At 69.2% G+C, this 56720-nt stretch carries 51 protein-coding genes, 3 tRNA genes and 1 other RNA gene (1 of these 55 cut by a window edge); 28 read left to right on the forward strand and 27 right to left on the reverse strand.

Annotated elements, in window-relative coordinates; genetic code table 11:
- Nucleotides 1-944 carry the 3' portion of a UPF0182 family protein gene (locus tag C8E96_RS14285; RefSeq protein WP_091373388.1) on the forward strand. The gene continues 2035 nt to the left of window position 1, outside the view, so 944 of the gene's 2979 nt are visible here — the last part of the coding sequence; its start codon lies beyond the left edge, outside the window; it ends in the stop codon at nucleotides 942-944.
- A 97-nt stretch (nucleotides 945-1041) separates the two neighbouring features.
- Here C8E96_RS14285 and narI read toward each other — a convergent pair whose 3' ends face one another.
- The 5 genes from narI to C8E96_RS14310 all read right to left on the reverse strand — a co-directional run bounded on the left by narI (nucleotide 1042) and on the right by C8E96_RS14310 (nucleotide 9255).
- Nucleotides 1042-1770 (reverse strand): respiratory nitrate reductase subunit gamma, encoded by a 729-nt coding sequence (narI, locus tag C8E96_RS14290; RefSeq protein WP_091373392.1) that lies wholly within the window; start codon nucleotides 1768-1770, stop codon nucleotides 1042-1044.
- Nucleotides 1767-2456: a nitrate reductase molybdenum cofactor assembly chaperone gene (narJ, locus tag C8E96_RS14295; protein WP_091373396.1), complete on the reverse strand. Its 690-nt coding sequence runs from the start codon at nucleotides 2454-2456 to the stop codon at nucleotides 1767-1769. Before narJ ends, narI begins: the two co-directional genes overlap by 4 nt.
- On the reverse strand, nucleotides 2453-4099 hold the full coding sequence (gene narH / locus C8E96_RS14300) for a nitrate reductase subunit beta (protein WP_091373399.1): 1647 nt from the start codon (nucleotides 4097-4099) through the stop codon (nucleotides 2453-2455). The genes narJ and narH overlap by 4 nt, the downstream gene beginning before the upstream one ends.
- A gap of 40 nt (nucleotides 4100-4139) precedes the next feature.
- Nucleotides 4140-7772, reverse strand: coding sequence for a nitrate reductase subunit alpha (locus C8E96_RS14305; protein WP_091374208.1), 3633 nt, complete (start codon nucleotides 7770-7772; stop codon nucleotides 4140-4142).
- A 385-nt stretch (nucleotides 7773-8157) separates the two neighbouring features.
- Entirely contained in the window at nucleotides 8158-9255 is a 1098-nt protein-coding gene (locus tag C8E96_RS14310; RefSeq protein ID WP_091373402.1) for a protein-L-isoaspartate O-methyltransferase family protein, read from the reverse strand.
- Nucleotides 9256-9411: 156 nt separating this feature from the next.
- Here C8E96_RS14310 and C8E96_RS14315 point away from each other — a divergent pair.
- From C8E96_RS14315 to C8E96_RS34485, 10 genes are all read left to right on the forward strand, one after another.
- Nucleotides 9412-9485, forward strand: a tRNA-Met gene (locus C8E96_RS14315).
- Nucleotides 9486-9698: 213 nt separating this feature from the next.
- Nucleotides 9699-9772, forward strand: a tRNA-Met gene (locus C8E96_RS14320).
- 476 nt (nucleotides 9773-10248) lie between these two features.
- Nucleotides 10249-10749: a PadR family transcriptional regulator gene (locus C8E96_RS14325; RefSeq protein WP_091374211.1), complete on the forward strand. Its 501-nt coding sequence runs from the start codon at nucleotides 10249-10251 to the stop codon at nucleotides 10747-10749.
- Between the two features lie 43 nt (nucleotides 10750-10792).
- On the forward strand, nucleotides 10793-11893 hold the full coding sequence (prfB, locus tag C8E96_RS14330; protein WP_091373405.1) for a peptide chain release factor 2: 1101 nt from the start codon (nucleotides 10793-10795) through the stop codon (nucleotides 11891-11893).
- A 90-nt stretch (nucleotides 11894-11983) separates the two neighbouring features.
- On the forward strand, nucleotides 11984-12673 hold the full coding sequence (gene ftsE, locus C8E96_RS14335; RefSeq protein WP_091373409.1) for a cell division ATP-binding protein FtsE: 690 nt from the start codon (nucleotides 11984-11986) through the stop codon (nucleotides 12671-12673).
- A 36-nt stretch (nucleotides 12674-12709) separates the two neighbouring features.
- On the forward strand, nucleotides 12710-13612 hold the full coding sequence (ftsX, locus tag C8E96_RS14340; RefSeq protein ID WP_091373412.1) for a permease-like cell division protein FtsX: 903 nt from the start codon (nucleotides 12710-12712) through the stop codon (nucleotides 13610-13612).
- Between the two features lie 46 nt (nucleotides 13613-13658).
- Complete coding sequence (gene smpB, locus C8E96_RS14345; protein WP_091373415.1) at nucleotides 13659-14132, forward strand: SsrA-binding protein SmpB; 474 nt, start codon at nucleotides 13659-13661, stop codon at nucleotides 14130-14132.
- Entirely contained in the window at nucleotides 14132-15022 is an 891-nt protein-coding gene (locus tag C8E96_RS14350; protein ID WP_091373417.1) for an amidohydrolase family protein, read from the forward strand. The genes smpB and C8E96_RS14350 overlap by 1 nt, the downstream gene beginning before the upstream one ends.
- A 90-nt stretch (nucleotides 15023-15112) precedes the next feature.
- Nucleotides 15113-17479: an endopeptidase La gene (gene lon, locus C8E96_RS14355; protein WP_091373420.1), complete on the forward strand. Its 2367-nt coding sequence runs from the start codon at nucleotides 15113-15115 to the stop codon at nucleotides 17477-17479.
- 230 nt (nucleotides 17480-17709) lie between these two features.
- Nucleotides 17710-20172 (forward strand): S8 family serine peptidase, encoded by a 2463-nt coding sequence (locus tag C8E96_RS34485; RefSeq protein WP_091373423.1) that lies wholly within the window; start codon nucleotides 17710-17712, stop codon nucleotides 20170-20172.
- Nucleotides 20173-20442: 270 nt separating this feature from the next.
- Here the strand turns inward: C8E96_RS34485 and C8E96_RS14365 are convergent, their stop codons facing one another.
- From C8E96_RS14365 to C8E96_RS14375, 3 genes are read right to left on the reverse strand one after another with little or no spacing between them, the layout of a single operon-like run.
- Nucleotides 20443-21087 carry a response regulator transcription factor gene (locus C8E96_RS14365; RefSeq protein WP_166657994.1) on the reverse strand — a complete coding sequence of 215 codons (645 nt, stop codon included), beginning with the start codon at nucleotides 21085-21087 and terminating at the stop codon, nucleotides 20443-20445.
- Entirely contained in the window at nucleotides 21075-22202 is a 1128-nt protein-coding gene (locus C8E96_RS14370; protein ID WP_228769819.1) for a sensor histidine kinase, read from the reverse strand. Before C8E96_RS14370 ends, C8E96_RS14365 begins: the two co-directional genes overlap by 13 nt.
- A complete protein-coding gene (locus C8E96_RS14375; protein ID WP_091373425.1) occupies nucleotides 22199-22858 on the reverse strand; it encodes a sensor domain-containing protein in 660 nt (219 codons plus the stop codon). The genes C8E96_RS14370 and C8E96_RS14375 overlap by 4 nt, the downstream gene beginning before the upstream one ends.
- Nucleotides 22859-23012: 154 nt before the next feature.
- On the opposite strand from C8E96_RS14375, the gene ssrA reads away from it, so the two are divergent.
- From ssrA to C8E96_RS14390, 3 genes are all read left to right on the forward strand, one after another.
- Nucleotides 23013-23388, forward strand: a transfer-messenger RNA (tmRNA) gene (gene ssrA, locus C8E96_RS14380).
- A gap of 141 nt (nucleotides 23389-23529) precedes the next feature.
- Nucleotides 23530-23949 (forward strand): barstar family protein, encoded by a 420-nt coding sequence (locus C8E96_RS14385; RefSeq protein WP_091373428.1) that lies wholly within the window; start codon nucleotides 23530-23532, stop codon nucleotides 23947-23949.
- A gap of 486 nt (nucleotides 23950-24435) precedes the next feature.
- On the forward strand, nucleotides 24436-25260 hold the full coding sequence (locus C8E96_RS14390; protein ID WP_166658242.1) for a DUF72 domain-containing protein: 825 nt from the start codon (nucleotides 24436-24438) through the stop codon (nucleotides 25258-25260).
- Nucleotides 25261-25364: 104 nt separating this feature from the next.
- On the opposite strand, the gene C8E96_RS14395 is transcribed toward C8E96_RS14390, so the two are convergent.
- On the reverse strand, nucleotides 25365-25814 hold the full coding sequence (locus tag C8E96_RS14395; RefSeq protein ID WP_091373435.1) for a YdeI/OmpD-associated family protein: 450 nt from the start codon (nucleotides 25812-25814) through the stop codon (nucleotides 25365-25367).
- Between the two features lie 32 nt (nucleotides 25815-25846).
- The gene (locus C8E96_RS14400; RefSeq protein WP_228769820.1) at nucleotides 25847-26485 is read right to left on the reverse strand and encodes a DUF998 domain-containing protein; all 639 of its coding nucleotides are present in this window, start codon (nucleotides 26483-26485) and stop codon (nucleotides 25847-25849) included.
- A gap of 162 nt (nucleotides 26486-26647) precedes the next feature.
- Here C8E96_RS14400 and C8E96_RS14405 point away from each other — a divergent pair, with 162 nt between their 5' ends.
- The gene (locus C8E96_RS14405) at nucleotides 26648-27283 is read left to right on the forward strand and encodes a TetR/AcrR family transcriptional regulator (RefSeq protein ID WP_091373439.1); all 636 of its coding nucleotides are present in this window, start codon (nucleotides 26648-26650) and stop codon (nucleotides 27281-27283) included.
- Between the two features lie 14 nt (nucleotides 27284-27297).
- Nucleotides 27298-27741 carry a hypothetical protein gene (locus C8E96_RS14410; RefSeq protein ID WP_091373442.1) on the forward strand — a complete coding sequence of 148 codons (444 nt, stop codon included), beginning with the start codon at nucleotides 27298-27300 and terminating at the stop codon, nucleotides 27739-27741.
- A gap of 28 nt (nucleotides 27742-27769) precedes the next feature.
- On the opposite strand, the gene C8E96_RS14415 is transcribed toward C8E96_RS14410, so the two are convergent.
- From C8E96_RS14415 to C8E96_RS14445, 7 genes are all read right to left on the reverse strand, one after another.
- Nucleotides 27770-28681, reverse strand: coding sequence for an aminoglycoside phosphotransferase family protein (locus tag C8E96_RS14415; protein ID WP_091373446.1), 912 nt, complete (start codon nucleotides 28679-28681; stop codon nucleotides 27770-27772).
- 72 nt (nucleotides 28682-28753) lie between these two features.
- A complete protein-coding gene (locus C8E96_RS14420; protein WP_091373449.1) occupies nucleotides 28754-29533 on the reverse strand; it encodes a class I SAM-dependent methyltransferase in 780 nt (259 codons plus the stop codon).
- A 40-nt stretch (nucleotides 29534-29573) separates the two neighbouring features.
- Nucleotides 29574-30452: a hypothetical protein gene (locus C8E96_RS14425; RefSeq protein WP_228769821.1), complete on the reverse strand. Its 879-nt coding sequence runs from the start codon at nucleotides 30450-30452 to the stop codon at nucleotides 29574-29576.
- Nucleotides 30449-31486, reverse strand: a complete 1038-nt coding sequence (locus C8E96_RS14430; RefSeq protein WP_091373452.1) for a hypothetical protein — start codon at nucleotides 31484-31486, stop codon at nucleotides 30449-30451. Before C8E96_RS14430 ends, C8E96_RS14425 begins: the two co-directional genes overlap by 4 nt.
- A 110-nt stretch (nucleotides 31487-31596) precedes the next feature.
- Nucleotides 31597-32568: an NAD(P)-dependent alcohol dehydrogenase gene (locus tag C8E96_RS14435; RefSeq protein ID WP_091373456.1), complete on the reverse strand. Its 972-nt coding sequence runs from the start codon at nucleotides 32566-32568 to the stop codon at nucleotides 31597-31599.
- Nucleotides 32565-32792, reverse strand: coding sequence for a helix-turn-helix transcriptional regulator (locus C8E96_RS14440; protein ID WP_091373461.1), 228 nt, complete (start codon nucleotides 32790-32792; stop codon nucleotides 32565-32567). The genes C8E96_RS14435 and C8E96_RS14440 overlap by 4 nt, the downstream gene beginning before the upstream one ends.
- Nucleotides 32786-33214 (reverse strand): hypothetical protein, encoded by a 429-nt coding sequence (locus C8E96_RS14445; RefSeq protein ID WP_091373465.1) that lies wholly within the window; start codon nucleotides 33212-33214, stop codon nucleotides 32786-32788. The genes C8E96_RS14440 and C8E96_RS14445 overlap by 7 nt, the downstream gene beginning before the upstream one ends.
- A 168-nt stretch (nucleotides 33215-33382) precedes the next feature.
- Between C8E96_RS14445 and C8E96_RS14450 the strand changes: the two genes are divergently transcribed.
- A complete protein-coding gene (locus C8E96_RS14450; protein ID WP_091373468.1) occupies nucleotides 33383-33763 on the forward strand; it encodes a hypothetical protein in 381 nt (126 codons plus the stop codon).
- 3 nt (nucleotides 33764-33766) lie between these two features.
- Here C8E96_RS14450 and C8E96_RS34065 read toward each other — a convergent pair whose 3' ends face one another.
- Nucleotides 33767-34741: a hypothetical protein gene (locus C8E96_RS34065; RefSeq protein ID WP_228769822.1), complete on the reverse strand. Its 975-nt coding sequence runs from the start codon at nucleotides 34739-34741 to the stop codon at nucleotides 33767-33769.
- 200 nt (nucleotides 34742-34941) lie between these two features.
- Between C8E96_RS34065 and cutA the strand changes: the two genes are divergently transcribed.
- Nucleotides 34942-35256 (forward strand): divalent-cation tolerance protein CutA, encoded by a 315-nt coding sequence (gene cutA / locus C8E96_RS14465; RefSeq protein ID WP_091373471.1) that lies wholly within the window; start codon nucleotides 34942-34944, stop codon nucleotides 35254-35256.
- Nucleotides 35257-35304: 48 nt separating this feature from the next.
- Here cutA and C8E96_RS14470 read toward each other — a convergent pair whose 3' ends face one another.
- From C8E96_RS14470 to C8E96_RS14480, 3 genes are all read right to left on the reverse strand, one after another.
- A complete protein-coding gene (locus tag C8E96_RS14470) occupies nucleotides 35305-36579 on the reverse strand; it encodes a lytic transglycosylase domain-containing protein (RefSeq protein ID WP_133794459.1) in 1275 nt (424 codons plus the stop codon).
- 166 nt (nucleotides 36580-36745) lie between these two features.
- Nucleotides 36746-37204 (reverse strand): SixA phosphatase family protein, encoded by a 459-nt coding sequence (locus tag C8E96_RS14475; protein ID WP_091373475.1) that lies wholly within the window; start codon nucleotides 37202-37204, stop codon nucleotides 36746-36748.
- A gap of 84 nt (nucleotides 37205-37288) precedes the next feature.
- Nucleotides 37289-39568: a hypothetical protein gene (locus C8E96_RS14480; RefSeq protein WP_228769823.1), complete on the reverse strand. Its 2280-nt coding sequence runs from the start codon at nucleotides 39566-39568 to the stop codon at nucleotides 37289-37291.
- A gap of 190 nt (nucleotides 39569-39758) precedes the next feature.
- On the opposite strand from C8E96_RS14480, the gene C8E96_RS14485 reads away from it, so the two are divergent.
- The 5 genes from C8E96_RS14485 (at nucleotide 39759) to C8E96_RS14505 (ending at nucleotide 46297) form a co-directional block, all read left to right on the forward strand.
- On the forward strand, nucleotides 39759-42497 hold the full coding sequence (locus C8E96_RS14485) for a helix-turn-helix transcriptional regulator (protein WP_091373477.1): 2739 nt from the start codon (nucleotides 39759-39761) through the stop codon (nucleotides 42495-42497).
- A gap of 82 nt (nucleotides 42498-42579) precedes the next feature.
- Complete coding sequence (locus tag C8E96_RS14490; protein ID WP_091373479.1) at nucleotides 42580-43071, forward strand: hypothetical protein; 492 nt, start codon at nucleotides 42580-42582, stop codon at nucleotides 43069-43071.
- Complete coding sequence (locus tag C8E96_RS14495; protein ID WP_091373482.1) at nucleotides 43068-43589, forward strand: YceI family protein; 522 nt, start codon at nucleotides 43068-43070, stop codon at nucleotides 43587-43589. The genes C8E96_RS14490 and C8E96_RS14495 overlap by 4 nt, the downstream gene beginning before the upstream one ends.
- Nucleotides 43586-44200, forward strand: a complete 615-nt coding sequence (locus tag C8E96_RS33710) for a hypothetical protein (RefSeq protein ID WP_091373484.1) — start codon at nucleotides 43586-43588, stop codon at nucleotides 44198-44200. Before C8E96_RS14495 ends, C8E96_RS33710 begins: the two co-directional genes overlap by 4 nt.
- Nucleotides 44201-44275: 75 nt before the next feature.
- On the forward strand, nucleotides 44276-46297 hold the full coding sequence (locus C8E96_RS14505; RefSeq protein ID WP_091373486.1) for a neutral/alkaline ceramidase: 2022 nt from the start codon (nucleotides 44276-44278) through the stop codon (nucleotides 46295-46297).
- A 53-nt stretch (nucleotides 46298-46350) separates the two neighbouring features.
- On the opposite strand, the gene C8E96_RS14510 is transcribed toward C8E96_RS14505, so the two are convergent.
- From C8E96_RS14510 to hrpB, 4 genes are all read right to left on the reverse strand, one after another.
- Nucleotides 46351-46551, reverse strand: coding sequence for a hypothetical protein (locus C8E96_RS14510; protein WP_091373489.1), 201 nt, complete (start codon nucleotides 46549-46551; stop codon nucleotides 46351-46353).
- 236 nt (nucleotides 46552-46787) lie between these two features.
- On the reverse strand, nucleotides 46788-47246 hold the full coding sequence (locus C8E96_RS14515) for a DUF2127 domain-containing protein (protein WP_228769824.1): 459 nt from the start codon (nucleotides 47244-47246) through the stop codon (nucleotides 46788-46790).
- Between the two features lie 37 nt (nucleotides 47247-47283).
- Nucleotides 47284-47745 (reverse strand): GNAT family N-acetyltransferase, encoded by a 462-nt coding sequence (locus C8E96_RS14520; RefSeq protein ID WP_091374223.1) that lies wholly within the window; start codon nucleotides 47743-47745, stop codon nucleotides 47284-47286.
- Nucleotides 47746-47777: 32 nt separating this feature from the next.
- On the reverse strand, nucleotides 47778-50189 hold the full coding sequence (gene hrpB / locus C8E96_RS14525; protein WP_091373491.1) for an ATP-dependent helicase HrpB: 2412 nt from the start codon (nucleotides 50187-50189) through the stop codon (nucleotides 47778-47780).
- Between the two features lie 77 nt (nucleotides 50190-50266).
- On the opposite strand from hrpB, the gene C8E96_RS14530 reads away from it, so the two are divergent.
- Together C8E96_RS14530 and C8E96_RS14535 are read left to right on the forward strand one after the other, a co-directional pair.
- Nucleotides 50267-50728: a MauE/DoxX family redox-associated membrane protein gene (locus C8E96_RS14530; protein ID WP_228769864.1), complete on the forward strand. Its 462-nt coding sequence runs from the start codon at nucleotides 50267-50269 to the stop codon at nucleotides 50726-50728.
- A 13-nt stretch (nucleotides 50729-50741) separates the two neighbouring features.
- Nucleotides 50742-51542: a DsbA family protein gene (locus C8E96_RS14535; protein WP_091373498.1), complete on the forward strand. Its 801-nt coding sequence runs from the start codon at nucleotides 50742-50744 to the stop codon at nucleotides 51540-51542.
- 2 nt (nucleotides 51543-51544) lie between these two features.
- Here C8E96_RS14535 and C8E96_RS14540 read toward each other — a convergent pair whose 3' ends face one another.
- Nucleotides 51545-52846, reverse strand: coding sequence for a phenylacetate--CoA ligase family protein (locus C8E96_RS14540; protein ID WP_228769825.1), 1302 nt, complete (start codon nucleotides 52844-52846; stop codon nucleotides 51545-51547).
- A gap of 146 nt (nucleotides 52847-52992) precedes the next feature.
- Between C8E96_RS14540 and C8E96_RS14545 the strand changes: the two genes are divergently transcribed.
- A tRNA-Ala gene (locus C8E96_RS14545) sits at nucleotides 52993-53065 on the forward strand.
- 357 nt (nucleotides 53066-53422) lie between these two features.
- Nucleotides 53423-53677, forward strand: coding sequence for a hypothetical protein (locus tag C8E96_RS14550; protein ID WP_133794461.1), 255 nt, complete (start codon nucleotides 53423-53425; stop codon nucleotides 53675-53677).
- Between the two features lie 369 nt (nucleotides 53678-54046).
- Here the strand turns inward: C8E96_RS14550 and C8E96_RS14555 are convergent, their stop codons facing one another.
- Nucleotides 54047-54286, reverse strand: coding sequence for a hypothetical protein (locus tag C8E96_RS14555; RefSeq protein WP_091373503.1), 240 nt, complete (start codon nucleotides 54284-54286; stop codon nucleotides 54047-54049).
- Between the two features lie 141 nt (nucleotides 54287-54427).
- Between C8E96_RS14555 and C8E96_RS14560 the strand changes: the two genes are divergently transcribed.
- Entirely contained in the window at nucleotides 54428-56536 is a 2109-nt protein-coding gene (locus C8E96_RS14560) for an RHS repeat-associated core domain-containing protein (protein WP_091373507.1), read from the forward strand.
- Nucleotides 56537-56720 lie beyond the last annotated feature (184 nt).

Consider the following 56720-nt stretch of genomic DNA (forward strand, 5'->3'; position numbering starts at 1 on the left):
AGGAACTGCGCGAGCACTTCCGCTACCCGGAGGACCTGTTCAAGGTCCAGCGTGAGCTCCTGTCGAAGTACCACGTGTCCGACTCGGTGGAGTTCTTCTCGCAGAAGACCTTCTGGAACGTCCCGAGCGACCCGACCGAGGACGCCAACGGCACCGCCGCGAAGCAGCCGCCGTACTACGTCCTCGCGCAGGCCCCCGGCCAGACGAAGACCACGTTCCAGATCACCAGTGCGCTGACCCTGCTGAACCGGCAGTTCCTGGCGTCCTGGGTCTCCGTGTCGTCCGATCCGGAGGACTACGGCAAGATACGCGTGCTCCGGCTGCCCACGTCCGGAACGTCCCAAGTAGAGGGTCCGGGGCAGGTGCAGAACCGGTTCCAGACCACACCTGAGGTCACGGAGAACCGGACGCTGTTCAACAACCCGAGTGTCCGGGTCAGATTCGGCAACCTGCTGACCCTGCCCGTCGCCGAGGGTCTGCTCTACGTGGAGCCGATCTACATTCAGCGCACGGACGCCAACTCGTTCCCGCAGTTGGCCCGAGTGCTCGTGTCCTTCGGCAACAAGGTCGGCTTCGCCCCCACCGTCAAGGAGGCGCTCGACGAGGTGTTCGGCGCGGGCACCGGCGACACGGCCACCCAGCCGGGCAACAACACCCCGCCGCCCTCCACGCAGCCGGGCACGACCCAGCCGCCCACCACCGGTGGCGGCTCCGGCTCGGCGGAGATGGACCAGGCGGTCCAGGCCCTCAACGCCGCCATCACGCACCTGCGTGAAGCCCAGAAGTCCGGCAACTTCGCCGAACAGGGCAAGGCGCTGGCCGAACTCGACGCCGCGACGAAGAAGTACGACGAGGCGAAAGCCAAGCAGGGGCAGGCATCCACGCCGCCGTCCTCGCCCGGCGCCGCGCCGTCGCCGACCCCGCCGCCCACCGGCGGCGGGTGATCCCGTACGGCGTCAGCGTCGTGACCGGCTGACACTGTTCACCTAGCCACAACGGCCGGGAACCGCATCCGCGGTTCCCGGCCGTTGTGCGTTGACCTCAGTGCTTCGAAGGCGTTTCCCAGGCGCGGGCGTAGGGGCGGGCGTCGGGACGCTTGGGGTCGCGACTGCGGTAAACGACATAAGGGCGGACGAGGTAGCCCAGTGGGGCGCTGAAGACGTGGACCAGGCGGGTGTACGGCCAGACCGCCAGCAGCGCCAGGACCATCACGTTGTGGACCTGGAAGCTGAGCGGGACCCCGGTCATGAGCTCCGGCTGGGGAGCGATGCTGAAAAGGCTGCGGAACCACACTGAGACGGTGGCGCGGTAGTCGTAGCCGCCACCGATGAGGTTCTCGCCGACGGTGTTGACCATCCCGGTCAGGATGGCCACCACCAGCAGCGCGTACATGATCTTATCGTTCGCGGTGGTGGCCTTGCGCACCGCGGGCACGGTGAACCGCCGGTAGAGCAGGATCGCGAGTCCGGCCATCGTCGCGACACCGGACAGCGTCCCGGCGGTGACGGACACCAGGTGATAGGCGTGATCGGAGATGCCGACGGCGGCGGTCCAGCTGGCGGGGATCAGGATGCCCATGGCGTGGCCGCCGATGACGGCCAGCAGGCCGAAGTGGAACAGCGGGCTGCCCAGCCGCAGCAGCCTGCCCTCGTAGAGCTGGCTGGACCGCGTGGTCCAGCCGAACTGGTCGTGCCGGTAGCGCCAGATGTGGCCGAGGACGAACGACGTGAACGCCACGTACGGCAGCGCGAGCCACAGGACGGTGCTCATCGGCGTCCTCCGAGGTCGGGTTCCATCAGGCTGGGGTCCATCGCGAACGGTTCGAGACCCACCTCCTCGTCGGGCGGGCCCTGCGCGGCCAGTTCGGCGATCCGGCGCCGGTCCGCGGTGTTGAGCTCGGGCAGCGTCGAGCAGACCGCGTCCAGCACCTGGTGGTACGGGGAACCGATGTCCACCAGGGAGAGCCGGACGAGTTCGATCACCGGACGGTGCTCGACGAGGAGCCGTCGGCCGGTCGTCGGGTCCGCGGTCGCGGCGAACTCCAGGACCACCGACAGGTGGTCGGGCAGCTCGTGTTCGTCGAGTTCGACGTCGGCGGCCTTGTAGGCGTGTTTCAGGCGGAGCAACGCCATGCCGCGCTTGCGGGTGTCGCCGTAGGCGTAGTAGGTCAGGTGCAGGCAGGCGCGTTTGCGCAGGTCGAAGGTCTCGACGTAGTGCGCGGCCAGGTCGAGGTCCGGGGCGGCGGCCGCATGGTCCACAAAGGACCGCAGGGCTGGCCCGGCGGGCGCGGGAAGGGAATCGGCCGCGGGGCCCAGCGCGGGCAGCATGTCCAGGGTCTGCTGGTTCGGGTAGTCCAGCAGCAGCGCGGCGATACGCCACACCAACCGCTGGTCACGCTCGGAAAGCTGCTCGGCGGCCTCCCGGCCTGCCTTGCGGCCCAGTCGCATCGGGCTCATCGGACGGTCTCCGAGGTGGGTGCGGCGGGATCGGTCCCCGTGGCGCGGGGCTTGGTGGGGAACAGACCGGACGCGGTCTTGCCGTCCCAGTTGAGCAGGTTGACCCGGTCGGACTTGTCCGGCGGCGCGGCGTCGTTGGTGTCGGTCAGGTGGAACTTCTCGGCCATCACGTCGAACGCGGTCATGCCGGGCCCGCCGTCGCCGTCGAGGCTGCAGCCGGTGGCCAGCGCGTCGAGCCGGTGGGCGTCGGAGCCCGCGCCGTTCGGGATCACGTATCGGTCCTCGTACTTGGCGATGGCCAGCAGCCGGTACATCGCCTCGATCTCGCCTTCCCGCAGCCGGACCGACGCCGCGATCTCGGGGTCGGGCTCCTCACCGAGGTTGACCTTGCGCATGTGCGCGCGCATCGCGCCCAGGCGCTGCAGCGACGCCCGAACCGGGCCGACGTCGCCCGCGGTGAACAGTTCCGCGAGGTACTCGACCGGGATGCGCAGGGCGTCGATGGCGCCGAACAGGTTGTCCGCGTCCTCGCCGTCGTGCCCGGTCTCGGCGAGCACGTCCACCACCGGGGACAGCGGCGGGACGTACCAGACCATCGGCATCGTGCGGTATTCCGGATGCAGCGGCAGGGCGAGCTGGTAGTCGACGATCAGGCGGTAGACGGGCGAGTTCTGCGCTGCCTCGATCCACTCGCCCGCGATGCCCGCGCGCTCCGCCTCGGCGACCACGCGCGGGTCGTGCGGGTTGAGGAACACGTTGAGCTGGGCCGGGTAGAGGTCCTTGTCATCCGGCACCGCCGCCGCTTCGGCCACCGCGTCGGCGTCGTAGAGCAGCACGCCGATGTAACGCAACCGTCCGACGCAGGTCTCCGAGCACACCGTGGGGATGCCGACCTCGACGCGCGGGTAGCAGAAGGTGCACTTCTCGGCCTTGCCGGTCTTGTGGTTGAAGTAGATCTTCTTGTACGGGCAGCCCGACACACACTGCCGCCAGCCGCGGCACTTGTCCTGGTCGACCAGGACGATGCCGTCCTCGCTGCGCTTGTAGATCGCGCCGGACGGGCAGGCGGCCGCGCAGGACGGGTTGAGGCAGTGCTCGCAGATCCGCGGCAGGTAGAACATGAACGTCTGCTCGAACTCGAGCTTGACCTGTTCGGACACCTTGGCCAGCACCGGGTCCTTGCTGATCTGCGCCGGCCCGCCGCCGAGGTCGTCGTCCCAGTTGGCGCCCCAGGTGACCTCGGTGTCCTTGCCGGTGATCAGCGACTTCGGCCGGGCCGTCGGGGTGGTGTCCGACGGCGGCGCGGCGAGCAGGTTCTCGTAGTCGTAGGTCCACGGCTCGTAGTAGTCCGACACCTCGGGCAGGTCGGGGTTGGCGAAGATGTTCAGCAGCCGCCGGACCCGCGAGCCGCTGCGCAGCCTGAGCTTGCCGCCCTTGGTGCGCTCCCAGCCGCCCTTCCACCGCTCCTGGTCCTGGTATTGGCGCGGGTATCCCTGCCCTGGGCGGGTTTCCACGTTGTTGAACCACACGTACTCGACGCCGGAGCGGTTCGTCCACGCCTGCTTGCAGGTGACACTGCAGGTGTGGCAGCCGATGCACTTGTCGAGGTTCATCACCATCGCCAGCTGCGCCATGACCTTCATGGTGTTGTCTCCCCGCGCCTGGAGGTTCTGGTGGTGGCCATCAGTACTGGACCTCCTGGGAGCGGCGGCGGATCGTGGTGACCTCGTCGCGCTGGTTGCCGGTGGGGCCGTGGTAGTTGAGTGCGAACGACTGCTGCGCGTAGCCGCCGATGAGGTGCGTCGGCTTGATCATCAGGCGGGTGAGCGCGTTGTGGATGCCGCCGCGCTTGCCGTTGGTCTCGGTGCGCGGCACCCCCACCGCGCGGTCCTGCGCGTGGTACATGAACACGGTGCCCTCGGGCATCCGGTGGCTGACGATCGCGCGGGCGACGACCACGCCGTTGCGGTTGACCGCCTCGATCCAGTCGTTGTCCACCACGCCGATCTTCGCGGCGTCCACATCGGACATCCAGATCGCCTGGCCGCCCCGCGACAGCGTGAGCATGTGCAGGTTGTCCTGGTACGCCGAGTGGATCGACCACTTCGAGTGCGGCGTGAGGTACCGGACGGTCACCGCCTTGTGGCCGTCGAGTTCGCCGGTGTGCCCGACGCCCGGCTCGTCGAACAGCGCGGTCATGTCCAGCGGCGGCCGGAAGATCGGCAGCTGTTCGCCGAGTTCGTACATCCAGTCGTGGTCGAGGAAGAAGTGCTGCCGCCCGGTCAGCGTGTGCCACGGCTTGAGCCGCTCGGTGTTGATGGTGAAGGGGGAGTAGCGGCGCCCACCGGTCTCACTGCCGGACCACTCCGGCGAGGTGATCACCGGAACCGGTCGGGCCTGGGTGTCGGCGAAGGTGATCCGCTTGCCCTCGTTCTCGGCGGCGAGGTCGGCGAGTTCGGTGCCGGTGCGTCGCTCCAGGGCGCGGAAACCCTCGGTGGCGAGGCGGCCGTTGGTGGTGCCGGACAGGGCAAGGATCGCTTCGGCGGCATGGGTGTCCTTGGCCAGCGACGGCCTGCCCGCCGCGACACCGGACGGGACGACGCCGTTGGCGCTCTTGAGGTACTCGACCTCGGCGTCCGGGTGGACGGTGACGCCCTTGGTGGTCAGGCCGACCCGTTCCACGAGCGGGCCGAGCGCCGCCATCTTGTCGCCGATCGCCGGATAGTCGCGTTCGACCACCACGATCCGGGGCATCGTCTTGCCGGGAATGGGTTCGCACTCCCCAGCCTTCCAGTCCAGCACCCGCCCACCCGGCTGCGCGGTGGCGTCCGCGGTGTCGTGGGTCAGCGGGACCGCGACGATGTCCTTGCGGACGCCGAGATGCTTCTCCGCCAGCCAGGAGAACCCGCGGGCGATCCGGTGGAACGCCTCGAAGTCGGTCTTGGTCTCCCACGGCGGTGAGATCGCGGGCGAGAACGCGTGCACGTAGGGGTGCATGTCCGTGCTGGACAGGTCGTGCTTCTCGTACCAGGTCGCCGCGGGCAGCACCACGTCGGAGAACAGGGTCGTGCTGGTCATCCGGAAGTCCAAGGACAGCAGCATGTCCAGCTTGCCGACGGGCGCCTCGTCGTGCCAGGTCACTTCCTCGGGGTGGACGCCGTCGGCGTCGCTGGCCCGCAGGTTGGCGTCGGTGCCCAGCAGGTGCCGCAGGAAGTACTCGTTGCCCTTCGCCGACGAGCCGAGCAGGTTCGCCCGCCACACGGTCAGCACACGCGGGAAGTTCTCCGGGGCGTCCGGGTCCTCGCAGGCGAAGCGCAGGTGGCCGGACTTCAGGCCGTCGACCACATGGGTGGCGCCGTCCTTGCCGAGCCGTTCGGCCTCGTCGGCCAGGTCCAGCGGGTTGCGGTTGAAGGTCGGGTAGCTCGGCATCCAGCCCAGCCGCGAGGCCAGCGCGATGTTGTCGGCCGCGGTGCGTCCGGCGAAGCGCCCGGTGGCCAGCGGCGAGGCCATCACCTCGGAGGTGAACGGGTCGTAGCGCCACTGATCCGTTGCCAGGTACCAGAAAACCGTGCCCTGCATGTGCCGCGGCGGGCGCTGCCAGTCCAGCCCGAAGGCCAAGGTCGACCAGCCGGTGATCGGGCGGCACTTCTCCTGGCCGACGTAGTGCGCCCAGCCGCCGCCGTTGACGCCCTGGCAGCCGGTGAGCATGGTCAACGCCAGGAAGGACCGGTAGATCTGGTCGGAGTGGAACCAGTGGTTGGTGCCCGCGCCCATCAGGATCATCGACCGGCCGCCGGAGCGCTCCGCGTTGTCGGCGAACTCCCTGGCGATCCGCGCCGCCGCCGCGGCGGGCACGCCGGTGATCGCCTCCTGCCAGGCGGGCGTGTAGGGCTCGGCGGCGTCGTCGTAGTCCGCGGGCCAGCCGCCGGGCAGGCCGGGCCGGGACACGCCGTACTGGGCGAGGAGCAGGTCGAACACGGTGGTGACCCGGTGGCCCGCGACCATCGCGGTCGGCACGCCGCGGCTGAGCACCTCGGGGGTGGCGCTGTCGAAACGGGGGAGCTGGACCGCCGCGGTGTCGCCGCCGTACACCGACAGCATCGGGTCGACGCCCGCGAGGTCGAGGTTCCAGGAACCCTCGCCGGACTTGGTGTAGCGGTGGCCGAGCGACCCGTTCGGCACGACCGGATTCCCGTGCACGTCAAGGAGAACGGTCTTGGACTCGGCGCCTTCGGCGGTGTCGCCGAGATCGGCGGCGGTCAGGAACTTGCCGGGCACGAACCCGTCGCCGTGTTCGGTCAGGGTGACCAGGAACGGCAGGTCGGTGTACTTCTTGACGTACTCGGTGAAGCGCGGAGTCGTCTTGTCGACGAAGAACTCCTTGAGGATCACGTGTCCCATGGCCATGGCCAGCGCGCCGTCGGTGCCGGGCCGCGCGGGCAGCCACTCGTCGGCGAACTTGGTGTGGTCGCCGTAATCCGGGGAGACGACAACGACCTTCTGACCCCGGTACCGCGCCTCGGTCATGTAGTGGGCGTCGGGCGTGCGGGTGACCGGCACGTTGGAGCCCCACATGATCAGGTAGCCGGCGTCGAACCAGTCGGCCGACTCCGGCACGTCGGTCTGGTCGCCCATCACCTGCGGCGAGGCCACGGGAAGGTCGGCGTACCAGTCGTAGAACGACAGCATCGACCCGCCGATGAGCGAGATGAACCGGGCGCCGGTGGCGTGGCTGACCATGGACATCGCCGGGATCGGCGAGAACCCCGCGACCCGGTCCGGGCCGTAGTCCTTGATGGTGTGCACATGCGCGGCCGCGACCATCTCCGCGGCCTCCCACCACTCGGCGCGGACGAACCCGCCCATGCCGCGGGCGGCCTTGTAGCGGCGGGCCTTCTCCGGGTCCTCGGCGACGTCGGCCCAGGCCAGCACCGGGTCCTTGAGCCGTTCCTTCGCCTCGCGGTACATCTGCAGCAGAACGCCGCGCACGTAGGGATAGCGCACGCGGGCGGGGGAGTAGGTGTACCAGGAGAACGAGGCGCCGCGCGGGCAGCCGCGGGGTTCGTACTCGGGCTTGTCCGGTCCGATCGAGGGGTAGTCGGTCTGCTGCGACTCCCAGGTGATGATCCCGTCCTTGACGTAGACCTTCCACGAGCAGGAGCCGGTGCAGTTGACCCCGTGAGTGGAGCGCACCACCTTGTCGTAGGCCCACCGGTCCCGGTAGAACACATCGGCTGAGCGGCCGCCGATCTGGTGCAGTGTGCGCCCGTCGGCTGATACCTCACCCCGCTGGAAATGCCTGCTGAATCGGAGCAGGGAATCGCCGAAATCGGCATTTCCCGCAGGGCTGTCGACTTTTGCCCCGCTATCGCGGAAATTCGGCACCGGTGCCACCTCCGAGCGATTCGTGCACGGTCACGCACGACCGTCTGACGCTCACCGTAGAACGCGGGTCCGAGGCTTAACCAGAACGAATTCGAATTCGCACAAGTGGGTCGTGATGGCGGTGAGCGCGGTGTAACGCCGACGTCATCCGCCGCGGCGGCGGCGACATCGCGCATGACCTGGCACGACGGGCCCGTCAGGGGGCGGCCGGGCGGGGGCGGATCATGCTCCGGCGTGTTGTCGCATGTCATCTGACGTTAACATCGGGCGCCATGGCCGATCGGACGACGGCCGCGGATGTTGTCGCCTGTGGACATCATGACGGGTCGGGAGTGTGCCGCCACTGTGTCGGGACCAGGACGGGCGCGGCCGGATCTCCGGCTGCCTGGAGTCGGCTCGTCCATTCCGTGAGGCGCGGTCGGCCGATCCGATCCCATTCCTGATAAAGCGCCGATAGGTGATCGAGTAACGCCGGGTCGCCGGTCAGGGCGACGGTGTCGGCCCGAATGACGGCCATTCCGAGATTCGGATCGACCAGGGCGTATCGGCCATTGTTGTCGGTGCGGGCCGCATTGGTTATTCGCCTGTCCCGTACGGCCATGAAGAAACGGAGGTCGGCGTGCTCCCGCGCGGTGAGTCTCGGCAGGATTCCGTGGTGTTCGGTGAGCGTGTCCGCGGGAAGCGGCTCCGGTGCCGGGCCGTGGCCGAGTGGGCCGTGGGCGCGCGGGAAGTCGGCCCACAGGACCGGCCGCGCCGAGACGCCGTCCGCGTCCGATCGCACGGCCAACACGGGGTGGGCGCCGCCGTGCGCCACGGGCGCCAGGATCAGTCCGTCGTGGTCGAGTTGGTCGAGCCAGTGCCCGGACACGCCCGCGCAGCCCGTGGTGACGATCACCCGCTGGTAGGGCGCCTGGGCAGGCGCGCCGTAGTAGCCGTCCGCGCAGGCCACGGTGACGGACTTCAATCCCAGCCCCCGCATCGCCGCCTGGGCGTCGCGGACGACGTCGAACCGGATATCGATGGACATCACCCGGGTGCCGGTGATGGTGGCGGCCAGGGCGGCGTTGTATCCGGTGCCCGCACCGATTTCCAGCATCCGGTGCCCTGGCCGCAGATCGAGTGCTTCGAGCATCCGCGCACCCAGGCCCGCCAGTGAGCACGACGCCGCGGAGGCGGGGTCCGGGCCAGGCCTGCGGGTCTGCAGGGCGGTGTCCGAGTAGACGACGTCGAGGACCTCGCGGGGCGGGGGTTGTTCCTGCGGCACCTCGGTGCGCTCGGTCGGGGACGGGTAGAAGCGCGTGACACAGCGGTCGCGCCGGACGGTGCGGAACGCACGCTCGACCGCGGCGGTCCGGATCGCGCCACTGTCGCGCAGCGCGGCCGCGTACCTGTCCAGGTAATCATCGATGATCATCCGTGCCTCCCGGCGATCATGATGGTGGATGCGTGACCCGCGGCATAAGAGGGTTGTCACGCAAGGGCACGCCGTGGTCACGGAGCGGAGGTGGATCGGGGTTCCGCCCCCCTGGTGAAACCCCCTCGGGAACGGGTGTAGTGTTGTGTTTACCGACGCGGGGTGGAGCAGCTCGGTAGCTCGCTGGGCTCATAACCCAGAGGTCGCAGGTTCAAATCCTGTCCCCGCTACAAAGATTGAGAAGACCCCCGTTCGACGCCATCGGCGCCCGAGCGGGGGTCTTCTCGTTGTCGGGGTGCTTTCGTCCCGCTGTGGCCCTCGGCCGGATGTGTCCGCCGCGCCCCTGTGTGTGGGGGCCTCCACCAGCCCCGCGGCGGTGAAAACCCCCGAACCGCACCCCGCCGAAACCCCCTGGACAGCCCCATGTAAAGTTCTCCTTACGACGCGGGGTGGAGCAGCTCGGTAGCTCGCTGGGCTCATAACCCAGAGGTCGCAGGTTCAAATCCTGTCCCCGCTACAGATGCGGAAGGCCGGTCCACACGGACCGGCCTTCTTGCTATCCGGCGGACCTGATCCAGTTGAAGTATCATCAATCCACTGGTCCACACAGGACTCTTCGGCGCGATCCGCGCATGATCCTCTTGTGGTGAAGTTTCGGCCACCTACGTTCGTAGGGAATCTGATAGGAACTCCGAATGGCCGGCGACGTAATCACGTGATCTGGCGCACATTGCGTCGATCATTCCCAGGGATCACTGATTACGACTTGCTTCCCGGACTGCGCCGAATGGGTATTCGCATTCCCGGCAGGCCACCCCTTTGGGTGAGTCAGTCCTGTTGGGACCGTCCGGTCTTGCGCCAGACGGGCCCAGTGACGTGGGCTGTTCGGTTGCGTCCAAAAGTGGGGACGCCGTTTGTTTAACGATCAGCCATTGTGGACTGGGTGCGCTGGCCACTGTGGACAGCACGCCGATGTCGTGGGACCGTGGTCAGGTGTCTGAATTGAATGCAACTGCCGCGGCCCTTCTGGGTCTGCTGCACGAAGGTCCGCAGACCGGCGGCCAGCTGGTGTCCGCTGCGCGCGAGCGCTTCGGGTCCTTTTTCAGCGTCACGCGCAGCCAGGTCTATCGCGAACTGCCCGCGCTCGCCGACGACGGACTTGTCCGTCTCGGCAAGCAGGGTCCGCGGTCGAGCCAGCAGTACGTGATCACAGCCGCGGGCAAGAAGGCGTTCAAGGGCTGGCTCGGCGGCGAGCCCGGCCCTGATCACCTTCGCAGCCCGCTGATCCTGCGCCTTGTCCACGCGAGCACGCTCACCGCGAAACAGCGGGTGGCGTTGCTCGACTCCGCCAAGGTCGTCTACAACGGCGAACACGAATCCGCGAAACTGGCGGCCAAGTCCGCCGAGGATCCGTACGCCAAGGCGATCGCCGAATTCGGCATGGCGCGGGCCAAGGCAGTGCTCAAGCTGCTGGATTCGATCCCGAAGTCCTGACCGCCGCAGCGGCGACGTCCGTGTCCGCGTAATCTCTTTCGACGTGAACCCGGACGTCGCCACTGACATCAAGGACCTCTCCGCCACGCTCGCGAGTGTCGAGGCGGTGATGGACCTCGATGGGCTGCGCGCGCAGATCGCCGATCTGGAGGAGCAGGCAGCTCGTCCGGACCTCTGGGACGACCCCGACGCCGCGCAGAAGGTGACGAGCCAGCTCTCCCACCGGCAGTCCGAGCTGCGCAAGGTGGAGGAGCTGCGCTCCCGCCTCGACGACCTGCCCGTGCTCTACGAGCTGGCCGAAGAGGACGAGGGCGACCCCGCCGCGGCCGCCGACGCCGACGCCGAGCGCGAGAAGCTGCGGACCGACATCTCCTCCCTGGAGGTGCGCACGCTGCTGTCCGGCGAGTACGACGAGCGTGACGCCCTGGTCACCATCCGCTCCGAGGCCGGTGGCGTCGACGCCGCCGACTTCGCCGAGATGCTCATGCGCATGTACCTGCGCTGGGCCGAGCGCCACGGCTACCCGGTCGACGTCTTCGACACGTCCTACGCCGAAGAGGCGGGCATCAAGTCGACGACGTTCCGCGTCACCGCGCCCTACGCCTACGGCACGCTGTCGGTCGAGCAGGGCACGCACCGGCTGGTCCGCATCTCGCCGTTCGACAACCAGGGCCGCAGGCAGACCTCGTTCGCCGCGGTCGAGATCACGCCGAACCTCGCGCAGACCGACCACGTCGAGATCGAGGACAAGGACCTGCGCGTCGACGTCTACCGCGCGTCGGGCCCCGGCGGGCAGGGCGTCAACACGACCGACTCCGCCGTGCGCCTGACCCACATCCCGACCGGCATCGTGGTCTCCTGCCAGAACGAGCGCTCGCAGCTGCAGAACAAGGCCTCGGCCATGGTCGTGCTGCAGTCGAAGCTGCTCGAACGCCGCAGGCAGGAGGACCAGGCCAAGATGGACGCCCTCAAGGACAGCTCCAGCGGGTCCTGGGGCAACCAGATGCGCTCCTACGTCCTGCACCCGTACCAGATGGTCAAGGACCTGCGGACCGAGTACGAGGTGGGCAACCCGGGCGCGGTGCTCGACGGCGACATCGATGGCTTCCTCGAGGCCGGCATCCGCTGGCGTCGTACCCAGTAGTCACCACGGGTGCACGCACCGTCACCAGCGGAAACGCTTACCCGAGGCGAAGCAACAGCTTCATAACACGCGCGGGTAGACTCGCCCACCGTGATCCGCCTCGAACAGGTATCCAAGGTCTACAAGACCTCCACGCGGCCCGCCCTGGAGAATGTCTCGGTCGAGATCGACAAGGGTGAGTTCGTCTTCCTCATCGGCCCGTCGGGGTCGGGGAAGTCGACGTTCCTGCGCCTGTTGCTGCGCGAGGAGGTCCCCAGCAAGGGTCGCGTCTACGTCGCGAACTTCGACGTCGCCCGGATGGCGCGCCGCCGCGTGCCCCGGCTGCGGCAGTCCATCGGCTGTGTCTTCCAGGACTTCCGCCTCCTGGCGAACAAGACCGTCGCCGAGAACGTGGCGTTCGCGCTGGAGGTCATCGGCAAGCCCCGGCACACCATCAAGAAGGTCGTGCCCGAGGTGCTCGAGCTGGTGGGCCTCGAGGGCAAGGCCGAGCGCATGCCGCACGAGCTGTCCGGCGGTGAACAGCAGCGCGTCGCGATCGCCCGGGCCTTCGTGAACCGGCCGCTGATGCTGCTGGCCGACGAGCCGACCGGAAACCTGGACCCGGACACGAGCCAGGACATCATGCTGCTGCTGGAGCGGATCAACCGCACCGGCACGACCGTGCTGATGGCCACGCACGACCACTCCATCGTGGACTCGATGCGGCGCCGCGTCGTCGAGCTTGATCTCGGCCGTGTGCTGCGCGACGACGCCCGCGGTGTCTACGGCGTCGGCCGCTGACCCACCTGCCCCCAAAGACGAGGAACACCAACCCCGATGCGTGCCAGCTTCGTGTTCAGCGAGGTCGTCACCGGCCTTCGCCGGAACATCACGATGACCATCGCGATGATCATCACGACCGCCATCTCGCTCTTCCTGCTCGGTGGTGGCCTGCTCGTCGTCCGGATGATCGATAACACCCAGGAGCTGTACCAGGACAAGGTCGAGGTCAGCGTCTACCTGACCAACGACGTGTCCGCGAACGACAAGGCCTGCGCGGCGGACCCGTGCAAGGGCCTGTGGTCGTCGCTGCGGAACGACCCGGCGGTCGAGGACGTCGTATTCGAGAACCGCGACCAGGCGTTCGAGCGGTTCAAGCGGATCTTCGAGGCGCAGCCGGAGTTGGTGAAGCTGGCCCGGCCGGAGGCGCTGCCCGCGTCGTTCCGGGTGAAGCTGGTCAACCCGGACCGGCCCGAGGTGATCACCCAGTCCTACGGCGGCAAGGCCGGGATCGACACCATCACCGACCAGAGCGAGTTCCTCGACCGGTTCTTCAACGCGCTCAACGGTGTCCGGAACGGAACGTTCTTCATCGCGGGCATCATGGCGATCGCGGCGCTGCTGCTGATCTCCAACACGGTCCAGCTCTCCGCGTTCACGCGGAAAACCGAGGTCGGCATCATGCGCCTGGTCGGCGCGACCCGGTGGTACACGCAGCTGCCGTTCCTCTTGGAAGCCGTGGTCACCGGTGTCGTCGGCGCGCTCGTCGCCATCGGAATGCTGGTGATGGGCAAGGTCGCCTTCGCCGACGACGTGCTCGCCGACCCGATCCAGGCCGGGGTGGTGAAGTCTGTCGACGCGTCGGACATCGCCCTGGTCTCGCCGATCTTGTTGCTGATCGCGGTCGTCATCTCGGCGATCACCGGCTACGTCACGCTGCGTCTGTACGTCCGCACGTGACAATCCCGTCGCTGCCCGTTCCCCGCCGCACGTAGAGTCACGCGTCATGGCAAGGGAAAAGGGTCAGAAGGTGATCGTGTCGAACCGGAAGGCTCGGCACGATTACGCGGTCCTCGACACCTTCGAGGCGGGGGTAGTCCTGGTCGGGACCGAGGTGAAGAGCCTGCGCGAGGGGCGTGCGTCGCTGGTGGACGCGTTCGCGACGGTCGACGACGGCGAAGTGTGGCTGCGCAACCTGCACATCCCGGAGTACACCCAGGGCACCTGGACCAACCACGAACCGCGGCGCACGCGCAAGCTGCTGCTGCACAAGGGTGAGATCGAGCGGCTGATCGGCAAGATCAAGGAGTCCGGCCTGTCGCTGGTGCCGCTGTCGATGTATTTCAAGGACGGCAAGGTCAAGGTCGAACTCGCGCTGGCGAAGGGCAAGAAGTCCTACGACAAGCGCCAGGACCTGGCCAAGCGCGACGCGCAGCGGGAGATCAGCAAGGCCTTCGGCCGGGCGGCCAAGGGCATGTAATGCGGCCCGCCGGCGACGGAGAGGTCGCCGCGTGGGTGTCCTCGCTCGGGCTGCCCGGGCTGGTCGACCTCCACGTGCACTTCCTGCCGGACCCGATGCAGCGCAAGGTGTGGGAGTACTTCGACGACGCCGAGCGCAACTACGGCATGGCGTGGCCGATCCACTACCGCGCTTCCGAGGCCGACCGGTTGGCGACGTTGCGGGACCTCGGGGTCGTGGCGTTCGCGCCGCTGGTCTACCCGCACAAGCCCGGCATGGCGCGCTGGCTGACCGACTGGGTGCTCGACTTCGCAGCCCGCACACCGGAGGCCGTGCCGACCGCGACGATCTACCCGGAACCTGACGTCGCCGACTACCTCGACGCGGCTCTCCGCGCGGGTGCGCGATGCGTCAAGGCGCACGTTCAGGTCGGCGCGTACGACCCACGGTCGGAGCTCCTGGCCCCGGCGTGGGGGATGCTCGCCGAGGCCGGTGTGCCGGTCGTGATCCACTGCGGACACGGGCCGTTGCCCGGTGATTTCACTGGGCTCGACGTCTTCGGCGAGGTGCTGCGCGCGCACCCCCGGCTTACCGCCGTGCTCGCGCACGCTGGGATGCCGGAACTCGACGTGGCGCTGGACCTTGCCGAGCGGTACGAGCGCGTGCACCTCGACACGACCATGGTCGGTGTCCCGTTCACCGAGCAGCTCACGCCGCTGCCTGCCGACTGGACAGCGCGGCTCGCCGGTGTGGCCGACCGGGTCGTGCTGGGCACGGACTTCCCGAGCATCCCGTACCCGTACGCCGTCCAACTCGCCGCGATCGCTCGCTGGGCCCAAGACGACCGCCTCGGCGAGCCGTTCCTGCGGGCGGTCCTGCACGACACCCCGGCTCGGCTCCTGGCTCTCTGAGGTTGCTCGCTGTGGGCGAACACGATGCGGAAACAAGTGGAGCACTTTCGAGGTTGAGCTAGTCAGACTCAACTTTGGAGGGTGATCCACATGGCCGAGGCGTTCACGCTTCCGGTGCTTCCGCTGGACGACACGGTCCTGCTGCCCGGCATGGTGGTGCCGATCCGGATCGGCACCACGGACATCGCGGGCGAGGTGCGCGCGGCGGTGGAGGCCGCCCAGGCGTCCGCTGAGGACGACAAGCCGCGGGTGCTGCTCGTCCCCCGACTCGACGGCAAGTACGCCCGCTACGGCACGCTCGGGGTGGTGGAGCAGGTCGGCAGGCTGCCCGGCGGCGAACTCGCCGCGGTGGTCCGCGGCACCGGCCGGGTCCGTATCGGCGCGGGCACGACCGGGCCGGGCGCCGCGCTGTGGGTGCAGGCCGAACTGGCCGAGGAGCAGGTCGGTGAGCGCGCCGAGGAGCTGTCCCGCGAATACAAGGCGATGGTGACGACGATCCTGCAGCAGCGCGGGTCGTGGCAGGTGGTCGACACCGTCGCCCAGGTCGACGACCCGGCCGCGCTCGCCGACCTCGCCGGGTACGCCTCCTACCTGTCCGACGAGCAGAAGGTGTGGCTGCTGGAGACCACCGACGTGGTCGCCCGGCTGGAGAAGCTGATCGAGTGGGGCCGCGAGCACCTGGCCGAACTCGACGTCGCCGAGACGATCCGCAAGGACGTCAAGGAAGGCATGGAGAAGCAGCAGCGGGAGTTCCTGCTGCGCCAGCAGCTCGCCGCCGTCCGCAAGGAGCTGGCCGAACTGGAGGGCAAGCCCGCGTCCGAGGAGCAGGACTACCGCGCCCGGGTGGAGGCGGCCGACCTGCCGGAGAAGGTGCGCGACGCCGCGCTGTCCGAAGTGGACAAGTTGGAGCGGACGTCGGAGCAGTCGCCGGAGGTCGGGTGGATCCGCACGTGGCTCGACACCGTCCTCGACCTCCCGTGGAACACACGAACCGATGACGCGTACGACATCGCGGGCGCACGGGCGATCCTGGATGCCGACCACGCCGGTCTCGACGACGTGAAGGACCGGATCATCGAGTACCTGGCCGTGCGCAAGCGGCGCGACGAGCGTGGGCTCGGCGTGGTCGGCGGTCGTCGCAGCGGTGCGGTGCTGGCGCTGGCCGGTCCGCCCGGGGTCGGCAAGACGTCGCTGGGCGAGTCGGTGGCCCGGGCGATGGGCCGCGAGTTCGTCCGGGTCGCGCTCGGCGGTGTCCGCGACGAGGCGGAGATCCGTGGGCACCGGCGCACCTACGTCGGCGCGCTGCCCGGCCGGATCGTCCGCGCCATCAGCGAAGCGGGCTCGATGAACCCCGTGGTGCTGCTCGACGAGATCGACAAGGTGGGCTCGGACTACCGCGGCGACCCGACTGCCGCGCTGCTGGAAGTCCTTGACCCGGCGCAGAACCACACGTTCCGCGACCACTACCTGGAAGTCGAGCTCGACCTGTCCGATGTGGTCTTCCTGGCCACGGCGAACGTCATCGAGCAGATCCCGGCGCCGCTGCTCGACCGGATGGAGCTGGTCCGGCTCGACGGGTACACCGAGGACGAGAAGGTCGTCATCGCCGCCGACCACCTGCTGCCCAGGCAGTTGGAGCGGGCGGGCCTGACCGCCGAGGAGGTGGCGGTCGACGAGGCCGCGCTGCGCCTGCTGGCGGGGGAGTACACCCGCGAAGCCGGTGTGCGGCAACTGGAACGGGCGATCGCGCGCATCCTGCGCAAGGTCACCGCGCAGCTGGCGCTCGGCTCGGCGGAACTGCCGCTCACCGTCGGAGCCGGGGACCTGCGCGGCTACCTCGGGAGTCCGAAACACACTCCCGAGTCGGCGGAGCGCACCTCGGTCCCCGGTGTGTCCACCGGCCTCGCGGTGACGGGCGCGGGCGGCGACGTGTTGTTCGTGGAGGCGTCGCTGGCCGAGAAAGGCACCGGCTCGAGTGGAGTGACGCTCACCGGCCAATTGGGTGATGTCATGAAGGAGTCCGCGCAGATCGCATTGTCCTATTTGCGCTCACACGGGCCGGAATTGGGATTGCCGGTGGCCGAATTGGCCGACCGCGGCGTCCACGTGCACGTGCCCGCGGGCGCGGTCCCGAAGGACGGGCCGAGTGCCGGGGTCACCATGACCACGGCGCTGGCGTCGCTGCTCTCGGGCAGGCCGGTGCGCTCGGAGGTGGCGATGACCGGTGAGGTGTCGCTGACCGGGCGGGTGCTGCCGATCGGCGGGGTGAAGCAGAAACTGCTGGCCGCGCACCGGGCGGGCATCACCACCGTGCTGCTGCCGCAGCGCAACGAGCCGGACCTGGACGACGTGCCCGAGTCCGTCCGCGAGGCCCTGACCGTGCACTTCGTCGGCGACGTCCGGGAGGTGCTGGAACTGGCCCTGGCACCCGCCGCGGAGGCCACGCTCGCCGCGTGACGCGTATTCGGGCCATAGCTCGGAAACCATCGTTTCCGAGCTATGGCCCGAATCGAAGTCCGTGAGGGTTTTCCCCTAAGTCCGTCAGTTCATATCGATGTGCTGAACAGTGGTTTCCGATCGGTAACCCTGGTCAATAAAGTGAATTCGCGACACCGTCGAAATCCCTGCGTCTCCGCCGCCCGCTCAGCAAGCCGGTGGCGGTGGCCCCTGCATGAGGGAGACCTTCGATGGGACAAGTTCGCGTGGCCCGGCTACGCCGCTTCGGTGTGCCCGGCCTGATCACCGCCCTGGCGCTGGGTGTGTTGACACCCACCGCCGTGGCCGAGGGCGTCGTGCTCGGCGCCGACCGCGCCGACGCGGTCAAGGACAGCTACATCGTCGTCGTGAAGGACAGCGCCGCGCCCAGATCCGCCTCCGCGCGGACCGCGGCGGCGCTGACCGGCAAGTACGGCGGCTCCGTCACGGTGGCGTGGCAGCACGCGGTGAACGGGTTCTCCGCGCGGATGACGGCGGGTCAGGCGCGCAGGCTCGCGGTCGACCCCGCCGTGGCCATGGTCGAGCAGGACGCGCTGGTTAAGGTCAGCGAGGACCAGCTCAACCCGCCGTCGTGGGGACTGAACCGGGTCGACCAGCGGAACCTGCCGCTGGACAACAAGTACAGCTACGGCACGCGGGCGTCGAACGTGACGGCCTACGTGATCGACACCGGCGTCCGCGTCTCGCACAGCACCTTCGAGGGCCGGGCGAGGTGGGGCACGAACACGGTGGACAGCAACAACACCGACTGCCACGGGCACGGCACGCACGTCGCGGGCACGGTGGGCGGCAAGGAATACGGCGTCGCGAAGGGTGTCAAGATCGTCGCGGTCAAGGTGCTCAACTGCTCCGGGTCCGGCTCGAACACCGGGGTGATCAGCGGCGTCGACTGGGTGACCCGCAACGCGGTGAAACCCGCCGTGGCCAACATGAGTCTCGGCGGCGGGGCGGCGGCCTCGCTCGACACGGCGGTCCGCAACTCGATCGCCGCGGGCATCACGTACGCGCTCGCGTCGGGCAACGACAACGGGAACGCCTGCAACTACTCGCCCGCCCGCGTCACCGAGGGCATCACGGTCAACGCCTCCGACCGCAACGACGCGCGCGCCAGCTTCTCGAACTTCGGCACCTGCACCGACATCTTCGCGCCCGGCGTGGGGATCATGTCGGCCTGGATGACCAACGACACCGCGACGAACACCATCAGCGGCACCTCGATGGCCGCGCCGCACGTCGCCGGAGCGGCGGCCGTCTGGCTGGCCAACCGGCCGTCGGACACCCCGGCGCAGGTGCAGGCGGGCCTGATCGCGGCGTCGACGCCGAACAAGGTCACCAACCCGGGCACCGGGTCGCCGAACCGGCTGCTCTACATCGACCCGGGCACACCGACGAACCCGGTCGCGCTGCCGAGCCCGGGGAACCAGACCGGAACCGTCGGGGTCGCGACGAGCGTCAAGCTCTCCGCCACTGGTGGAACGGCGCCGTACACGTGGTCGGGTGCGGGGCTGCCGCCGGGAATCGCGGTCGGGTCCAGCACTACGCAGTCGGTCGCGGTAGAGGGCACGCCCACCACCGCGGGTTCGTTCAACGCTTCGGTGACTGTCAAGGATGCCGCGGGCACTACGGCGACGGCTTCGTTCACGTGGACCATCGCTGGCGGTGGGCAGCTCACGTTGCCTAGCCCTGGGGATCAGACCGGCAAGGTCGGGGTGGACACGGGAGTGAAGCTGGTCGTGTCGGGCGGGACCGGTCCGTACTCGTGGACCGCCAGTGGGTTGCCCGGTGGCATCGCACTGAACCCGACGGACACCGACGTCGCGATCATCGGCGGCACTCCTTCCGCCGCAGGGGTCTTCGCGGTGAAGGTCGACGTTCGGGACAGCACTGGTGCCGCTGCTTCGGCTTCGTTCAGCTGGACCATCGAGGGTGGCGGAAGTCTGACGCTGCCGAACCCGGGTGATCAGACTGGTGCTGTCGGCGTGGAGGCCGGGGTCAAGCTCGCTGTTTCCGGTGGCACTGGGCCTTACGCGTGGTCGGCTACGGGGCTGCCTGCGGGGATTTCGTTGCAGCCAGGGGATTCCGACCGGGCTGTGCTGTCGGGGACGCCTTCAGCCGCTGGGGTTTTCGCGGTGAAGGTGGACGTTCGGGACAGCACTGGCGCTGCGGCTTCGGCTTCGTTCACTTGGACGATTACCGGTGGTTCTTGTCCGCCTGCGCAGAAGGTGGTGAACCCTGGGTTTGAGTCCGGTGCCACCGGGTGGACTTCTTCGGTGAACGTCATCGGGCAGCACAGTGCATATCCTGCGCATGGTGGGACTTGGAGTGCTTGGCTCGGTGGGTGGGGGTCGGTCAGCAACGAGTCGTTCTCGCAGGAGGTGGTTGTGCCTGCCGGATGTTCGAGTGCCCGGTTGTCGTTCTGGCTGCGGGTCGACAGCGCTGAGACTGATCCGACGGCGTACGACCGGATGACCGTTTCGTTGGGCGGCAAGACGTTGGCGTCGTTCTCGAACCTGAACGAGGCGGGCTATCGGGAGTTCAGCTACTCCGTCGCGGAGTTCGCCGGCCAGACTGTGGCTGTGCGGTTCGCGTCTACTGAGGACGAGAGTTTGCAGACTTCGTTCCTGGTTGATGATGTGACGGTTTCGGTCGGGTGAGCGCCTAAGGGCGGCAAGGTTTCCTTGCCGCCCTTGGGGTTTGGTGCCTGTTTGGGTGGTTCGCCTTGATTTGGGGACCCCTAGAAATGGGCCTGCGCGGGCAAAGAGGGTGGGGAGGTGAAACCCACCCGCGCCGGAAGTTTAGGCCCATTTCACCCCAAATCAAGGCGAACCACCCAAACAGGCCGTTGGGTTCGGCCCCTTGCGATGAGGGGGTCGGATGTCGCCCGGGTGCTTGCTTGCTGGGATGTGGGCTGTGGGTGCGTCGGGTTATGCGCGTTCCAGGAACGTCAGTACGGCGCGTACTCGGCGGTGTTCGACGCTGCTGGGTTCCAGTCCCAGCTTCGAGAAGATGTTGCCCACGTGCTTCTCCACGGCGCCATCCGAGACCGTGAGGGTCTTGGCGATGGCCACATTGGACAGTCCTTGGGCCATCAGGCCGAGCACTTCGCGTTCACGTGGTGTCAGTAGGTCGATCGGGTTGCGGCGTCCTCTGGCCATGAGCTGCGCGATCACCTCCTGATCGATGCACGTTCCGCCGTTGGCGACCCGGCGGACCGCGTCGACGAATTCCGCTACGTCGGCCACTCGTTCCTTGAGCAGGTAGCCGACTCCGCCCGCGCCGCCTGCCAGCAGCTCCACCGCGTAGCGCTCCTCGACGTACTGGGAGAGCACCAGGACCGGCAGGCCGGGCAGTTCCACCCGGGCCCGCAATGCCGCGCGAAGGCCTTCGTCGGTGAAGCTGGGGGGCATTCGGACGTCGACGATCGCCAGGTCCGGGCGATGCTCCGTGACCGCGGTGAGGAGGCTGTCGCCGTCCTCCACCGCCGCCACGGTCTCGATGCCCTCGTCGGCGAGCAGGCGGGTGACGCCGACGCGCAGCAGCACTGAGTCTTCGGCGATCACCACGCGCACGGAAGGTCCGCCCTGATCACTGTCGGCCCGCCAAGGGGGCTCACCACTGTCATCACACCGTCAATCGTGGCAGCGCGGTCGGCCAGGCCCGCGAGCCCACCCCCGGGACGCAGGTTCGCGCCGCCTGTGCCGTTGTCGGTGATCTCCACGACGACTTGGTCGCCCGCGGGGCGTTCCTCCCGCCAGACGCGGATCATGGCCGTGGTGGCGTCCGCGTGTTTGGTGATGTTGGTCAGTGACTCGCCCACGATGAAGTACGCGGTGCTCTCCACCGCGGCGGGTGGGCGCGGGTTGACGGTCACCGTCACCTCCACCGGCACCGGACACCTCGCCGCCAGCGAGGACAGGGCCGCGTCGAGGCCGCGGTCGCCCAGGACGGCCGGGTAGATGCCGCGGGCGAGGTCGCGCAGTTCGGCGACGGCCAGCTTGGCGTCGGCGTGGGCCTCGTCGATCAGGCTGCGGGCGCCCTCGGGGTCGGCGTCGAACTTGCCCTTCGCCCGGCCCAGTCCCATCGCCACCGCCACGAGCCGCTGCTGCGCGCCGTCATGCAGGTCCCGCTCGATGCGGCGCCGCTCGGCCTCCGCGGCGTCGACCCCGCGGGCCCTGGAGGCCTGCAGCCGCTCGGCCTTGGCGGTGAGGTCGGCCGTGCGGTCCGGCCCGAGCATCGCCACGGCGAGCTGCGAGTGCAGCCAGGCGTAGCGCGGGGCCACCCACAGGGCCAGCGGGACCAGCGGGATGCTCGCGACCGCCAGGGCGAACCCGATGATGGACAGCGGGAACTCCAGCATCAGGTACAGGAAGTCCCGCCACGTCCGGCGGTCGGTGAGCAGGGTCCGCCACTGCCGCAGCATGCCCTCGCCCGTGTCGGCGAGCACCGGCTGCGCCGGAAGGTCGGCCCCGGTCAGCGTCCGTGCCCAATACCGGTGCGCGTTGCCGAAGGCCCGGGCGGACACCGCCGCGCCCACCAGGATGACGACCCCCACCCAGATGATCACCGTCGAGACGCCCACGCACATCAGGACCACGGTCGTCACGAACGTGAACAGGCTCAGCGGGAAAGCGCCCAGCAGATAGGCGATGGAAGCCGCCGGATGCGGATACTGCCGCGTCGTCACATCACACCCCCGGACACAGGCTGCCACGAACCGGCGGGCGGACGCACCGGACCCAGCATGACCCTGGCGAACCGAGCGTGCGCCGCCCCCATGCCCTTGGTCAACGCGACCGTGCACGCCAGCAGCAGCACCCCCAGCGCCGCGAACGGCAGCGCCTCGACGGTCGAGTCCACCACGATCCACGGGCGGTCCCAGTCCCACATGCGGTAGCTGCCGGTCGGCAGGTAGCGGAAGTACACCGGCAGGAAGACCAGGCCCAACGACGTCGCCCAGAACGACACCATGATGGTGAACTCGGCGATGCCCACCGGCAGCAGCAGGATGAAGTACGTCAGGCTCTTCCAGGTGGCGGCGTCCTTCACCCGCGCCAGCCACCGCTTGGTCTCCGGCAGCGGCTCGTGCGGGCCGGCGATGTAGGTGTTGAGCAGGGCGTAGACCCGGGCCCGCTCCACCTGCCCGCCCCCGCGGCACAGCACCACCGCCAACGCCAGCAACGGCAGCCCCACCCACACCACGGCGGTGCCGATACCCACCGTGAACAGCACAACCAGGACCACGAACGCCGCGATCCCCACCACCAGATTCATCAACAAAAACGCCAACGCCCCGAACACCGGCGGGGCGGGCCGGGTGCCGTCACTGTGGATCATGGTCATGTTCGTCCCCTCTCGTCAGGGACAAGCATCACGGCCCGCGGGGGCCCGAACCATGGGGTCGACCACCGGCCCGGAGGTGGGGCTAACCCCACCTTGGGGAAACCGGAATGAACTGACGGGGGCGACGCGTTATCCTGGTGAAGAACATCCACGAGGGGGTGAACGGTTTCGACTCTGGACGTCGATTCAGTGGGAAGCGTGCCGGTGCAGGCGAGATGACCACCGTAAGCGTCGCTCGCAAACCAATAAGCGCCGAAACTAACGTTCGCGCTGACTACGACCTCGCTGCCTAAGTAGCGGGTCGGGTCTGTCGGCCCAGGGATGCCTCCGCCCTGGATCCCGGCATCAGCTAGGAGGACTACCGCCAGCCTCGGTCACGGGGGTTGGTTGGGAAACAAACAGTGACTGGGCTCGTCACACCGGCTTGTTCGCGTGACCGGTGGGGCCAAGTAGAGACAAGGCGGACTGCGCACGGAGAAGCCCTGATGAAGCGACAGAGGACCCGGGTTCGATTCCCGGCACCTCCACAGCCCCGCTGACCAGCGGATTTGTTACCGCTGATGTGTCGGCAGACGAACCGGCCCCCACTCATGTGGGGGCCGGTTCTTGTTCGCCCACCGACCTGTGCGCTAGGCGGCATGAGCGGATGATCGGGGTGTCATGCTTTGAGCGTGACGGACGACCGTGATGAGCTTCCCGTGCTGGTCGTGGACGGGTCGAACTTTGCCGACTTCGGCGGCTTCGCGCGCGAGTTCTCGCGGCTGCTGTGTCACTACACATGGCGGGGGAATCTGGACGCCTTCAACGACATCCTCCGAGGAGGCTTCGGCACACCGGAGAATGGGTGGGTGCTGAGGTGGCTTGACTCCGAGAAGTCCAGGTCCGCGCTCGGTCACGAGGCGACAGCTCGGCGTCTGGAAGGGCTCTTGACCACCTGTCACCCGTCGAATCGTTCCGGCATCCGAGCCAGGATCGCCAACGCTCGGCGTGGCGAGGGGCCGACGCTGTTTGACGAGATCGTTGAGATCATCCGCATTCACGGCCCTGGTGGTGACGAGTCCGAAGACGGCGTTCTGCTGGAATTGCGCTGACCGTCGGCCCGCCCAAGGATCAACGACGTCCGCTCATCGGCAGAAGAGGACGTTACGTCAGGGCGGCGAGCCGTTCATCCCACGAGGCCCAGCGAGCGTGACCCGGGTCTGTGGTCCCACTGCTGTCACTTCCTGGTTCGGATGGATTGACGTTAGGTCCACGACCGACGGCCGACGTGTGTCTGCGGAAAGCGCAGACCACGTCGGTTGTCTTTTGTACTGGGGGCCGAGCCCCCAGACCCCCACGGTGTGATCAGTGGCCATTCCAGCCCTGCCGGACCAGCAATGTGGCTCGCGCTGCGCGCGTCGGGTACGTGAACAACCGCCGGGTCGCCCACGGTGTGATCGGTGGCCATTCCAGCCCTGCCGGGCATCAGCTCGCTCCGTGAGTGTGTAGCCAATGGGGTGGATCGCCTACGGTGCGATCGGTCTTCATTCGCGATCAATGGAGTTGGTGGGATGGCGTCTCTTCATGTCGGTTGCGCGATGTGGACCCACAAGGCGTGGCCAGGGCGGTTCGTGCCGCGGTCGCTGGCGGCAGGGGAGCGTCTGCGGGCCTATGCCGGTTGGTGCAACGCGGTCGAGGGCAACACCACCTTCTACGCGACCCCCGCGCGGGACACCGTCGCGACGTGGGCGCGGCAGACCGGTCCCGGTTTCCGGTTTCTGGTCAAGCTGCCCAAGATCGTCACGCACGAGCGCCGGTTGGCCGGTGTCGAGGTCGCGATGCGGGCGTTCCTGGACGCGGTCGAGCCCCTCGGTGAACGGGCGGTGCTGTGGACCCAGCTGCCGGCCTCGTTCGGCCCTCAGGACGTCGATGCTCTCGGGCGCTTCCTGCGCAGGCTTCCCGCCGACCGCAAGCGCGCTGTAGAGGTGCGCCACCCCGGATTCTTCACCGACCCCGGCTCGACGTCGCTGCTGGAGCGGACACTCGCCGACGCGAACACAGAGTGGGTGCCGTTCGACACCACAGTCTTCTTTCAGAGCCCCCCGACCAGCGAGGCCGCACAGGAATCTTGGGCGAGGAAACCGCGGCTGCCGCAGCGGACGCGGGCGCTGACCGACCGGCCGATCGTCCGCTACCTGGGCCGCGACTCGGTCGAGGAGACGGTCGAGGGGTGGCGGCCGTGGACCGAGGTGGTCGCCGACTGGCTGCGCGAAGGCCGATCGCCGACGGTATTCCTGCACACCCCCGACAACGACGACGCGCCCGCGCTGGCCCGCCGGTTCCACGACGAGGTGCGAACACTCGTCCCAGACCTCGACGCATTGCCCGAACCCGCGCCTGTCGAGCCCGCGACCCTGTTCTGAGCGGCACCCATGCGGGTCGTGAGCAGCTCGCCTGCCCCGAGATCAACGCCGGCACGCTCGATGAGACGTCGCCCCCGGATCGGGGGCTCTCCCGGTGGCAGGGGTCAGCGGGCGCGGCCCTCGCGGAGCATGGCCACCGACTTCTCGACCCGGGCCGCGCGCGTCTCCGCTTTCTTGGCGCTGGTCACCTGGTGGACGTGCCAGGACTGCTTGCTGTGCGTCAGCGTGTCCCAGAAGGTCTTCGCCGGGGCGTCGGCGGCCAGGGCGGCGGCGAGGTCGTCGGGCACCTCGGTCTCGCGGGGCGCGGTGTCGAGTTCCACGTCGACGTCGAAGACCTGGCCGGCTTCGATGCCTGCCTGCGCACGCCGTTCGCCGCTTACTCCGAGGAGGTACCGGCCGCCCATCTTGGCGATCGACGTCCGGAACGTGAAGCCGTCGACCGTGACGGACACCTTCGGGTGGCCGCCTCCGCCCAGGCTCTCGACAACCTCCTCGGGGACCTCGAAGCCCGCGGTGTTCTTGCCGGTGGATTCCAGCTCGGCCCGAAATCTCATGGTGAATCCCCTGACGTCGACGACTGGATGATCTAGGACGGTGCGACAGCGGTATCCGACCCGTTGCGTCGGTGCGCGTCAGGATGGGGCACGGTGCCGTACAGGGCCAGCGAGGTCCCGGCGAGCCAAGCCCAGCAGGCCACGACCGCGACCCAGAGGAACACCACGCCGAGCGTTCCGGCCGAGAACGCGGCACCCGCGACGAAGCCGATCGCCACCACGATGCCGCTCCCACGTGAACAGAGCGCCCGCCGACGCTCCCCACGCCGCGCGAACCAGCCGGCGACCACGAACGCCGCCGCGGCAAGGCAGAGAAAGCCGATCGCACCGAAGGCCATGTGCAGTAGGCCGCTCACTGAGACCTCGGTCGAGGTCGATCCCCCCGGGAAACCTGCCATCGGGTCGGGCGGGAAGATCGCGCTAGCCACCAGGCAAACGCCGAAGATCCCGACCAGCGTGCTCGCCGCGGTCGCGCCTCGGGAACCGCGCATCGCGCGCCTGGCGCCGAACGCCGCCGCCAGGGTCATCACACCGCTGAGGACCAGGTTGACGGCCTGCGCCCAGCCGAGGTCGCCGAGCATGAGAAGACTGAGTGCGTGTCGCCCGAAGTCGAACCCGGGGCGCGTCGCGCCAAGGGCGACGCCGGTGACCAGATAGAAGACCCCGGCCACGACACCCACCCCAGAAGCGACCGCGTGATCGCCGCCGCGCCGTCGAAGCCATCTCTGCGACCCATCAGCCCGCCTCCAACTTGTTGCCCTATTGAGTGCAGTATTACACGACTGAGTGTAGTTGTATACTGATTGGTGTAAGAAGGATGAGGGGGTGCGCTGGTGACGGGAACGCCGGACGGGGGAGGGCTCGACCCGCGGGTCGAGCGGTCGCGGGCGGTCATCCTGCCCACGGCGACGGAACATTTCCTGCGCAACGGCTACGTCGGGGCCAACGTGGACGAGATCGCCGCGCGGGCCCGGGTGTCCAAGCGGACGATCTACAACCTGTTCGGCGGCAAGGAGCAGCTGTTCCGGGAAATCCTGGCCGTCGCGCTGGACACCGCCGAGCGGTTCTCCCGCGACATGTCGACCGCCCTCGGCACCACCGACGACGTGGAAGCCGAACTCCGTGACCTCGGGACCAAACTGGCGGGCACCGTGTTGACCGGGCCGATCGTGCGCCTGCGCCGCCTGCTGATCGGCGAGGCCGAGCGGTTCCCCGAGTTGGCGGGCGACTACTACGAACGAGCCCCCGGCCGGGTGATGGCGACCCTGGCCGAGGGATTGCGTCGCTGCCATGAACGCGGCACGCTCCGCGTCGGGGACTCGGAGCTGGCCGCGGAGCACTTCGCGTTCCTCGTCGTGGGCGCGTCGCTGGACCGCGCCCTGTTCGAGGCGGCAACACCACCCGCCGCGGCGGAGGTCGAGAAACGCGCACACGCCGGGATCGACGCGTTCCTCCGCGCCTACCGATAGCCAAGGAGGAAGCGATGCGGAGCGAGGCCATGGGGCAGTTGGACGCCCTGGTCGGATCATGGCGGACGACGATGCGGAACGCGTGGTTCCTGGAGCCCGCCGACCTGCGGGTGCCGGGCTCGGCGGCGGGCGAGTGGCTCGGCGACGCGTTCGTGGTCTTCCGCTGGATGATGGAGGGCGACGTCGGAAAGGCCACGAGTGAGATGGTCTTGGTCCTCGGCCGCAGCGACGCGCATGACGCCTACTCGGCCCTCTACCACGACGAACGAGGTGTCTGCCGGGTCTTCGCCATGACCTTCGACGGCTCGCGGTGGACCCTGAGTCGCGAGGACCCCGACATGTTCCAGCGGTTCGTCGCCGACGTCGGGCCCGACCGGATCGTGGGCCGCTGGGAGGCGTCCGAGGATCAGGGATCGAACTGGCGCAAGGACTTCGACCTCATCTTCGAGCGGGCTTAGCGGCGCCGGGCACGTCTTCCGGCGGTCCTCAGCCGAAGCTGTCGTGGTCGGCCAGGACTTCGTCGATCACCCTTTGGTTGATGGCGGCGCGTTCGTGGTCGTCGTCCTCGAGGCACCCGTCGAGAATCAGCAGGGCCTTCCACAGCGCCCAGCCCCGAGCACGTGCCCAGGTGCCCTTGTCCAGGTCGACAACTTCGCGGAACGCCTCTCGGCTCGCACCGGAGAACATCGTCCAGGCGATCACCAGGTCGCAGGCCGGGTCGCCGACACCACAGGTGCCGAAGTCGATGACTGCCGTCAGCTTTCCCGCTGCGACCAGCAGGTTTCCCACGGCGACGTCGCCGTGGAACCACACCGGCGGGCCCGTGATCTCGGCGGCCAGGGCGTCCTCCCAGACGGCGGCGGCCCGAGCTGTGTCGACGTGCCCGGTGAGCGTGTCCAGGAAACGGCGGGTGTCCTCGTCATAGTGGGCGGGCGAGCAGCCCCGGTACCAGCTGTGTGCCCCGCCGAGCGGGCCATCGGTGGGGTCGCAGCGCTGGAGGGCGAGAAGAAACTCGGCCACCGAGATCGCGAACCGCGACAGGTCGTCGACGCGCTTCGGATCGGCCGTCTCGCCGGGCACCCAACGGCGCACCGACCACGGGAAGGGATATCCCTCGCCGGGGACGCCCTCGGCCAGGACGACGGGGATGGTGACCGGCAGGGACGACGCGAGCCGGGGCAGCCAGCGATTCTCTTTCGCCACAGCGGGGACGTAGCCGGCGGCGGTGGGCAGCCGCACCGTCAGGTCGTCGCCGAGGCGGTAGGTCCGGTTGTCCCAGCCGTCGACTTCGACCGGGGTCACCGCCAGGTCGCTCCACTGCGGGAACTGGGCGGAGACAAGACGTTTGACGAGACTCGCATCGATTCCGGCGCGGCCGTCCGCGGGAGCTGAACCCATGCCGCGATCATCGCGTTCCGCCCTCGCCTACGACAACGAGTTTTCACCGGGGCAAATGCACCGTCGAGGGCTTCACAGCTGCCGGACGCGCAGCACACCGGTCAGCATCGGGAGGGTGAACTCGGCGGAGGTGGTCTCCGGCCTGGTCGCGAGGAAGGCACGGATCCGGGCGAGCGTGGCCTCTCGTTCCGGTTCCGGCATGACCAGCACCCCGGCGCGCGTCGCGATCGTCGCGATGAGGGAGTCGGCGGTGCGACGCTGCCCGTGCGGGAACTCGGCCTGCTCCGGCGAGCCGAACCGGGCGGCGACGCCACCGTCGGGAAGGTGCAGGCCCGCTGTCGCGGTGCGCCAGTTGCTGAACGTGTCCCGCGGGCCGATGGCCGCGCTTCCGCTGACCCGCTCGAGTCCGGCGACCCAGTCGACCCGGTCGTCCATGACGTTCCACAGACCGGCCAGGATGCCGCCAGGCGCCAGGACCCTGGCTATCTCGGGCCCCGCCACGGCCATGTCGAACCAGTGCAGGGCATTCCCGGCCAGCACGGCGTCGACGGACCCGTCCGGCAGCGGTATCGCCTCGGCATTGCCCGGCAGGGCCCGGACGGCGGGCAGCGCGCGCCGCAGCTCGGTCAGCATCGCCGGGTCGGGCTCCACCGCGATGACGTCGACGCCCAGCGCGACCAGCGTGCCGGTCAGCTTGCCGGTTCCGGCGCCGAGGTCGAGCACCCGCGGACCGGGCGCGGCCTCCAGCGCCCACCGCACCGCGTCCGGCGCGTAGTCCGGGCGGTGCTCGGCGTAGGCGACCGCCGCCGCGCCGAACGAGGACGCGAGACGTGGCCGCGCGTCCGGTTCCATGGGATCGACCCTACTGATCCGCGGCGCACCGCTGACGAGATCAGCGGCCCGGTCCCGGTTTTGTGCGACAAATCGAAGGCTGCGCCCCGCAGTCGTGGCGTGCGGCTGTTCCGTTGTTGTCGGTGTGCATGTTGTACTCGATCTGGTGGCTGCTCCATGCGGTGGTGGCGAACGGTTTCGCGCTTGGTGGCGGCACGATGATCTGTGTCCGGCTGCCGCGATACGAGTACTCGATATGGACGCGCCACTGGCAATAGCACTTCGTCGTGGACGCGCGGATCATCAAGTGTTCGGGCTTTCCCTCTTCGACGTAGCGGATCTTTCCGTTGGCGAGGTACGGCGTCATCGGCTTCGTGGGATCCCCTGACTCATCCCGGACCAGCGCGGGGATCTCGCCACCGATGAAGGAGTCGAGTTGGAAGTCGAACTGGGCCACGTCGGCGGAGCCCTGCGGATCGGCGATGAACGCGGTGCCTGCCAGCGGCGGGCGCCGACTCTCGACTACCGCCGTGACTTTCTCGATGGCGATCTGACCGGCGCGATTGCTGATCAGCGTCACCTTGTGTCCGGAGGTGCCCATCTGGGCGCCGTCCCGGTCGACGACAGCTTTGTAGGTGAACGTCGACATCGGCTCGGTGACGATGGCGTCCGTGGTCCAGTACGCCCCGGCGATCAGTGAGGGATAGTCCTCACCGCTCGCGGTGAGCTTCTGCTCGCCGAACAGGTCGCGTGTCCGGTCCACCGCCCAGGGCGCGATCCCCGGAATCGCCACGGCGAGGATCAGCGGGGTCATCGTCGCGGCCAGCCACTTGGGTCCCCGGCCGAGGTTGCGCCACCAGGACAGTGCCGGACCGGCTTCCGGCCGCGCGTCCTTGGGGGCAGCCTTGCGCGCGCCGGGCTGTTTCCGCTTGCGGCTCATGACCGAGCGTCCGCCCTCTCGTCTTCCTCGTCGTGGTCCGTGTCGTCGTGGACGCGTTCGACGGGTGCGCTGAGGGTGCCCGTGCCCAGGAAGATCAGCAGGAGCGGCACCGCCGCGAGTGCCGCGAGGTAGGCCGGACCAACCCGCAGATACTCCAGTTCGACACTGATCTTGCCGGTCAGCTCGCTGGGATCCCACAGCAGGAGCGCGTTGATGGACAGCACGGCGATCAACCCACCGCACAGGTACAGCCCGGCGGCCCGCAACACGCGACGCGTGCTCCCCACGCTCAAGGCCATGCCGACGAGCAGCACGAGTGTGCCGACCAGTCCGACCCGGTAGATCCCCTGCCACCCGGCCGCGATCGCGGGCATCACCTCCGCGGCCTTCAGCTCGAACCAGGGCAGGGCGAGGGACAGCAGGATCAACGGCCCGGCCACGGCCAGCGAGGTCCACCGGACAAACGCCAGTCGCCGCGGCGGTATCACCGTGTCCTCGATGGGGATCAGTGCGACTCGCTCAGACGGGACCACCACCGCGATCGCCAAGCCGAGGCCGACCAGCAGCAGCCCCGCGGCGTAGAGAATCAGTCCCCCCAACGGTGACACCGGCAGGTCCGCGGCCGTCCCGAGCAGCGAGCGCTGTCGGTCCCAATCCGCGAGCAGGTGGTCGGGAAGCGCCGCACGCAGTCCATCGGTGTTCGGGCGCAACGCAACGAACAGTGCCACTATCGCGGGCGCCGGGGTCAGCATCGTCGCGGCGACCCGGACCAGCATGGTGGGTCGCCGTCCGATCGCGAACCCCATCGCCGCCGCCACGGCCGTGGCGACCAGCAGCAACGCGAAGTTCGGTCCCTGGCCCGGGATACTCGTCACCGACAACGTCTCTGTTGTCGCGCCATACGGGAAGGTCACGATCACCCATGGCAGCGTGAGCGCTACGACGGCCAACCCGAAACCGATGCCGGACAGCACCAGCCCGCCAATCCAGGTCATCGTCACCCCTGGCGGCGCGGTGCGGTCCGGCTCGGTCATCGGTCGAGACACTGAATCCCCCAAGAGGCGCACGCCGGAAACATCACTGGCCGGAGCCAGGGCGGCCAATGGTAGTGGCTCGGCGTACTTGGCGGCGAAGATTCGTCGGCTCAGAGGGTGAGGACGACCTTGCCGCGGGCGTGGCCTTCCTCGAGGTGGCGAATGGCTTTGGCGGCCTCTGCCAGCGGAAATGTGCGCTCGATGACCGGGGTCAGCTCGCCCGCCTCGATATGGGCCGCCAGCACTTCGAGGTCGGCGCTGGTCTCCTTGGAGATGAAGCCGCGCAGGCGTTGTGCGACGAACGGTGACAGCAGGGCCGCGCGCAGGGAGCGGCCGATGCCGCCGGTCCACTTCCCGCCCGCTTCGCCGCCGATGATGACCAGTGTCCCTTTGGGAGTGAGGACGGGCCGCAGGCGCGACAGCGGGTGGTTGCCCGCGATGTCGAGGATGATGTCGTAGCGGCGGGGGCTTTCGGCGAAGTCCTCGCGGGTGTAGTCGATGACGTGGTCGGCGCCGATCGAGCGGACCAGGTCGGCCTTGGTGGTGCTGCAGACACCGGTGACCTCGGCGCCGAAGGCTTTGGCCAGTTGCACGGCGAAGGTGCCCACCCCGCCCGCCGCGCCGATCACCAGAACGTGTTGTCCCGCCTTGACTTCACCCGCGTCGCGCAGGGCCTGCAGTGCGGTCCAGCCGGAGATGGGGACGGCGGCCGCCTGGTCGAAGGTGAGGCTCGCGGGCTTGAGCGCGAGTCGGTCCTCGCGGGCGGTCGCGTACTCGGCGAAGGAGCCCTCGCAGGCGCCGAAGACCTCGTCGCCGGGCTTGAACCGGGTGACGTTCCCGCCGACCGCCTCGACCCGCCCGGCGACGTCACGCCCACGGGTCGGCACCTTCGGCCTGCGTAAGCCGAAGCCGAGAATCCTTAGCAGATAAGGCATCCCGGTCATCAGGTGCCACACGCCCGGATCGACACCGGCGGCGCGGACGGCGATGAGCACCTCGTTGTCGCCCATCACCGGCCGGTCGATCTCCCGCAGTGCCAACACATCCGCGGAGCCGTAGGTGTCCTGAACGATCGCCTTCATGGCATTTCTCCTTCTGGGTACTGGAACACATCGTCGAGCGGGACGCCGAACACCTTGGCGATCTGGAAAGCCATCTCCAGCGACGGCGAGTAGCGGCCCTGTTCGATGGCGATGACGGTCTGGCGGGTGACGCCGATGCGCTTGGCCAGCTCGGCCTGCGTCATCTCCCCATGCGCGAAACGCAGGGCGCGGATGGTGTTGGTGACCTTGGTCGACTTCACCATGTCTGGAAACCCCGGCGGTAGGCGGCGAGTTTGGCCATGGACCCGAGGGCCGCGGACAGCGCGAACCCGAGGTAGATCACGTTGGCGATCCAGAAGTGGTTCCACTCGGCCATCGACATGACCAGCGCGGCCACCGCGCCGATGACGACGAAGGACATCCCGATGTAGTCGCCGAACCGGGCGATCTCCCGGTCGCGCTGATCCTTCTGGTCCGCACCCTCGTCGGAGGCGATCGAGACCACGATGTTCAGCACGATCGCCACCACGATCGCGCCGCCGATGGTCCACAGCATCGTCGACACATAGGGCGCGTCGGCGAGCGCGACGTCGCCCGCCCCTCCGAGAACGGTGATCAGGTAGACCGCGTACGCGGCGACCGTGACCACCAGCATGATCCACGCGCGTTTCTCTTCGAACGCCACAGCAGCTCCCGATGTAAAGCAAAGTTGACATGGGTGAACGTAAAGCAGAACTGACTCCATGTCAAACTTTCTTTACCTCGCTGGGTCCGCTCGACCCTGTCCCGGTGGCCCGCGCCGGACGTATGCTCCGGCGGTCGGGGCCCATCGTCGGGATGCCCGGGAGCTGCCATGAGACGTCTCGCGTTCGTTCTTTCGACCATCGCGCTGCTGGTCGGAGCCGCGCCGCAGGCCCTGGCCGACGCGCCTGCCCGGGTGCGGGTGCTGACCTGTTCGGACGGCACGACGTTCACCGGCGAACAGGTCCGGTTCGGCGGCGGCGCGCCTCCCCGGACCTGGCGCAACGTCGTCACCGGCGAGGACCCGGTCGCGTTCGTCTTCTTCGCCTCGTCCGTCACCGCGCCCGACGGCACCGTGGTCGAGAACGTGACCTGGGACCACAGTCAGGGGGTCGACCGCAACCGTGACCTGGTGACGTGCGGCTTCGTCATCCCCGAGGGCCCGTTCATCGGCCACGCGGCCGATTTCGTCGGCTACTTCATCGGTGCGTGAGCGTCACTCGCAGGCGATTCCATCGCTGTCGCGGTCGAGGTCGTAGATGTCGCTGCCGATGACCCGAACCGGTCCGCGCACATACGCCGGGCCGTTGCCGCTGCCACCCGCGCAGTCGACGTCGGAGGCGATGGGGACGCAGCCGGAGTAGTTCTCGTCGCAGTTGCTCGCCGCGGTCGTGGGCGCCGGCTTGGGCGGTGCGGGCGCGGCGGTCGTGGTGCGCCGGGTCGTGGTGACCGGTGCCTTCGTCGGAGCGGGAGCCGGGGGCGGCGGCGGGGCGGCTTCGGTGGTGACCGGGGGAGCGGCGACCTCCGTCGTGGTCGTCGGTGGCGGTGTGGTGGTGGTCGTTGTCGTTGTGGTGCTTGAGGTTGTGGTCGTGGTGAGCACCGTGTCGCTCGCCGTGGGGGCGTCCTCGCCGCTGCCCGCGATGACGGCGATGAGGGTGATGACGCCGACGACACCCGCGACGACGAAGCCCGCTCCATGATTCGACTTGGCCTTGCCGGGCAGCGGAGCGCGCATCGGCGGGACGGCGTGCGACGCCGGATCCAGCGGGCGCATCGGCCCGGCCGGGACCGGCGGCAGGGTGCGCGTCATCGGCGCCATGGGGACGCCGTCGGTGTGGCGCGGGAGGTAGAGCTCCAGTTCGATGCCGCGCTTGCCCAAGTGGACCAGGGCCTCGCAGCCGGGGCGGGCGCCGCGCGCGGACACGGACCGCAGGAACGGCGCGTACCGCTGCGACATCGCGTAGGTCAGCTCGCCGACGCGCGAGCCGTCCAGCCGCACCTCGATCGCCTGGTGGCCTTGGTACTTCCCGGATCCGATGGTGCACCAGGCCAGTTCGACGGCGACCCGCCGCGGCACATCGCCGTGCACCGGGTAACGCGCCAGGATGTGCTGGTGGTGTTCCTCGCGCGTGACGGTCACGGGTACGGCGGGGGCGAACATGTGCAGGCCTGCCGACGAGTTCTCGATCAAAGCGGTCGCCTCTTCGGGCCGAAGGTGCGCGCGGACTGGCCGCGCCTCGTGGTTGTGCGCTGGGCCCCCGACTTGCCCCGCTTCGCGGCCAGGGCAACGACTTCGTGCCCGGCCGACGGTTGTTCATCGGTCAACAAAACGATTCGTTACGGTCGGTCCGTGAATGGACACTGACCGATGCGCGACACAAGGGAGCCGGGATGCGGATTGTGGTCACCACGACAGGAACGGCTGAGGACGCCGAGCGGCTGGCCGACGGCTTGGTCGGAGAGCGGCTCGCGGCGTGTGTGCAGATCGTCGGGCCGGTGCGCAGCGTGTACCGCTGGGACGGTGCGATCCAGCACGACCAGGAATGGCAGTGCTGGATCAAGACCGCCGCCGACCGCGTCGACGCGCTCACCGAGTGGATCAAGGCGCACCACCCGTACGACGTCCCCGAAGTGGTCACCCTGCCGGTACTCGGCGGCAACGCCGATTACCTGTCCTGGGTGACTGCTGAGACCCGTCCGGGATGACGAAACGGCCGGCTCCATGGTGGAGGCCGGCCGTCTCGGTGGGCTGCGCTATCGGGGCTTCGGAAGCCAGACCGTCCAGTCGTACCAGTCGGAGCCCGGAGCCGGGGCGGGCGCGGGTGCCGGGGCAGGCGCCGGTGCGGGAGCTGGGGCCGGTGCGGGAGCAGGCGCCGGTGCCGGTGCCGGTGCCGGTGTGGGAGCTGGGGCAGGCGCGGGTGCCGGTGCGGGGGCGGGCGCCGGAGCGGGGGCCGGTGCCGGGGCGGGAGCGGGCGCGGGAGCCGGGGCCCCGGGGACACCGGGGGCCGGTGCGGGGGCGGGCTGCGGTGCCGGAAGCTGGGGGTTGGGGAGTTCGCCGGGCGGCGCGCCGGGGGCCGGGGGGTTGAACGGCAGCTGCGGGCTGCCCGGGTTCTGCGTCGCGGCCACGGGGGACGGGGCGGGCAGCGCCAGGGCACCAGGGTCGGACTTGCGGTCGGGCTTCGCCGGGACCTGCGGGATCGCGGTGACGCCGTTGGCGTACCTGGCCGCCCAGGTCAGCACCGTGGTGACGTACTCCTGGGAGTGGTTGTACCGGAAGACGGCCTTCGCGGCCTGGCTCGGGTCGGACAGGTCCATTCCGCCCGAACAGAGGTAGCGGCCCGTGGACACCGCCGCGTCGTAGACGTTGTGCGGGTCGGCGAGACCGTCGCCGGTGGCGTCGGCGCCGTAGCGCGCCCAGGTCGCCGGGATGAACTGCATCGGGCCGACGGCCCGGTCCCAGGTCCGGTCGCCGTCGTGGGCGCCGCCGTCGGTGTCGCGGATCGCGGCGAATCCGTTGCCGTTCAACGCAGGCCCGAGGATCGGGGAGACGGTCTTGCCGTCGCCGTCGACCTGTCCGCCGCGGGCGTGGCCGGACTCGATCCGCCCGATGCTCGCCAGCAGCGACCACGTCAGGTGACAGCCCGGCTGGGTGGTCGACAGCAGCGACTCGGCGCGCAGGTACGCGCGGAGCACGATCTCGGGGACCGCGGCGCCGCCCGCGGGCAGGGCGGCGAGGACGTCGAGCGGCACCACGGGCGCGGTGGGCGCGGCGGCTGACGGCGAGGGCAGCTCACCGTTGACGGCGAACTCGTCGTCGGCCGCGAACGGGCCGACGGGGGTGACCGGCGCGATGTCACCGGACTTCCCGGCATCCTTTGTGGACAGTGGGGACGTACCGTCACTCGCGGCCATTGCCAGCAGGATGGCGAGCGGGGTCGCCGCGGTCGCCAGTCCGGCCATCCGGCGTGGCCGCCGCGGCTTGCGCTGCTTCGCGGTCTTCACAGCCGGGGGCTTGCGATGCCTCGCCATCGAATACACCTTCCACGACGCCGCGGTGACACCTGTCACCTGTGGGTAAGGAGACAGTGCCCGATGGCGAAGGGAAAATCACGAGGACTTATCGCGACCCCTGAATTGTTGACGCTAATCGAAGAGGCCCTGGACCCGCGACTGTCGCGGACTGACAAATCCTGGGCTAAGGCCGGATTTTCTCGGTCATGACCAGTTCACCCGACCGGAACCCGGGTGCGCACTTCACGACCGACAATGTGGAGGTCTTGAGCACTGGGTGCTCCCCGGTGAGGCTGCCGATCAGCAGCTCAAGATCAGGGTTGTGGCCGACCACGAGCACCGTCTTCACGTCGTTGAGCGAGCCCAGCAGGTCCAGGATCGCCTCGGCGCCCTCGCCGTAGAGCTGCTCCTCGAACCGTGTTTCCGGCACCGAGGGCAGCTCGGCGGAGACCAGCTCCCACGTCTGGCGCGTCCGGGTCGCGGGCGAGACCAGAGCGAGGTCGATGTCCGGGATGTGCTCGGCGAGCCAGCGGCCCACGGCGGGCGCGTCCGTCCGGCCGCGGTCGGCCAGCGGCCTGCGGTAGTCGGGCACACCCTCCGGCCATGCGGACTTCGCGTGTCGCAGGATCACCAGGCGCGGCATCGAGCCTCCTCATCGTCTGGTCCATATCGAACCAGTTCGACGAGCGGGAGGACGCCACCGCCCCGGTGGCGCCCTCCCTCATCCTCAGACCTGGCAGGGATTGCCGCCAGGGCTAGTCGGCTTGCCTTCGAAATTGGCCTTCGACTCCGAGATCACCACGTCGGTGAGCGCGGTGTCGAGGACGACGGCCTGCTGCGTGACGGTGGTGCCGCTGACCACCGTTCGGTTGAGACTCAGCGACCCGATCACCAGCGGGATCGTCAGCGGCGCGCTGCCCACCGTGACGGACACGCCGTTGATCTTCAGGCTGGCGATGTGCGACGAGCCGCTGAACTGCGGATGCAGCCCGCCCGGACCGGCCACACAGGTCACCGCCGCATCCGAGGTCACCACCCCCAACTCGATGTTCACCAGCAGGCTGCTGATCTTCGTGTAGTCGACTTGGGCGTGCGCCGACGCGTTGTCCCCCGCGAGCGGCGGGGCGAGGAGGTTGTCCGGCGTCTGGTTCGTCGTGCCGGTCAACGCGTTGGCCTTGACGTTGAGGATGCCCGCGTTGAGGTTGACGTTCGCCACGGTCTCGGCGTCGTCGACACACGGCACATCCGGGCCGTTGGCCTCGGCGACGATGATGCCCGCGAGGTTGAGCGCCCGCGCCCGGCAGGAGAACACACCGGTGCGCTGCGAGGTCTGGATCCGCAGGTCCGACAGCACCGGGCTGTCGCCACTCGCGTTGGCCTTCAGGGTCGCGCGGACCTCGATGTAGCGGCCGGTCAGCCCGAATGTCGTCGCGTTGGCCACCGGGACGAACGACTCGCCCGCCAGCCCCGCCTCGGTGTCGGACGCCCGCGCCTCGACGGTGATCGACGTGCCCGCGGGCACCGATCCCTGCGCCTCGGTGTTCCAGGTGACCTTGCCCCACGGCGTGCCCGCCGCGCCGCCGTCCTGCACGACCGACCAGGTGCCGACCGGCGCGGTGATCTCGCCGAGCACGGAGCCGGTCATGTCGCTGTAGTTGTACGGCCCGGCGCCCGCGCCGAGGTCGACGGTCAGGTCGACCGCGCCGATGGTGAAGCCGCCGCCACCCACACCGCCCAGGGTCGGGTCGATGCGCTGGGTGTTGTTGGTGTTGATGTTGGTGACCCAGACCTTGCCGTTGGTGTCGATGGCGACACCGGTCGGCCCGTTGCCGCCGGGCAGCGTCACGTTGCCGACGTAGGTGCCGTCGGTGCGCAGGTGGCCGACCGTGGTCGCGCCGAACAGCGCGTGCGCGACCCAGACGTTGCCGTCGTTGTCGACCGCGACACCCTGGGCGTTCTCGCTGCCATGTGGGAACGAGCCGAGGACGGTTCCGTCCGGAGCGAGCTTGACGACGCGGTTGCCGGAGACGTGGGTGTGCCAGATCTCGCCGGTGACCGGGTCCATCCCCAGTCCGTAGTCGCCGTGCGTGGTGTTCAGGCAGGCGCCGCTGTTCGTGCCGGGCTCGTACCGCAGCAGGTTGGCGCCGTAGCGCGCGGACCACAGCGTGCCCGCCTTGTCGATCAGGCCGCCGTAACCGCCGCAGCCGAAGTTGATCTGCGTGCCCGCGACGGGCTGCCCGTTGCCGCCGTCGACCTGCTCGTGGTCGTTGTCGGCGCCGCCGGTCCACAGGTTGTTGCCCGAGTCGACCGCGACGGTGCGCGTGTTCGTTCCGGTCACCCGCGTGTAGTTGATGACGCACTCGTCGGCCGCGGTGCTGACGCCGCCGTTGTTGTTCGCGCCGCCCGCGTTGGTCCACGGCCGGATGTCGGTGAGACCGCGGCTGGTCGCGATCTTGCCGTCGTTGTCGCGGTCCTGGCACGTGTTGTAGGAGAACGGCCCCACGAGGTAGTCCCCGGCCGGGTCGGCGTTGCCGCCCGCGTCGACCCGGGTGCCGCCGACGATCACGCCGACGCGGGTGACGGAACCCTTGCCGCCCTCGGCCTCGTTGCGGTTGGACAGCCAGGTGTTGCCGAGCTTGTCCACAGTGGTCCGGGAGGGGTTGCGCCCGCGGCCCTCCGGTGCGGAGAACCACTCGCCGACGATCGCGCCGGTGTTGACGTCGATGCGGACCATCGTGCCGCGCGCGGAGGCGGCGACGTTGACGTACGGGAAGAACGTGCTGCTCTTGTCGAGTTGCAGCTGGTCGTTGTTCGGGCTGTCGTGGTTGACGTCCTGCAGTACGCCCTGGTCGAAGTCGGCGTCGTAGGTGTAGAGGACGTTCTGCCCCGGCACGGGGGCGGCGACGGCGGGCAGCGCCGGGATCGCCGCGAGGGGAATGGCCAGCGCGGCGCCCGCCAGGGCGACCATCGCGCGATTGGGTCTTCGGTCGCGTCTCTTCGTACGCATGGTGACGAAATCCTTCCTGGTGTCCACGCCCGGGAGTGGTGGGCGGAACGGATGGTTGGTGCGGACCCATCGAAGGAGTCGCGGTCAGTAATCAATCTATTACGGTCCGTTCGATGGGTATGCGGCCGACGCAACCCTCCGGACGGTGACCGCCCTATCGCCCCGACGGCCGCCGGGCGACAATCCGTGCATGCCGCGAGTGATCGGTCGCGCGACCGAGCTGACCAGGGTGGACGCCGCGCTCGACGACGTCGCGGCGGGCCGGGGCGCGGTGCTGCTCATCGCAGGTCCGGCGGGGATCGGCAAGACCCGGCTGGTCGACTGCCTGGTCACCCGGGCGGCGGAGCGCGCCATCGCGGCGACGCGGGGCAACTGCGTGCCCGACGAGGGCGCACCCGCGCTCTGGCCCTGGTGGCAAGCGCTTGCGGACCGGCCGGAGCTGGCCGCCCGACTCGATCTCGACATCAACGGCGGTCCCGAGCTGTCGGTCGCGGCCAGGCTGCGCGCGTTCGACTCGCTGCTGCGCGAACTGTCCGGGCCGGCCCGGGTGATCGTGCTGGAGGACCTGCACTGGGCCGACGAGTCGACGCTGACCCTGCTGCGGCTGGCCGTGGGCAGGCCCGGGCTGCTGGTGGCCGCGACCTACCGCGACGACGAACAAGGTCCGGCCTTGCGGGCTGCTGTCGACCACCTGCGCCGCGACGCCTCGACCGTCCTGCTCACGCTCGGCCCGTGGGGCGACGCCGAGGTCGCCGAGTTCGTCGCCGGACAGGCCGATCCATCGTGGGCCGGGCTGCTGCGTCGGGTGTCGGGCGGAAACCCGCTGTTCGCCGGTGAGCTGCTGACCGCGCTCACCTCCGCGGGCCTCGACCGGTCGCCCGCGACGGCGCGGTGGCCGCTCGGCGTTCCGGAGCAGCTGCGCGGGATCGTCGCCGCCCGGCTCGACGCGCTGCCCCCGGCCGCCGCCCGGGTGGCGCGGGCGTGCGCGGTCGTCGGCGTGGACAGCTCCGCGGAGGAGATCGCCGTGCTGGTCGGCGAACCGCCCGACTCGGTGCGGGCCGCCGTCGACGACGCGCGTGGCCTGCTGCGGCAGGACGGCCGGATCGCGTTCGGCCACATCCTCGTCCGGGACGCGGTCTACGACTGTGTGTCCATATCGGACCGTCTGCGGTGGCACCGAAAGCTCGCCGACGCCGTCGAATCCGGTGTCGTGCCCGGCGAGTCGGTCACCCACCGGCTCAGGTCCATCACCGACGCCGAGAGCCGGTCGGCGGCCATCCGTGCGTGTCGGGATGCCGCGGGAAAAGCGTTGTCCCGCTTGGCATATGACCGCGCGGCGGAGCTGTACGACGCGGCGGCGACCGTGCTCGCGCCGGACGACCCCGCCCGCGTCGACCTGCTGCTCGACGCCGCCGAGATGTGGTATCAGGCGGGCCACATCGACGCCGCGGTCGGCCGCTGCGAGGAGGTGGCGGCGCTCGATCCGCCACCAGACCGGCTCGTGCGCGCGGCACTCACGGTGCGCGGCATCAACGGGGCGGTGTCGAGCAGGCTGGTCCTGCTCTGCGACCGCGCGCTCCCAGGAGCCGACGACGCGGGCCGCGCCCGTGTCCTCGCCCAACGCGCGCTCGCCCTCGCCGACGCGGTGCACCAGGACCAAGCCGAGGCGCCCAGCCGTGAGGCGCTCGAACTAGCCGAGCGCACGGGTGATCCGCTCGCCCTGGCCGACGCTTTGCGCGCGCGCCAACAAGTCCTGAGTGGACCATGGCACGTCGCCGAGCGGCTCGAGCTGGCCCGCCGGATGCTCGCGCTCGGGTCGGACGCGCCGCCGGACGGCGAGCTGTGGGCCCGGCTGTGGCGCATCGACGCCGCGCTGCAACTCGGTTCCATGGCCGCGCTCGACGACGAACTCGCGCTGCTCAAGCTCTACGCCGACCGGCTCGGCCTGCCCAACGCGCACTGGCACCACCGCCGGATGAGCGCGGTCCGCTCCTTGCTGCTGGGCGCGTTCGACCTCGCCGAAGCACAGGCCGACCAGGCGGTGGCGGTCGCCGGGGAGCTGCCCGGAGCTGCCGCGGCGGGCCTCGACATCGCGTTTCGGACCGAGCTGCGGCTGATGCAGGGGCGGGCCGAGGAGATGTTCGGTCCGGTCGCCGAACTGGTCGCCAGGGCGCCGATGATGGTGGTGTACGGCCAGGTGGGCAAGTTCCTCCAGGACGCAGGCGATTCCGATGGCGCGCTCGCGCTGTTCGAGCGGCTGCGCCCGCGGTTGCCGACGCTGCCGCGGGAGGGCCGGTGGCTGCCGACCGTCACCTCAGCGGCCGAGTTGGCCGCGGACTTCGGTGACCTCGACACCGCGGCCCGCTGCTACGACGAGCTCTTGCCGATGGCCCAGTACTTCCTGGCCGCCGGTTCGGGCACGGTCGTCTGCCTCGGGTCGATGTCGCGGCCGCTCGGCCGGGTCGCCGCCGCCCTCGGCCGCCGCGACGACGCGATCCGGCACTTCGAGAACGCGATCGCGATGGATGGCCGCATCGGCGCCCTGCCTTACCGGGCCAGGGGAGAAGTCGGGCTCGCCGAGGTGCTCGCGGGCGGCGGCCAGGCCGACCTCGCCCGTGCGGGCAAGCTCGCGCGGCAGGCCGCCGTGACCGCGCGCAGGCTGGGCATGCCGCCGACCGTCGCGCGGGCCGACGCCGTGCTCACCGAGGTCCGCCGCGCCCAGCATGACGCCGTGCCGCTGACCGCGCGGGAACGGGAAGTGCTCGCGCTGCTCGCCGTGGGGGCGCCGAACCGGACGATCGCCGACAAGCTGGTGCTCTCCGAGCGCACGGTCGAGACGCACGTTAGCAACGTGCTGGGCAAGCTCGGCGTGGCCAACCGGGCCCAGGCCGCGACCTGGGCCGTGGAGAACGGGTACGGAACCACGTAGTCGGTCTCCGTACTTCCCCGGATCCGCCGCCCCACCGACCGCGCGAAGGTCGTGGGGACAACGGAAACGGGAGGTGAGCGCGATGTACGCGCGAATCCACAAGTCCACGGGCACTCCGCCCGAAGGCGCCCGCGAAGCCCACACCTATCGGCGGCTCGCGAGTGACGACGAACTGACGGTGTCGCTGTTCGACACCCTGGACGCGGCGGCGGCCGACCCGACCGCCGAGTGGTACGAGGTCGAGTCGGATGACCCCGGTGCGGGCGCTCCCGGTGGGGTGGCCGCGTTCCTCTACTTCGACGGCCCGATCAGCGAGGACGTCCACCGGGCGGGCGAGCGGGCCCACCGCGAGCGGATCGCCCCGGCGATGCGCACGCAGCCCGGGGTGAGCCGGGCGCTGGTGCTGTGGCAGCCGCAGCGGCGGACCGCGCTGGTGGTGTCCACGGCCGACTCCGTCGAGTCGATCGAGGCAGGTCAGCGCACGATCGCGACCTTGGAGCTGCTGCCGGGCGAGGACCCGGCGCTGCTGCCGGGACCGAACCGGATCGAGCTGTTCCGGGCGGTGGCGTCATGACCGCCGGGGTGACGCCGGTCGCGATCGAGCTGCCGGAGTCGGCGCGGTACCGGCTGGTGCCGACCCGCTGCTCGGCTCGGTTCACGGTGACGAAGCTGGGGCTGTTCCGGGTCTCGGGCGAGTTCACGGTCAGCTCGGGCGCGGTCTCGGTGGCCGACGGCGTGGCGAGGGTGCACGCCGAGCTGGACGCGGCGAGCTTCCGGACCGCCATGTCCCAGCGGGACAAGGACATCAAGTCCGCGAAGTTCCTCGACGTCGCCGTGTTCCCGACGCTGTCCTACGACGGCGAGCTGGTCGGCGACCGGATCGAGGGAACGCTGCGGGTGCGGGACCGGTTGGTGCCGACGGACTTGGCGCTGACCGTCGTCCACTTCGGACCCGACCGGGTCGACGCCACCGCCACCGCCCGGATCGACCGGTTCGAAGCCGGTCTGACGAAGGCGAAGGGCATTGTCGGGCAGTTCGTCGATATCGCGCTGACGGTGACGTTGGTGCGTTCGGAAGGAGAGCGGACATGAGCATCGGCCGAGCGATGGGTGTGCTGGGTGTGGTCGGGGTGCTGGTCGCGGGCGGCGGCGTCGCGATGGCGGTGTCGACGGAGCCGGTCACCATCAACGCCTGTGTGAACAGCAAGAGCGGGTCCGTGCGGATCATCGACGCGGCGGGTGCCTGCAACACCGCGTATGAACGGCCGCTCGTCTGGAACCAACAGGGAGACCCTGGACCCGCCGGGCCTGCCGGGCCTGCCGGGCCTGCCGGACCTGCCGGACCTGCTGGGCCCGCTGGACCCGCTGGGCCTGCCGGACCTGCCGGACCTGCCGGACCTGTCGGTCCGGCTGGGGCGGACGGGTCGCCGCTCTGGACGGTCGTCAGCTACCGGTTCGACCTCGAGACGGACACCTTGCTCGTGGATGCGACCAGGGGCGGCCACGCCACCTGGGCCGAGATGGTCGCCGAGCGCACGGACGTCACCTTCGACCGGGACGTCACCGGCTGCGCCGTGCAGGTCACGCCGCGATCGGAACCGCGGATGGCCGTGGCACAGCCGGTCGGGAACAAGGTCCAGGTGCGGCTCTACGAGGGCGGCGTGGTGAAGCCCGCGGCGTTCTCGCTCTCCGTGACCTGCTGAGGGGTTCCGCGAGTGGCTCGCGTCACGTATGGTTCGGCGAAAGTGAAGTTGATTCACATACGCGGGAGCAGACGGATGCGGGCCACTCGCCGATCGATCATCGCCACCACGTTGGCCGCCCTCGCGGGCGCTCTACTGGTCGGCGGGCTGCCGACCGCGCAGGCCGCGCCGACGACGTACCTGGTCGGACGCGGTATCTCCGACGTGACCGGGCCCGCGGCCGAGAACGGCATGATGGGGTACTCGAAGTTCGACCAGAAGACGACGGGCATCCACCAGCGCCAGCGCTCCCGGGCGTTCGTCACCGTCGACCAGGCCACCGGCAAGCGCGTCGCCTACGTGAACGCCGACCTCGGCATGATCTTCCGCGCGGTCCAGGAAGGGGTGCTGGGCAAGCTGAAGTCCCGCTACGGCGACCTCTACACCCAGCAGAACGTGCTGCTCTCGGCCACGCACACGCACGCCGGTCCGGGTGGGTACTCGCACAACTTGGCGTACAACCTCGCCATCCTGGGCTTCCAGAAGCAGACCTTCGACGCGACCGTCGACGGCATTGTCGAGTCGGTGGTCAAGGCGCACGACGACCTCAAGCCCGGGACCATCAGCATCGGCCGGGGCGAGCTGACCAACGCGAGTGTGAACCGGTCGCGGGTGGCGTTCGAGCAGAACCCGGAGTCGGACAAAGCCCACTTCCCCGACGCGATCGACCCGTCGATGACGGTGCTGCGGTTCAAGCAGGGCGCGGCGGACGTCGGCGCGATCAGTTGGTTCGCCACCCACAACACGTCGATGACGAACCTGAACACGCTGATCAGCCCGGACAACAAGGGGTACGCGGCTTACCAGTGGGAGCACGACCAAAAGGGCGTGCGGTACCTGGACAACCGCCCAGGCTTCGTCGCCGCGTTCCCCAACACCAACGCCGGTGACATGTCGCCGAACCTGAACCTGCGGCCCGGCTCCGGGCCCACCGAGGACGAGTTCGAGAACACCCGGATCATCGGCGAACGCCAGAACACCAAGGCGAACGAGATCTTCGACGGCCCGCAGACCCCGGTCAGCGGCGGCATCGACTACCGGATGCGCTTCGTCGACCTGTCCGCGGTCACGGTCGACGGGCGCTACACGACCGACGGTCAGTCCCGCCGCACCTGCCCCGGCGTGGTCGGCGCGTCGACCCTCGCGGGCAGCATCGAGGACGGGCCGGCGCTGCCGTTGTTCAGCGAGGGCATGGTCAACCCGATCGCCGCCCTGCTGGAACCGCTGGACGTCGAGGTGCCGCAGTGGGTCAAGGACTGCCAGTACCCGAAGGCGACCGCCGTCCCCACGGGCCTGGTGGAGGCGACACCGAACGTGCTGCCGCTGCAGATCGTGAAGCTGGGGCAGCTCCACCTGATCGCCGTGCCCGCGGAGGTCACCATCGTCTCCGGCCTGCGGATGCGGCGCACGGTCGCGGCGGAACTGGGGGTGCCGCTGGAGAACGTGCTGATCCAGGGCTACGCCAACGACTTCAGCCAGTACGTCACGACGCCGGAGGAGTACGACAAGCAGCAGTACGAGGGCGGCTCCACCCTCTTCGGCCGTGACACCCTTCCCGCCTACCAGCAGGAGTTCGCCAAGCTGGCGCAGTCACTCCGCTCGGGCTCGGCACTGCCGCCGGGCGCGACCCCGACGAAGCCGCTCCTCGCCGAACTGAACCTGCAAACCGGTGTGGTGTTCGACGACAAGGGACTGTTCCAGAGCTTCGGGCAGGTGCTGACCGAGCCGGCGGCGGCCTACGAGCGCGGGCAGACCGTGACCACGAAGTTCGTGACCGGCCACCCGAAGAACAACCTCCGCCGCAACGGCACCTACCTGGAAGTCCAGCGCGAAACCGCGGGCCAGTGGAAACGCATCGCCGACGACGGCGACTGGTCGACCCGCTACCACTGGGCACGAGTCGGGTTGGCCAACTCGGAGGCGACGATCACTTGGACGATCCCGCCGGACGTGCCGCCGGGCCGCTACCGAATCGTCCACCACGGCGACTGGAAGAGCGGCTGGACCGGCGCGATCACCCCGTTCACGGGCACTTCGCGAACGTTCACGGTGAACTAGGACTTCAAAGGACCGGTTCGGGCCGAGTCGGCGCGACGACCCGAACCGGTCCGCTATGGGTGCACCTCGGGCATCCGCTCGATTTCGATCGGGCCGATTCGAAGGTGCAGGGCGTCAAGCAGCAGCATGGTCGTCACGCCTAGGGCCACCAGTACCGCCAAGACCAGCACGGCGCGGACCAGCGGCCACCATGCTCCGGTCAGGATGCGGTAGGCCAAGGCGGGCCAACTGCGTGGTTCCCGCGGCTCGATCATCCACGAGCCCCCGTGATCTTCATCGCGTGGAGTACGCGCGACGATGTGAAATCTTCTATTGTCATGTTCGCGGAAAACCTCACTTCCTGGTTGCCACCTGTCGTGCGGTTTCTGCGCCCGAGACGGCCTCCTGTTCCAGCAGGGGGCCGTCTCTATTTCAGCGGCGCGATGCACGTGCATCTGCACGTGCATCGGATAGTACTCGGGCGTTTACCCGCTGCCAACGACCCACTGGATCAGTGCTGCTGTGCCTTCCAGAACTCGCGCGCCACCACCACGACCACCGCGGTGTCCAACAGTGCGAACACAACCAGGCCCAGTGAACCCGTGCGCACGGCACGGATGGATTCATAGATGACCAAGGCGCTCATGAGCAGGCACGCCAGCGGGTATAGCCGGACCGCGCGGCGATGCAGCGCGTAGGCGAGGCCGAGTTTCACAACGCCGTGCAGCAGCAGGAATACGACGGCGAAGGTCCGGCCGCCCTCAGCGGCGCGGGTGAGGTCGTCGGCGATGGCGCCGGTGTGGTCGCCGAGGAGGTCGCGAGTGATCACCGCGTTGGCGATGCCGCTGATCACCGCGGGCGGGACAGCCGCCAGCAGCAGCGCCGCGAGCACCTGAATGGCGCCGTCGAGGCTCTTGACCATCACCGTCAGGCTGATCAGGGCGGACCTGGTACGCGTCTGGCTGCTCACCTGGTCAGCATGCCGTCGTCGGCGCGTTTGTGTCAGCTCAATCGACCCTTTGCTCAAGCACCTGCCCCGGCCAGTCGCCCACCGCGAACATGGCCGACGGGGTGAAACCGTTGCGCACGTAGTACTCGACCAGCCGACCCCCGCCGCCCGCCCAGCAGTCGACCCGCAGCAGGCCGATGCCAAGCGCACGGGTGTGCGCGCGGGCGAAGTCGAGCAGGTCGGACCCGATGCCGCGGCCCGCGAGCCTGCGGGAGGTGATCAGGAACCGGATGTAGACCTCCGGCTCGTCGACCGGCGGGATCTCCTCCGGGGGGTCGCCCAGGACCAGCGCACCCGCGGGCGCGCCGTCGACCTCGGCGATCCACAGCAGCCCGCTCTCGGCCATCGCCCGGACCCGTGCCACCCGTTTGGGCTGCGCCGACCACGGCTCACTGCCCCACTGGTCGCTTTGGCCGCGCTCGACCATCCACGCCACCGCCTCGTCGAGGAAGGCGAGCATGGTGTCGGCGTCGGCGGGACCGCCAGTTCGGATCACCGGGACTCCTTTCGCTGGATGCTGTGTCGCGTCGGGGGAGCGGTTGTCGGGTCCTCCGGCCAGCGGTGCTTCGGATACCGCCCCCGCAATTCCGCGCGCACCTGCGGGTAGCCGGTCGTCCAGAACCCGGCGAGGTCACCCGTCACCGCCGTCGGCCTGCCCGCGGGCGAGAGCAGCCGCAGGACGACGGGCACCCGGCCGTCGACCACGGTCGGGCTCTCGGTCCAGCCGAACACCTCCTGCACCTTCACCGGAAGCGCGGGCTGGTCGCCGCTGTAGTCGACCCGGACCTTGGACCCCGACGGCACCTCGATCCGTTCCGGCACCAGCTCCTCCAGTCGGGCCGCCGCGGGCCAGGGCAGCAGCGTCCGCAACGCGGCGGTCATGTCGACGCGGCCCAGGTCGGCGCGGTTTCGGGCGTTGCCGATCCAGGTCTCGGCGGCGGCCAGCAGGGCGTTGTCGTCCACTGCGGGCCACGGGTCGCCCAGGGTCCGGTGCAGCAGGTCGAGCCGGGCGCGCAAGGAGAGGGCCCGCTCGTCGAAGCGGACCAGGCCGAGCCCGTGTTTGCGCAGTCCTTCCCGGATGGCCGCGCGCACGTCCTGCGCGGGCGGCTTCGGCAAGGGCCGCTCGTGCAGCACGATCGCGCCCAGCCTGCGGATCCGCCGCGCCACCACGTCATCGACCCACACCACCTCGTCCACAGTGGACACCAACGCCGGGGCCGCGCTGACCGCGAGTTCCTCATCGGCCCGAGCGGCGAGCCGGACGCGGCCGTGCGCGCTGCCCGGCACCCGGTCGGCCACCGCGACGGCGAGCCACTCCGGGTCGCCGAGCCCACTGCCCGGCGGCAACTCCACGGCCGTGCCGCCCGCCATCAGGTAGACGGCCGAATCCTTGCCTCGCCTGCGTGCCAGGCGTTCGGGATGCGCCAAGGCGATGATCAGCGCCGGGTCCACCCGGCCGGTCGACTTGCCCTCCACCAGCCGGGCGAGCCGGGTCGCCTCCCGGCGCCAGCGCTGCGACTTGGGCGACCCGTCGCGCAGCGCGCGCAGGCTGCTGTCGATGTCGGTGCTCGCCGCGAGCGTGTCGTCATCGAGCACCGCCACCACTTCCGCGGCTTCCCGCCCACCGAACTTGGCCGCGCCGTCCAAGAGCGCCCGCGCGATCCTCGGGTGCAGACCGAGCCGCGCGATCGCCGTGCCACGGGCGGTCACAGTCTCCCCGTCCAGGGCACCCAACGCGCGCAACGTTTCCTGCGCCGCCGCCAGCGGACCCGCGGGCGGCGCGTCCCACCAGCGCAGACCGCTCCCGTCCGGCGTGCCCCAGCACGCCAGTTCCAAGGCCAGCCGGGTCAGGTCGGCGTTGCGGATCTCCGGCTCCGGGTAGCGCGGCAGTGTCGCGTGCTCATGTTCCGGCCAGCACCGGTACACCCGCCCGGGTGCCTCCCGGCCCGCGCGCCCGGCCCGCTGGTCGGCCACCGCCGCGGACACCCGCACGGTGATCAGGCCCGCCATTCCGCGCCGATGGTCGACCCGCGACACCCGGGACTGCCCGGCGTCGACCACCACGCGCACCCCGGGCACCGTGAGACTCGACTCCGCGACCGCCGTCGACAACACGACGCGGCGCCGCGGACCCGGCTTGAGGGCCGCGTCCTGCTCGGCGGTGGCCAGCCTGCCGTGCAGCGGGAGGACGTCGGCGTCGATGCCCGCGAGTGCGCCCGCGACCCGGCGGATCTCCGCCGCGCCGGGCAGGAACACCAGCACGTCACCATCCACTTCGGACAACGCCGTGCGCACCGCCCGCGCCACGCACGCCTCGACGCGCTCCCCGCGTAGCGGCGGCATATACCGGTAGTCCACGGGGAACGTGCGCGCGTCCACCCGGATGACGGGGGCGTCGCCGAGCAGGGCCGCCAGCTTCTCCTCGGCGACCGTCGCGCTTGTCGCCAGCAGCCGCAGGTCCGGCCGCAGCCCGTCGCGCGCGTCCAGCAGCAGCGCCAGGAGCAGGTCGGCGTCGAGGTGGCGCTCGTGGCACTCGTCGAGCAGCACTGTGTCCACACCGGACAGTTCGGGGTCGGACTGCAAGCGCCGCACCAGAAGCCCCGAGGTGACGACCTCGATGCGGGTGTCCTTCGACGTCTTCCGGTCGCCGCGCACCGCGTAGCCCACCGTGCGGCCCACCGGCTCGCCCAGCAGGGCCGCCATCCGCGCGGCGGCGGCCCGCGCGGCCAGCCTGCGCGGCTCGGCGACGACCACCGTGCCGCCCGACTCGGCCAGGGCGAGCGGCACCAGGGTCGTCTTCCCGGTCCCCGGTGGCGCGACAAGCACCGCCGTGCCGTGAAGATCAACCAATCGGGTGATCTCCGGCAGGGCGGCGCGCACGGGCAGGTCCGGCAGCGTGGCCATGCGCTCAGCTTCTCAGGTTGTACTCAGCGTGCGCAGGTAGCCTCCGCAGTGTGACCAAGGCGTCCGTTCTGGACGGTATCGGCACTTTGCTCCGACTCGGGCTGGCCGCGGTGTGGCTGGTCTCCGGCTGGATCAAGGTCAGTGATCCCAACCAGACATTCATCGCGGTTCAGGCATATGACCTGCTGCCCAGCGCAATGGTGAGTGTCGTCGCCGCGGCGATGCCGTTCCTCGAGCTCGCGCTCGGCGTGCTGCTGCTCGCCGGGCTCGGCACGCGGCTCTCGGCGGTGTTGTCGACGCTGGTGCTGCTGGCGTTCATCGGCGCCGTGGCGCAGTCGTGGGCGCGGGGGCTGAGCATCGACTGCGGCTGCTTCGGCGGCGGCGGTCCGGTGGCCGAGGGGCAGACGAAGTACCCGCAGGAGATCGCCCGGGACATCGGGTTCCTGGCGTTGGCGGTGTGGCTGGCGATCCGGCCCAGGACGTGGTTCTCCGTCGACGGCCGGTTCGGCGCGCGGAGCAGTGTCGAAGAGACGAGTTAGGAAGGTCGGACAGGTGGGTGGAGCGGAGCGCAGCGCTCGCAAGCGCAAGCAGCAGGGGAGCGCCCCGGCGGCGGGCGCCAAGGCGGTCGCGGCGGCGAGGAACAGCGGCGGGGACCGGAGCAAGGTCATCCTCGCGGTGGTGGCCGTGCTGGTGATCGCGGGCGCGGTCATCGGCGGGGTGATCTACACGAACAACCAGAAGAACGTCACCAAGGACAAGGCGATCGCCGTCCAGACGGTCCAGCTCGACGTCCCGGTGAAGCGCGACGGCGGGGTCGTGGAGGTCGGCAAGGACGGGGCCAAGGCCACCCTCGACATCTACGAGGACTTCCTCTGCCCGGCGTGCGCGTCGTTCGAGGAAGGCTTCGGGCCCAAGATCGAGGAAAAGGTCAAGGACGGCACCCTCAAGGTCCGCTTCCACATGCTCAACCTGCTGAACAACCGGTCCGACCCGGAGGGCTACTCCACCGACTCGGCCAACGCCGCGCTGCTCGCCGCCGACGAGGGCAAGTTCCTCTCGTTCCACAAGAGCCTGTTCAAAGACCAGCCCGCCGAGGGCGCCCGCGGGTGGACCAAGGACCAGCTGATCGAGCTGGGCAAGGCCGTGGGTGTCACCTCGCAGGCGTTCGTCGACGGCGTCCGCTCGGGCAAGTACGACGCGCTGGTCACCGAGGAGTACCAGAAGGCGCGCGCCGACGAGGCCCTGCAACAGGAGTTCAACGGTCAGAAGGGCTTCGGCACCCCGACCATGGCCTCCGGCGGCAAGGCGATCGACACCGAAGACCCGAACTGGCTGACGAAGCTGACCGGCTGAGCTCACCCCATCCCAGGCAGCGGCGCGTCGCCCTCGGTCCACCGGACCAGGCGGCGCGCCTTGCCCGTCTCGGTGCGCGGCACACTGCCCGGCTTGAGGACGCGGACGTCACACCCGATGCCCAGCCGCTCCCGCAGCGCCACGGCAAGATCGGCGCCCAGCGTCGACTCGGCCGACTCGGCCATGGGCTCCACCGCGACCCGCAGCTCGGGCCGGGCGGCTTGGCGCCGGTCTTCGATGATCAGGTAGTGCGGGCTGACCCGGTCGTCGGCCAGCAGGACGGCCTCGACCTCGGTGGGGAAGACGTTGACCCCGCGCACGATCAGCATGTCGTCGGTCCGGCCCAGCAGCTTTGACATCCGGCGCAGGGTCCTCGGGGAGTCCTTGACCGGCCCGGCCAGGGTGGCGACGTCGCCGGTGCGGTAGCGCAGCAACGGCATCCCGGTCTTGGTGAGCGTGGTGAACACCAACTCGCCCGGCGTCCCGTCCGGCACCGGGTTGCCGTCACCGTCGACGCACTCGACAAAGAAGTGGTCCTCGGCGACGTTCAACATCCCCTCGGAGTCCAGCGACTCGGCCGCCACCCCCGGCCCGATGATCTCCGAAAGCCCATAGATGTCGAGCGCGCGAATCCCCAGCAGCCGTTCGATCTGAACCCGCATCTCGTTCGTCCACGGCTCCGCGCCGTGCACGCCGACCTTGAGGCTCGTCGGTTCCACCCCGGCGGCCACCATCGCCTCCCCGAGGTGGATGGCGTACGAGGGGGTGCAGGTCAGGACGTCGGGGCGCAGGTCCTGGATCAGCCGGAGCTGCCGGTCGGTCATCCCACCGGAAACAGGCACGACCGTGGCGCCCAGTCGCATGGCACCGTGGTGCACCCCGATACCCCCGGTGAACAACCCGTACCCATAGGCGTTGTGCACCACGCTGCGCCTGGTGGCCCCCGCACCGCCGAGCGCGCGGGCCATCACCTCGGCCCAGATGTCCAGGTCGGCGGCGGTATAGGGAACCAGCGTGGGGCGGCCGCCGGTGCCGGAGGACCCGTGGACGCAGACGACCTCCTCGGCCTCCACCGCCCGCAACCCGTGCGGATAGTGCTCCCAGAGATCCCGCTTGCGCACCGTCGGCAACCTGGGCAAATCGTCGAGCCGGACCTCGGCCCCGCTGCGAACCCCGCAGTCCCGCAACCGCTGGGCCTGCACACCACCGGCGTCCAGGAGTCGATTGACCAGGGCCCCGAGCCGCCGCTGCTGCAGCTCCCGTCGACGGTCGAGGGTCATGCCTTCGGCATCTGCGTCCACCATAGGGACGACGCTGTCCAGTACGGTCACGATCACCGGTCTAACACCCCGGCGGCCCCGTGGGAAGACCCCCGATTTCAACCGGGGGAAACCTGTGGGGTAATCTGTTCACACACGCCAGGGAGCCCCCTCCCGAACGTGACTGACCTGGGGCTGTGGCGCAGCTGGTAGCGCATCACACTGGCAGTGTGAGGGTCAGGGGTTCGAGTCCCCTCAGCTCCACAAGTGAATCTCTTTCAATTTCGCCCGCCGACCTGTGTGAACAGGACCGGCGGGCGATCTTGTTTGTGCGTCCCAAGTGGACAGTGGTGCACCGAACTTGGTCGGTCATGGACCTGCAGCTACCCCGACCTGCCCCACCGGACGGCAAGCTGGCATACAGGCGCGACGGTTTCGGCAGGCCCAAAGCCCTCCTGCCGGCCAGGCCCAAGCTCGGCCTGCACACGCTCGCTTCATTCGAGTGTCGGGCGGTCGTGCATGACGGCGAGGTCCACATCAACTGCCCGGCCTGCGCTGCCGCTGAGCTGCTCACTGCTGGCGGCTGATTCCATCGAGCGCGGACAACATCATCGTTTGCAGGTGGTCGACGTGATCAATAGCCCGCTTACCAGCTCGGAAGGCGACGAGCTTCACGGCCGAAGGCTGGTGCTCACCAGCATCTGGGTCCGGCTGGACGACCTGTTCGCCCGCCCGCCCGATGCTCCTCGACACGTCATCCCTACCGGCCTGGATCTGGCCGGCCAGGTCCAAGGCCGGCTCCACGGACGCTTTCCCAGCATCGACGGCGACTGGCTCGGTTATGGACACGGTTTGAAACTGACCGTTGGTCACTGATTTAGCTGCTGGGCTCGCTCGGTGGTGGCACCCCAGGCTGTGAGGCACCGGGGGTGGGAACCGAATACGCCGGAAAGGGGCCGTGGCCCGGTGCAGGTCGTTCGGCGCGGCACGGGGGCGGTAGGTGCTGTTTGATCTCGTGGGTTTCGGACGCGGCTGAGTTGGGATCGGCGCCGGTTGAGGTCGTGGATGCGCGCGCTGGCTGGGCTCGCTGGCCGACGATGGACACCCACCGCGCCAGCCGAGGCGGGTCTGTGGGATCTTCCGTTCATTGAGACGGAGGGTTCCGCATGGCTGCCATGGACGACCTTCGCTGACAACGACGACCAGAACTGGACCTGCGGGCGGGAGACGTACGCCGGTCCAGTTCTACTTGTTGTCAGTAAAGGAGTCGGTGATCGAGCCCGTCGCGTCGGTGACGGCGCCGGACGCGTCGCTGATTGCACCGGTCGCCGAGTCGACCACGTCCTGGCCTGCTTCGGCGGCCCCGCCGACAGCCTGCTCGATGCCTTCGGCGGGCGATTCGAATCCGGTCATCTCAGTGACCTTGTCGGTGGCACCGCCCAGCAATTCAGTCGCCTTCTCCTTCAACATGTCGAACAAGCTCATGGCAGTCCCTCTGGTTCGGTGCTGCGGCGATCGCGGCTGCGGGCGCTACGGTAACCAACGGTAAAATGCCGCGACACGAAGACCTTCTACGGCGGTGACCGGGTCACCACCATCCCCCCGCAGGGCGGCGTCGCATCCACGGTGATCTCCGACGCCCGTGGTCGCACCACCGAACTGGTTCAGTACGCCACGGCGCCCACGGTGAACGGTGAGGTGGTATCCGGCGGCAACCCGCAATCGACCCGGTACAGCTACAACCCCAAGGGCCAACTGGTCGAGCTGACTGACGCCCTCGGCACCAAGTGGGGCTTCGAGTACGACTTCCTCGGCCGCCAGACCGCGCGCGTCGACCCAGACTCGGGCCGCTCCTCCACGACCTACAACATCGCCGGGCAAGTCACCTCGACCACCGACGCTCTCAACCAGACCTTGTCCTACGTGTACGACGACCTGGGCCGCAAGACCACGAGCTGGGACGGTGCCCCGGGCAGCGGGGAGAAGCTGGCGACCTGGGCTTACGACACCGCGGCCAACGGTGTCGGCAAGCTGCACTCGAGCACGCGCCACACCCCGGCCGGTGACTACACCGTCGAGACGAGCGGCTACAACAGCCGGGGTCTCCCGTTCGACCAGATCGTCAGGATTCCCACCGGTCAGGAGGGTTTGGCCGGCACCTATAAGACGCAACTCGGGTACACGAGCACGGGCCTGCCGACCTACGTCACGCTGGCGCATGCCGGCGGCCTACCGGCGGAAAACATCCAGTTCACCTACGACCGTTTCGGCCAACCGCAATCCACCCGTGGCGTGAACACCATCGTCGCCGCCTCTACCTACAGCTCCGCCGGTGAGCCGCTGCGCTACGCGCTGGGCGGTCTCGACCAGGTCGCTTTGACCTTCGACCGCGACACCCACACCCACCGGGTCAACCAGATCACCATGACGGCGGTCAAGGCGGTCCCACAGATCGACGACGTCCGCTACACCCACGACCCGGCCGGCAACCTCACCAAGGCCTACAACACCCAAGGCCACCCCAACTTCGGCGGCGTCAAACGCACCGAGTGCTTCGCCTACGACGGGTTGAACCGCCTCACCGTGGCATGGACCTCCGCCACCCAGGACACCTGTTCCGCCACACCGGGTGCGGGCACGGTCGGTGGTGGTGTCACCCCGTACTGGACGTCCTGGGAGTTCAACAAGGTCGGCTCCCGCACCAAGCAAACCCAGCACCAGATCCCCGGCGGCCTGACCGGCAACACCACCACCGAGTACAACTACCCCGCGCCCACTGCGGAACAACCCCACGGGGTCACCTCGACCACCACCACCGGCCCGTCGGGCAACACGTCGGCCAGCTACCACTACGACGACGCGGGCAACACCGACAAGCGTGTCCTGCCCGCCGGTACCCAGGACCTCACCTGGGACAAGACCGGTCGCCTCGTCAACGTCGACCTCGCAAACACCACCCCCACGAACGACTCCAGCTACATCTACGACGCCGACGGCAACCAGCTGATCCGCACCGAACCGGGCAAGACCACTCTGTACCTGCCCGGCCAGGAAATCACCCGCAACACCACCAACGGTGCGGTCACCGGCACCCGCTACTACACCCACAACGGCACCACGGTCGCCGTCCGCAACACCGGCGAAAACCCGACCTACCTCAAAGCCGACATGCACGGCACCAACCAGGTCGCCGTCGCCTCCAACAACTACGCCGTCACCCGACGCACCCAGGACCCCTACGGCAACCCACACGGCTCCGAGAGCGCCACCCCGTGGCCCGACACACACGGGTTCCTCGACAAACCCACCAACACCACCACCGGCCTCACCGACATCGGCGCCCGCAACTACGACCCCACCCTCGGCGCCTTCGTCTCTGTCGACCCCATCCTCGACATGGCCAACCCCCAATCCTGGACCGGATACGCCTACGCCAACAACAACCCCACCACCTTCAGCGACCCCACCGGCCTGTTCTGCGACGGATGCCAATACGCGGGAAGCGGAGAACACCACGGCGTCGGCTGCTCGCTCGACAGCGACGGCATTTGCGACTCGGTTGAAGACGAGCAGACGGAGCACGAACATGTAACCGGGAACGGTGACGGCACCAAACAGCCCATCATTTACGGGCACCGTCTCCCGACGCGGAAGGAAATGCAAAACGGCGGGTTGGCGCTTCCGCCGAGGCGAATGTGTGGGACCACCTGGAGACTGAAGGTCATACGGTGGTGAGGCAAGCCATCGCAGTGCGCGGTAATGGAGGGCAGGCTAGGTACTACGATGGGGCGATCGACCTCGGTGGTGGCAACTACCTTGGGATTGAGGTAAAATCCGGAGGCGCCTCTCGGAATGCTGCGCAACGAGAGTTTGATGAGTGGGTCGCGAAAGGAAATATTCCAGTCGGCGTGGGGCAATC

The organism is Actinokineospora alba (genome assembly GCF_004362515.1).
GTDB classification, from domain to species: Bacteria; Actinomycetota; Actinomycetes; order Mycobacteriales; family Pseudonocardiaceae; genus Actinokineospora; species Actinokineospora alba.

Bases quoted from the DNA above. Each gene is read 5' to 3' on its own strand.
- narI (WP_091373392.1), bottom strand. From the start codon at position 1,770: ATGAGCACCGTCCTGTGGCTCGCGCTGCCGTACGTGGCGTTCACGTCG.
- narJ (WP_091373396.1), bottom strand. From the start codon at position 2,456: ATGAGCCCGATGCGACTGGGCCGCAAGGCAGGCCGGGAGGCCGCCGAG.
- narH (WP_091373399.1), bottom strand. From the start codon at position 4,099: ATGAAGGTCATGGCGCAGCTGGCGATGGTGATGAACCTCGACAAGTGC.
- C8E96_RS14310 (WP_091373402.1), bottom strand. From the start codon at position 9,255: ATGATCATCGATGATTACCTGGACAGGTACGCGGCCGCGCTGCGCGAC.
- ftsX (WP_091373412.1), top strand. From the start codon at position 12,710: ATGCGTGCCAGCTTCGTGTTCAGCGAGGTCGTCACCGGCCTTCGCCGG.
- smpB (WP_091373415.1), top strand. From the start codon at position 13,659: ATGGCAAGGGAAAAGGGTCAGAAGGTGATCGTGTCGAACCGGAAGGCT.
- C8E96_RS14350 (WP_091373417.1), top strand. From the start codon at position 14,132: ATGCGGCCCGCCGGCGACGGAGAGGTCGCCGCGTGGGTGTCCTCGCTC.
- lon (WP_091373420.1), top strand. From the start codon at position 15,113: ATGGCCGAGGCGTTCACGCTTCCGGTGCTTCCGCTGGACGACACGGTC.
- C8E96_RS34485 (WP_091373423.1), top strand. From the start codon at position 17,710: ATGGGACAAGTTCGCGTGGCCCGGCTACGCCGCTTCGGTGTGCCCGGC.
- C8E96_RS14375 (WP_091373425.1), bottom strand. From the start codon at position 22,858: ATGACCATGATCCACAGTGACGGCACCCGGCCCGCCCCGCCGGTGTTC.
- C8E96_RS14390 (WP_166658242.1), top strand. From the start codon at position 24,436: ATGTGGACCCACAAGGCGTGGCCAGGGCGGTTCGTGCCGCGGTCGCTG.
- C8E96_RS14395 (WP_091373435.1), bottom strand. From the start codon at position 25,814: ATGAGATTTCGGGCCGAGCTGGAATCCACCGGCAAGAACACCGCGGGC.
- C8E96_RS14410 (WP_091373442.1), top strand. From the start codon at position 27,298: ATGCGGAGCGAGGCCATGGGGCAGTTGGACGCCCTGGTCGGATCATGG.
- C8E96_RS14415 (WP_091373446.1), bottom strand. From the start codon at position 28,681: ATGGGTTCAGCTCCCGCGGACGGCCGCGCCGGAATCGATGCGAGTCTC.
- C8E96_RS14420 (WP_091373449.1), bottom strand. From the start codon at position 29,533: ATGGAACCGGACGCGCGGCCACGTCTCGCGTCCTCGTTCGGCGCGGCG.
- C8E96_RS14425 (WP_228769821.1), bottom strand. From the start codon at position 30,452: ATGAGCCGCAAGCGGAAACAGCCCGGCGCGCGCAAGGCTGCCCCCAAG.
- C8E96_RS14430 (WP_091373452.1), bottom strand. From the start codon at position 31,486: ATGACCGAGCCGGACCGCACCGCGCCGCCAGGGGTGACGATGACCTGG.
- C8E96_RS14435 (WP_091373456.1), bottom strand. From the start codon at position 32,568: ATGAAGGCGATCGTTCAGGACACCTACGGCTCCGCGGATGTGTTGGCA.
- C8E96_RS14440 (WP_091373461.1), bottom strand. From the start codon at position 32,792: ATGGTGAAGTCGACCAAGGTCACCAACACCATCCGCGCCCTGCGTTTC.
- C8E96_RS14450 (WP_091373468.1), top strand. From the start codon at position 33,383: ATGAGACGTCTCGCGTTCGTTCTTTCGACCATCGCGCTGCTGGTCGGA.
- cutA (WP_091373471.1), top strand. From the start codon at position 34,942: ATGCGGATTGTGGTCACCACGACAGGAACGGCTGAGGACGCCGAGCGG.
- C8E96_RS14470 (WP_133794459.1), bottom strand. From the start codon at position 36,579: ATGGCGAGGCATCGCAAGCCCCCGGCTGTGAAGACCGCGAAGCAGCGC.
- C8E96_RS14475 (WP_091373475.1), bottom strand. From the start codon at position 37,204: ATGCCGCGCCTGGTGATCCTGCGACACGCGAAGTCCGCATGGCCGGAG.
- C8E96_RS14480 (WP_228769823.1), bottom strand. From the start codon at position 39,568: ATGCGTACGAAGAGACGCGACCGAAGACCCAATCGCGCGATGGTCGCC.
- C8E96_RS14485 (WP_091373477.1), top strand. From the start codon at position 39,759: ATGCCGCGAGTGATCGGTCGCGCGACCGAGCTGACCAGGGTGGACGCC.
- C8E96_RS14490 (WP_091373479.1), top strand. From the start codon at position 42,580: ATGTACGCGCGAATCCACAAGTCCACGGGCACTCCGCCCGAAGGCGCC.
- C8E96_RS14495 (WP_091373482.1), top strand. From the start codon at position 43,068: ATGACCGCCGGGGTGACGCCGGTCGCGATCGAGCTGCCGGAGTCGGCG.
- C8E96_RS33710 (WP_091373484.1), top strand. From the start codon at position 43,586: ATGAGCATCGGCCGAGCGATGGGTGTGCTGGGTGTGGTCGGGGTGCTG.
- C8E96_RS14505 (WP_091373486.1), top strand. From the start codon at position 44,276: ATGCGGGCCACTCGCCGATCGATCATCGCCACCACGTTGGCCGCCCTC.
- C8E96_RS14510 (WP_091373489.1), bottom strand. From the start codon at position 46,551: ATGATCGAGCCGCGGGAACCACGCAGTTGGCCCGCCTTGGCCTACCGC.
- C8E96_RS14520 (WP_091374223.1), bottom strand. From the start codon at position 47,745: ATGCTCGCCTTCCTCGACGAGGCGGTGGCGTGGATGGTCGAGCGCGGC.
- hrpB (WP_091373491.1), bottom strand. From the start codon at position 50,189: ATGGCCACGCTGCCGGACCTGCCCGTGCGCGCCGCCCTGCCGGAGATC.
- C8E96_RS14540 (WP_228769825.1), bottom strand. From the start codon at position 52,846: ATGGTGGACGCAGATGCCGAAGGCATGACCCTCGACCGTCGACGGGAG.
- C8E96_RS14555 (WP_091373503.1), bottom strand. From the start codon at position 54,286: ATGAGCTTGTTCGACATGTTGAAGGAGAAGGCGACTGAATTGCTGGGC.